The organism is Lysinibacillus sphaericus, from assembly GCF_015844675.1.
In the GTDB taxonomy this organism is placed as follows: domain Bacteria; phylum Bacillota; class Bacilli; order Bacillales_A; family Planococcaceae; genus Lysinibacillus; species Lysinibacillus sphaericus_E.
Genome location: NZ_LDGC01000076.1, coordinates 1 through 57,671, shown reverse-complemented (window position 1 = coordinate 57,671; position 57,671 = coordinate 1). Strand labels below are relative to the sequence as shown.

Below are 57,671 nucleotides of genomic sequence, written 5' to 3'. Positions count from 1 at the left end.
AACTTAGTGAAATCATTCAATAAGATCGACATACACCAGCCGTCCATCGCAATATGGTGGAAAGTGAATATCAGATAATTTTGATCAACTTCCTGCCCCTCTACAAAAGTTAATTTAAATGGACTCTCATTTTCTAAATCAAAGCCCTGAAGTATTTTCCTTTGTGCAACTTCTTCAATTTTCTCGTTTTCATCCAAAGTATAGGCATCAAGCAATAAATCATCTTGTTTCAAAATAACTAGTCTCGGCTCAGAATATTGACTGCATGCAACACGACTTCTGATGATCTCATACTTTTTACTCAATAAATCAAGAACTTCTTGAATTACATTTACATCAAATTTTTTCGGATTACTGTATACTGATTGCACAATATAATTTGTTGACTGAGGCTCAGATAAATAATGATATAGAATTCCTTCCTGCATTGCAGTTAAAGGAATCAGTTTCTCAATTTTTCTACCGCTTCCATCAACTGAAGCAACAAGCCGCTCCAATTCCAACTCAGGCAGAATCAGTTCTTGGTAAGTCTGTGGGTTTTCAAGTTCTTTCTGACAGTATTCAATAAGTTCAAGAACAGACTCCTTAAATAGTTTCAGTAGATCTTCCATTTCTAGTTTAGTAATTTTTTTAGCATTAAACAGTATTTTTATGTCCATCTGATTATTGATGATAACTATATTGAAGGAAATAGGTGTACTAAAATTATTCTTAGAGCTGAATTCCTCTCCTACAGGTAGATCACTGATTTTAAATTGATCTTCATTTGAAAGTGTTTCATTTCTAAATTGTCCTAAATAATTCAATGTAACTTCTGGCTCAGCAAATGTCGTTTCTTCTTGATAAGCAGTTAGTAAATTATAGCCGATCCCTTTATTAGGAACTCCTTGTAAAGCTCGTTTGATTTGTCCAAAGCTTTCCCGAATGCTTTTCTCTCCATGTTCCACAACAATAGGATACGTAGAGGTAAACCAGCCAACTGTTCTGTCTATATGAATACGTTCATATAAGTCTTCACGTCCATGACCTTCAATCAATACAGATACCTGTTTTTTCTGATGGTACTGACCTAACGACCGTATTAATGCAGCCGTAATACTTTCAAACACAGAAGTATTAAAAGCTTTACCTATTTGATAAAGTAATTGCTCAGTCTGCTCTTGAGATAATGAAGCTTCAATATACCCTTGTTCGTATCCTTCAGCATCAGAATTTAAAAACATGCTTTCTATCACTCGATTAGTAACAGCTTTCCAATAAGGTAATTCTGATTGGGCCTGTATTGTACCGGCAAACTGTTTCAACTGTTCACTCCAAGATTTATAGGATTCTGTTTTTTGCCCTAATCTAACAGGAGAATTCTTTCTTATTTTTTCGTACAAATGGTTCAAATCTTCCAACAATATTCTCCACGATATGCCATCGATCACTAAATGATGTACACAAAGGAATAAATAATTATTTGTGTCAGTTTCAAATACCGCAGCTTTAACCATAGACACTGTTCTGTCTATTTCATGATGAATTTGATCAACATGCTCAGCAATTAGCTGCTCTTTTTCCTTTGAATCTGAAATATGGCTCAAATCATAGATTTGAAGCAACTGCTCAGTGATTTCTTCACTTTTCCGAATATACAGCTCCTGTTCTTTTACAATTGTACGTAGAAGGTCATGATGCTTCAGTAATTCAAACATCATTTTTTCTAATATATCAATATCAATTTTATCGGAGTATTCAAACATCATAGCTTGATTGAAATGATCAGGCTCTTCTAAATTGCTTTGGAGAAATCTTTGCTGAACAGGTGTCGGAATGAAAACACCAGATACTTCACTCTGGTCTATCTTAGTTACTTCAGAATCTCCTAAAGCATTTTGAATATTGATAATCGTTTTTTGCTCCATTATTGTTTTTACATCTAAGTGAATCCCTAACTCACGAAGTTTAGAAACAATTCGAATCGCTTTAATCGAGTCCCCTCCCAGCATGAAGAAACTATCATCGATTCCCATATCTTCTACACCCAGAACTGATTTAAAAACAGCAACAATTTCTCTTTCTTCTTCGGTTCTAGGCATCATGATTTGTTTATTTAGGCTGATTTTCGGCTCAGGTAAAAGTCGCTTAGCTATTTTTCCATTTCTCGTTATCGGAAAATAGTCTACCTGCATAATAACTTGTGGAACCATATAATCTGGTAAAGTTTGCTGAAGATCTTTTTTCAGTTGTTCCATATCCATTTCAGCAGTACCGATTACATATCCTACTAAAGCTTCTGTCTGATTTAATACACTTTTTAAACAAACGGCATCCTTTACTCCAGACAACCTACGAATATGCTCTTCCACTTCTGAAAGTTCAACTCTAAAACCTCGAATTTTGACTTGTTCATCGATTCGGCCTAAATATTCAATATTTCCTTTTTCGTCCCAACGAGCTAAATCTCCCGTGCGATATAATCGCTGATCAATCACAAATGGATCAGGTAGAAACTTTTCCTTAGTCAACTCAGATTTATTTAAATAGCCTCTAGCAACACCACTGCCTGCAATACAAAGCTCACCAGGTACACCAATTCCGCAAAGCTGATCGTCTCTCATAATGTATATCGATACGTTAGCTATTGGCCCGCCAATTTGATTGGAGCCCACAATATTGTTTTCTCCAAAATCATTAGCTGTGCAACAGACAGTTCCTTCAGTTGGACCATAACAATTGGATATTTTACTTAAATCAGCCTTACAGATATCCTTATATTTATCGAGAATATCTTTAGTAACAGGTTCTGCTGCTAAATAAACACGTTTCACCTGAGACAATAAATGAACCATGTCATTTTCCTTTGCATAGTCGAGAAGTGAGTTGAACAAAGTCGGTACGATTGTAATATGTTTATTTGGCAATAATTTCAATAACCGTTCTGGTTCTTTTCGACACTCTTCTGGAACAATTTCTAAAGTATTACCACTTAATAGCGGAGGGAATATCTCCCAAACAGAACCATCAAAAATATAGTTAAAATTTTGTAGAATAATTGCCTCTTCGCTATATTCACCAAACTCGCTTTTCCATATGGCCAAATTAACTACTGAATGATGCTCAATCATTACTCCTTTAGGATTTCCGGTCGTACCTGAGGTATAAATGATATATGCCAGGTCTTCAGGACTAACTGTTTCCACGATAACTTCCGATTTAGTTTCCTGCAGCTGATCCATATTAATGACTGTTAATTTTAATTCTTCTAATTCTTTACTTAAACTTTGATTATTCGTGATAACTGTCTTTATCCGACTGTCATCACAGATATATCGCAACCGTTCCGGTGAATATTCAGTATCTAAAGGAATATACGCCCTTCCAGATCTTAATATCCCCAAAATGGAAATAATTGTATCAAACGAAGGCTTCAGATAAACTCCAACTAAAAAATCTTCTGCTTTCTGATTTTGCTGTATTATATGAGCAACTCTATTTACTTTTTCATCCAGCTGTGCATAGGTAAGTTGCTCTGACCCCATCATCAAAGCTATTTTTTCTGGGCATTTGTTTACTATTTCTTCAAACATGGAATTGATTGTTTCGCCTTTTTTATCAAGCCTACGATCTGTTGACAAGGAGGAATTTATACTAAACTCCTTTAACATCAGATTTTGCTCATTAGCGTCAACCATTGAGCTTTCTCCGACTTTTTTCATTGGATTATCAAGAACATCAGCAAGTAATGTTTGATAGTGATGGGCTAATCGCTGAATTGTCGATCTCTTATACAAGGCCTCCATGTAGGTCCATTCAACAAATATCTTCCCATCTTCCTCTATGATTACAGTACTAATATCAAATTTACTTGTTTCATTTTCATATTTTATCGATTCTAAACGTTGTTTATCAAAATAAAAAGTAGCGGTAGGATTGACTTGATAAGCAAAAAACAAATCAAAAATAGGGTTACGCGAACGATCTTTTTGATGTGGAATCTTTTCAACCAACTTTTCAAAAGGATACGCTTGATGTTGAATAGCTCCTGTAACTTTTTTATTGACTTGCTGAACCAAATCACTAAATGTAGCATTATTTTCAATTTCCGCTTTAATTGCTACGGTATTTACAAACATCCCAATCATATCTTTTGTCGGAGCCAGAACCCTGCCTGACATCGGTGTTCCTAAAACAATTTCTTCGTTTCTTGAATAATGGCTAATTAGTAGCATATATGCACTCATTAAAATTACGTAATTAGAAACACCCATTCTTTTGCTCAAATCATTCGTCTGCCTAATGATTTCGTCACTTAACGGTATTTCAAGACAGCTTCCTGTATTGTTTCGCTCCTGAGTTCTTTGAAAATCAGTTTTCAGCTCAGCATATTCTACCTCGTCCACGAATTCTGTTAGCCAATACGTCTCTTCAGCCTGTAAATTTTGCTTTTCCTGCCAAGCAGCAAAGTCTTTAAATTGCAGTTCAGCCTTTAAAACCTCTTCTCCATTATAGAAGCGGGTCAACTGTGTCAGTAAAGTCTCATAAGACCCCCCATCATAAATGATATGATGGAGGTCCATAAACAGATAGCTAATATCTAATTGTTTGTCATACAAGACTTTTGTCCTCATAAGCGGAGCTTCGCCTAGATCGAATGCTTGAACAAATTTTTTCTGTTCTTGCCTTAAATCAACTGATTCTTGTTCGTTATAATGATAAATCGGCTGAACTTTCTCGCTTATTTGCTGAACAAATAATTCTTTTGTATGAATGAAACTTGTACGTAGCACTTCGTTATGCTCGTGTAATTTTTGCAAAGCTACATACATTTGCTGTGTATCAATCAAGCCTTTTATACGAAATATCATAGGTACATTATAAGCATTTTTCATCTCTTGTATTTCTTCTAAAGCAAAAATCCTTTTCTGCGCTCCTGACATCCTGTAACTTTTTTTCATTCAAACCTCCAGCTCTTCTGCTGCTTCTATTTCAAAGTAACAGCCGATTTCTTGATTTTTATTTATTTTTAAACATATATTACGAACTGTTTCGCTTGTATAGATAACCTCTAATGGTAGCGAAACATTCAATTGCTCTTTGATTTCACGAATAACTTCCATAGTCTGTAAAGAGTGTCCACCTAATTCAAAGAAAGAAGTTTCTACTGAAACATGCTCCAGTTTTAAAACCTGACAGAAAATACCTGCAACAACTTCTTCTTCTCTCGTACTTGGCAGAACAATCTCTTGTTCTTCATTAAAGTCCACTTCTGGCAATAATCTCTCATCAACTTTTCCATTAGAATTCAACTTCAGCTCGTCGACCCAAATAAATTTTGATGGAATCATATATCCCGGTAATGTCTCAGACAGATTTCCTTTCACTACCTCCAACATTTGTTCACCGATAAGATATGCTATAATATGCTTTTTCCCTTCATTTTCCGCAACAGTAACAAAACTATTTTGGATTCCGGGAATTCCTATCAGTTTATTTTTAATTTCATTTAATTCAATGCGATAACCTCGAATTTTAATTTGTTTATCGATTCGGCCCACATATACAATTTCACCATTAGGTAGTAATTGTCCAAGATCCCCTGTTCGATAGATTCGTTCTTTTGTTCCTAATTCACATTGTGTAAAAGATTTTGCAGTCAATTCCGGATTATTTACATATCCAATAGCAAGACCATTTCCTGCTAAGCATATTTCGCCAATCATTCCCACACCACAAACAGATTTTCCATTCAACAAAAAGACTTTGGTGTTTTTAAGCGGTTTACCAATAGGTATACACTGTAAATCATCTTTTGAATCAATTAGATGGAATAGCGAGAACGTTGTATTCTCAGTTGGTCCATATATGTTGTGAATCCGACCCAATCCTGTTTGTAAATATATTTCAACATGAGATCTTGAAATTTGTTCCCCTCCAACATAGAGTTGTTCAATATTTTTGAATATTGTTGGATTCAATTCGATCATCTTATTGAATAATGCTGTAGTGATAAACATCGTATCAATCTGATGTTTGTCAATAATATCAGCCAATATAGTGTCGTCTATATATTCTTCTTTCTTACAAAGGGTCAAACAACCACCATTTAATAAGCTGCCCCATATTTCAAAAGTTGACGCATCAAAAGAAAGAGAGCCCATTTGAATAATCTTTTTCTGATCCAATTGTACATAGTTGGAATTTTTCACCAAATTGATGACGGATGATTGCCCGACAAGAACTCCTTTTGGCTGTCCAGTAGTTCCAGAAGTATACATCACATAGGCATGGCTCTCTGGATAAAAGTCAGATATTTTCTCCGAATTACAAGGAATTGCACTTTCTACTGATTCAATTCTTATTTGTTGATAATTATCTTCATAGCTGTACTTTTTAGAACTTGTTTTAATTAAACCTTTTGCATTCCCATCTTCCAACATAAAGCTGGCTCGTAGAGAAGGAACTGTCTCGTCAATAGGAAGATATACGCAACCAATCTTTATGATCGCCAAAATTCCTATAATCGTTTCTACATTATGATTAGCTTCAATTCCGATGACTGCGCCAGGTGATAGCTTAAGTTCCTTCAGTCTCTCTGCATAATGATCTGACCAGTTATCTAATTCTTTATACGTCCAAGTTCGAGTTAGATTTCGAACAGCTGGTTTATCAGCATACATTTCTACTTGTTCTATAAATAATTGACTCAGACTCGTTTTATTTTCCGGTGGAGAGGTTTCTTGATTAAAGATTGTATATATTTGCTGCTGTTCATTTTCATCTAATAACAATAGGTCAGCTACCAATTCATTTTCATTTGTCATCAAGTTCATCAATAGTACATATAATCGATGACTCATGCGTAAAATAGAATCTCTAGAGTATTTTTGATGATCATAGAGTAGCTCAACTGTCAGCACATCCATATGCTTGATGCTTAACGTCAGCGGATATACAGCACGTTCATTCACCTGCTCTAGTTGCAATGTTATAGTACTGTTCGGAAGACCGAACGCCTTATCACCAAAGGTCGAAAACTCATACAGACTTTTCAGCTCTATGTCATTTTGCCGTTGAATCTCACTCAGGGAACAGCGGCTGTTCTCAATACTGACCATATTCTGATTCGTTTGTTCTTCAAATAAATCAGATATTCTTTTCCCATTTTTATCTGTTACTCGAACAGGAACCGTATTAATAAACAAGCCTACACTTTCTTCAATTCCTTCTATCGCTATCTCTCTACCTGAAACAACTTTTCCAAAAACGACATCTTTTGTAAATGTATATTTTTGAAGAAGTATTCCCCAAGCAATTTCAAAGAATGAACTGACTGTCAATGCATTTTTATGACAGAATTGCTCTATCTTTTCTGTTTCCTTTTCAGTTAATAGCAGTTTAACTGGTGTCGTTTCTGAAGTTATTTTCTCCGGTCCTGTCAGAGAATCTCTGGCAGGTTCCAAATCAGATAAAACATTGCTCCAATATTCGTATTGCTTATCTAAAGACTCTGGAGCATCCTGTCTTGTGAATTCTTCAAAAACTTTATTTTCAGTTTGAGTACTGTAAAGACTTTCAAAATCAAATTCTTCGAGCTTATCATAAAAGGCAATCAAATCTCTATAAATAAGTTGACCGCACCAGCCGTCCATTAATATATGATGGAAAGTAAATAGCAACAGGTAATCTTTCTTTGTTTTGATCAAGGTAAACTGAACCAGTTTTTCCATTTCAAAAGTTATTTCTTTCTGTGCATCATTATCGATAATTTCCTGTATTTCAGCTTCTGATTTATTTGAGGCATCTATAAAAACGAATAACTGGTCCGTCTTGTCAAGTTTTATCTGTCTAGGTATTGCGACTTCCTGATAGATAATTTTTGATCTTAAAACACCATATTTTTTTGCCAGTAATTGTATAGCTTTTTCTAACTGTATCGTATCTACATCCTCAACAATCCGTAATACATTCTGCACGATATATTTCCCTGGAAAAGGATTTTTCAATGTTTCATATAACATTCCGCTTTGAGTACTTGTCAGCGGATAAATCGATGCAACAGTCAATCCTTTTTGCTCCAGTGTCTCTTGAACTGCTTCAAATTCTGATATCTTCCAAACATATTCACCAAAATCAGACGGGGTACAGTTGACTCGGTCAATATGTTCTACACAATGTTGGACAGTGTTCTTCAGCTCTCTTTGGAAATTTCCACTTAAATTATTAATATATTCTTCTGAGAAGTATGCTTGATCAAAACTGAATGTACATGAGAATTTCTTTTCTATCACTACAGTATTAATAGAAATTTTAGTACCAAAGATATTTTCATCATGGACCTCTTTACCAAAAAAACTATTACTCAGCTGAAACATTTTATTTGAAGAATCATCAGCAAATTCACCTAGATAATTGAATGTAATACTTGGCTTTATATTGTTTAGACCAACATCACCTAGCTGACTTAATACTCCATAACCAATACCGTTTTTGGGGACTCTTCGCAGATGTTCTTTGACCTGTTTAATCGCTACCGGTAACTCTTCTGCCAAGTTTTCAACAGCTACCGGATAGACACTAGTAAACCAGCCGACTGTTCTATCTACTTCTATCAGTTCATCTAAGATTTCTCTACCATGTCCTTCTAGGCATACACCCAAAATAGAAGATGGCTGTACGGCTGCCATTGCTCTAAACAGGCTGGTCAACAAAAGGTCATTCATCTCCGTTGCGTATGCCTGATTAGAATTCAGGAGCAAATCTTCAGTAAATGTTTGAGAGAAAGTGACCGTTTGATGCACCATTTGCTGTACTTTTCCAGTCACTGGTTTGGAAGGGGGTGCTATTTTTCTAATCTTCTCTTCAACATCTAGCCAATAATCAATTTCTTTAGTCAGCCCTTTATTTGATAGATATTTCTGAATTTGGTTACTCCACGTTTTAAAAGAGACTGTTTTATCTGACAGCTGAACATCGTTTCCTTTTACTAAACTCTTATACACGGTGTTCAAATCTTCAATAATCAACCGCCAAGAGACACCATCGACAATTAAATGATGTGCCGTCAACATCAAATAATTTTCTTTCTTTCCTTTTATCAGCGAGGCCTTGAATAAAGGCGGTTTAAACATCGTTATACTTTCCTGAATATCATTATTTTTTTGGGTTAAATATTCTTCCTCAGTCATCCCTTCATTGTCCAGAGAATAGTCAAATTCAAACAATTCATAGTAGTCATGCTCTCCAATCTGCTTAACTATTTGCTGAATTGAATGATCTTCGGCTTTTTCATAAACAGTTCGTAAGACACAATGGTGCTCAGTTAACTTCTCCAATGATTGTCTTAAAATAGAAAGATCCAATTGCTCTTTTGTGGATAACATGATCGACTGATTGAAATGATTCGGAAACGGTAAATCACTAGCAAAAAATTCTTTTTGAATGGCAGTCAATGGAACAAGACCGGTTGAATCATCTTTTTGTGGAGCCATCTTTGTACGTTCTGCCATCTCTTTTGCAATATCCTTCAATATTTTGTTTTTCATGATTACCTTAATCGAGATGTCGTAGTTCTTCTGACGAATACGAGATACTACTCGAATCGCCTTGATTGAATCTCCACCTAAAGCAATAAAATTATCCTCTATAGAAATTCCCTCATGCCCTAGCACTTCTTCCATTACTTCAATAACAAGCATCTCTTTTACTGTCAGTTTTCTATCATTGTTAATCTTTTTCTTTCTCCTCGGAATCGGTAGTTCTTGCTTGGCGATTTTTCCGTTCAGTGTCTTAGGAAATTCTGACACCCTGATATAATGTTTCGGCATTAAATAATCAGGTAGATAGTGACTCAGCTTTTGATAAAAATGCCCATCTTCAATTTCCTTCTCACTCACGTAATATGCACATATTTCTAACTGCCCTTGAACAGACTGAATCATTACTAAAGCATCAACTACACCAGTATATTTCCGTAAATAATACTCGATTTCATTTGTTTCTACTCGATATCCGTTAATTTTTATTTGATCATCACTGCGTCCAAGTAAAATAATTTGACCGTCTTTATCCCAATATGCCAGATCACCCGTTCTATATAAACGTTGATTTCCTAATTCAGGGATCCTAACGAATTTCCTTGAGGTCATTTCAGCTTTGTTCAGATATCCTTCACCTACACCAGCACCTCCTATACAAATCTCACCAATCATATCTATTCCGCAAAGAGCATCACCATTCAAAATAAAAATATGGACATTTGAAATTGGTTTGCCGATAGGAACGATCTGACCATCTATAGATTCATCAAAAGTAAATGAGCTGGCACAAACTGTTGCCTCTGTTGGACCGTAATTATTATGAAGTTTCCCCAATTTTGCTCCTGGTAAGCGGCTGTATATTTCTATTAACTCTTGTGTTACTGGTTCAGCAGCTAAAAATAAGTGATCAAAGCTGTTCAGTTGTTCGACTTTCTGATGCTTCTGTGCATAGTCCATAAGTTCCCTGAACATGGAGGGTACCATTGTGATTTGGGCGTTTGGTAGCAAAGATAATAACTTTTCAGGATCTTTTCTTTCTTCATCAGATAAAATATGAAGCTCACATCCAGAAACAACACAAGAAAAAATTTCAGGAACGGATCCATCGAAAATGAAGTTGAAATTTTGCAAAACTTTCGTATCTTCTGTATAGTCTCCATACTTTGTAAGCCAAGCTGCCAAATTGATCACACCGCTTTGTTTCAAAAGGACACCCTTTGGCTGGCCAGTAGTCCCCGATGTATAAATGACATAAGCCAAATCTCCCCGAGGTGCTTTCGGACTTGAACAAGGTTGATTCTTTGTTTCTTCTATGGAAACAACGTTGATCATATCAAATTGACTATTCAGCTCCATATCAGCTGGTAGTAATCCTGTTAAAATTACATTGACTCCCGCATCTTTCAACATAAATGAAATACGTTCCTTCGGATGGCTTAAGTCAATCGGCAAATAGGCCGCTCCAGCTTTTAATATTCCATAAATGCCAATAATCATGTCCAAGGACCTCTCTGACATTAACGCAATAACTTCATTAGGTTTAACACCTTTTGCCACCAGTTCATACGCTATTTGATTGGCACGCTCATTTAGTTCTCGGTAAGTCAAGTATGATGTACCAAAAGAAATAGCTTTCCTTTCTCCGTGTAACTCTGCATGTTCTTCTAGATAATCAATTAAATAATCCTTTAGTTCAAATGGCTCATCAGCTTTTACGAAGTTACTTAATATTTTATTTTTTTCTGAATCTGAAATCATTTGTGTAGTCATCTGGTCCGCAGAATCAGCCTTCTTTATTTTTTCTAAAAGCAATTCAATTCGTTCACACCATAAACCTACTTGCTCTTCTGTCACTGAGTCAGCTGTGATGGAAAATGATATAATTTTCTCATCTTTATGTTTCTGGTAAGCTACACCTATATTTCCTTTCTCTTGTAAAACTTCTTTCTCTATGATGTCAGCTTCATAAAGAAAAATACCGTCTGTTATTCTGTCGGTTTTTTCTATTTCTCCTTCATTCAGCACATATACCCCTGTCTTCTTCACTAAATAAACTGATTTATTCAGTAAAAAACGATCAACCTCTTTATAAACAGACCATGCAGTGATGAGGTCTTTCTGCAATTCGCATTCATCAACACTTTGACCGTGATAGTCTGCATTTATGCTAAACATATATTTTTTTGTCATTTGCAATAAACCTCTTTTCCAGATCATCCATTAAATTGTTTAAACAATTTTCCACAAGACTTTCTTCATTTTTTCTCACCGGTAAGGATACTAACAAATTATCTGCATAATTGTTTATATATATTTCCATCGACACTAGATTTGTCGTCATCTGTGAAAAGTGAAGAAAACTGTCATAATCTAATTCAAAAACTCCTTGGAAATTAACAGTAGGCACTTTTTCGATCAGGTCTGTTTGATGAAGTTTTCTTGAAGCCATCAACTCTAAATAGTTTATTTTTTCTTCTTTTTTTATTGATTGAAGAAGACTGATTTCTTCTTCAAGCTCTTTTGACTGATTGATAGTCAGCGGTAAAAGATCTAAAAATGGACCTATTCTTCCTTGATAGTCTCCAGACATCTGCTGTCTGTCTTCTTGTAATAAAAACACTGGAATATCATCCGATGAAAAATTAATTTTTATAATTTCACTGATAATCCTCTGAATAATTAACCATGGACTCTTCTGGTACTGCCTTTCAACTTCTGCGCCCATTTTTATCGTGAAAACTGTACAGTAATCAAATCCCTGCATTTTATCAAATTTAGATAAATATTCCTCCACAAAGCGAATTCTGCCCTCAATTTCCTTTTGATAGGACAAAGGCTGCTTATCTCTTATTTCTTCTGCATAATCCCTAAAGCCAGCAATACCTGATTGCTGAGGTTCATTCATCTCTAGTATATTTAGTATTTTTCTATGGAATAGAACAGTACTTGTTTTATCCCATACTGAGTGACAGCCGATAAAATGAATATCATTGTGCTTTTCGGTATGTTGTATAATAACAAATTTGCACAATAATGACATTTTAGTGTTAGATTTAGCCCCGATTGGATAGTTCTCTACTACTTGATTCAAATAATCTTCCACATCTCCCTGATAACTCGTACGAGAAATAAAATCTATATTAGATAGAGATGGATAAACAATCAACTCTTCTCCATCATAAGCTGAACGCAAAATATTCTCCTGAGAACAGATGAGTTGAATAGCTTCAATAATCTGTTCTTTAGTATAAGCACCGACTACATGAATGGTTTCCTTGATATTCTTTCTCACATCTTCTAAATAATATCTTTGAAGTACGGTTGGTTTAAATGTCTCTTCTACTCTCAACGGCTTTGTTACTTGATCAGTTATACAATCTGATTCCTTTTCCGCCTCAAACAAATGTTCATAAATAAACTGTCTGAACTCTTTCTCATTCATCTGAGGGGATAACCAAGTCATATCTTTCGATTGCAAAATAAAATCTGGGATTTTCGATATTTCAACATTTCGGAAAAGATACTGCTGGATTTCCAGCTTCAATTCATAGGTCAGATTTTCTATAAATAACAATGAATATTCTTTCTCTTCTGTACACAGGGTATAAAGGACTGTTTTTCTCTTATACTTGGATAAAGCCAATATTATGGAGTCTTTCTCTGAAATAGATCTCTTCTGCTCAACAAAAGCATTTGAATAATTAGACGTTAGCATTTCTTGTAGATTCTCTGAGGCTGCCTGAATGATCCTCTTCAAAAGTGATATATTTTTCCATCTGTCTTTATTCGGATAAAAATTAATATGCATTTTCCCTTCAAAAAGCACAGCTGTAATATCTAATGCTCCCCCAATACTATTCTCTTCACTTATATCCCGCCCATGCTCTAAATCAGATAAAACAAATGCCATCTGTTTCGTCTCTGATCGTTTCATTTCTCCTAAATAATTAAATGTAATATCCGCGAACGGTTCCTCTACTTCACCATTTACAGTCAGCCCATAGCTAACTCCTCCATGAGGAACTTGTTCAAATACGTCCTTCACATAACCTATTTGCTTCTGTAAAATCTCATGTTCCGAAAAATCAAAAATGATTGGATAAACACTTGTAAACCAGCCAACTGTTCGATCTGTTTCAATCGGTTTGGATAAAATTTCTCTACCATGTCCTTCTAAATTCAGTGCCACTTTCTTTTGTTTACCTGCATCTCCTACAGCTTTAGCAACAGCTGTCATCAATAAATGTTGCATTTCAGCTCCGGTTTTATGACAAATTTCAGTAAGCAGCTTTTTGGTATCCTCTTTATTTAAAATAATTGAACAGTCAAAAGAAGTATCAGCGTCTATTTCCTGTGCAACAGGAAGCTCAGCATGTATTAATTGATTTTCTACTTGTGTCCAATATTCTTTTGTTTTCAGAATTGCTGTTTCATTCTTTTCATTCTCTAGATAATTGGACCAGTCAATAAAGGAAGCTGTTTTTTTAGGTAAAACAATTGATGCTCCTTTTTTCTGTGTTGCGTAAGCATTTTGGAAATCTTCAAATAAAATCCTTAAGGATACTGCATCCATCACCAAGTGATGGAACGAAAATAGTAAAAATGTCTTGTCGTCTGTATAAATCAAACCAATTTTAAATAAAGGACCAGATTCAAGATTGATACTGCTCTTGATACGTTCAGCCTGATAAATCAGCTCTTCTTTCCATGCATCATTCTTACGTAAATCAATGACTTGCAAATCAAAAAATCTTTCTTCGGTAAAATCATGTATTACCTGTTCTTCGTTTTGGAAAGTTGATCTTAAATTATCATGATGTTTGACCAAACTATTCAATACCATTCTTAATATATTGCAGTCAACTTTTTCAGTCGCTTCAATCAGCAGCGACTGATTGAAATAATGTTGCTTAGGCATTTTTCTCTTGAAAAATGTTTTCTGAATCGGCGTCAGATTAACCTTACCTGAAACAGTTCCTTGAGCATATTTTATCTCTTGCTCGATCATCAAAGCTTGAGCAATTCCTTCTACCCTTTTCAGACTCAGAATATCACTGACCAAAATCTTATATCCCTGTTCTCTAACTTTTGATACTACTTTGATTGCTTTGATTGAATCTCCACCTAAATCAATAAAACTATCATTTATACTGACTTTTTCTAAACTGAAAATTTCTTTAAACACATCAGCTATTAAGGCCTCTTGCTCATTTCGTGGAGCTACAAACGCTTCTGTCATCGATAATGAAGGTTTAGGTAATTTTATCGAATCTAATTTTCCATTGATTGTCTTCGGCAAAGTTTCCAACATAATCATTTGAGATGGGATCATATAATCAGGTAATCTTTTATGAAGTTCTGCCTTGATTATATTCTCAGTTACGGTTTCCTCACAGACAATATAAGCACAAAGAATCGGAGTATTCTCGATTTCAGATAAAATAACAGCTGCTTCTCTTACGTTGGAAATTTGAAGTAATTCCTTTTCAATTTCTGCCAACTCAATTCGGAAACCTCTTAATTTAATCTGCTTATCTTTTCTGCCGATACATTCAATTTCCCCATCACTGTTGATGAACCCCAAATCACCCGTTTTATATAACTGTTCATTAGGTTTGAATGGATGTGAAACGAAGCTTTTTGCTGTCATTTCAGGGCGGTTCCAGTATCCTCGACTGACACCTTGACCTCCAATACAAATCTCACCTTTTATACCTACAGGGCAAATTTGCTCATCCTGCATGATATAAACGTCTGTATTGCCGATTGGTTTTCCTATTGGAATCCGTAATCCTTCGGCTTTAGTAATTTCATTTGTCAGAGCAAACGTCGTTGTTTCTGTTGGTCCATAACCATTAATCAGTTTTATTGTCGGGTTATGGCTGATAAACTTTTTAACATGTCTAACAGATAGATTTTCTCCACCAATCAACAACTGCTTTACAGACTCTCCGAAAGAACTCTTAAGAGATACAAATTCATTGAATAAACTAGAGGTTAACCATAGTGTATTGATTTGATATTCATCAATAATTTGATGGAATTTATCCACATCCAACAATGCATCTTCTTCTGCTAAAAACAGTGTCATACCATTTAAGAGTGTTCCCCAAACTTCGAAGGTTGCTGCATCAAAAGCTAATGAGCCAGTTTGAAGTAAACGAACATCCGTGAAATCAACGTAATCAGTATCTTTGACTAAACGAATGATGTTACGATGTGTTATCATTACACCTTTTGGGATCCCAGTTGTTCCTGAGGTATAAATCATATAAGCCATTGAATCAAGCGTCGTTTCTATTTCCAAATCTGATAATTCCGTTGGCTCCGTTTCCAGATCAGAAGTAGCAATTATTTCTGCTCCCTGTATAAAGGAAAATTCAGAAACTTTATGATCGATTACAATCAAATAATCTGAACGACTGTCTGTAACAATCGTCTGAACACGTTTTTCTGGATATTTTGGATCAATTGGTACATAAGCAGCACCGATTCTTACTACAGCTAACATTATAATGATTGATTCGATATCTTTTGTTGAGACAAAACTTACATACTGTCCTGGCTCAACCCCCTTATTTTTCAAAGCCGCAGCAGCTTTCATTACTCGCTGATGAAGTTCTTTATATGAAAGCTCATTTTTTCTAAAAACTAAAGCGGTCTTATTCGGATTTTCCCTCACCTGCTGATCGAACAGAGCATTCAAATTTTGATATTTTTCTAGATTACTAAAACTGTTCAACGATTCTATTTGTGCCAAATCCTCTGTACTACACAGTCTTATATCTTTCAGTATCGTTTCCTTATTCGTAAGCAGTTCCTTTAATATAAATTGAAATTGCTGATTCAGACACTCAATTGTTTCAGGCTTAAATAATTCCGCAGCATATTCCCAATAAATATGATAGGATCCATCAATCAGACAAAGATTAACAGTTAAATCAAACTTTGCATTTTTATACTCAGTTTCAACTGGTTTCATCTTTGCTTCACCTAGCTGATATACTGACAGATTATCTTCTGATACTGAAAACAGCACATCAAACAGAGGATTTCTGGAAGGATCCCTCGGTACATCCAATTCATCAACCAACTCATCAAAAGGGTACTCTTGATAAGAATAAGCATTTAAACATTTTTGACGAATCTCTTGAATAAGCGTTTGAAAATTCTCTTCGTATGGAATTTCATGATGAATAACTAATGTATTTACAAACATACCTAACATATTCAATGTATCGGGATGTGTTCTTCCGCTTACAGGAAACCCAACAGTCACATTTTTCCCCATGGACACTTTACTTAAAAAGAACATAAATGCTGATAACAAAACCATAAATTCTGTAGCATTCGTTTCATCCGCAATCTTTCTTATTGCCTCTGTCTGTTCTATTTCAAAAACGCTTTTCAAATTATTTCCAACAAAATTTCTATTGGCCGGTCGTAGATAATCATGATTTAAATCAAGAGTAGTTTCTCGTCCTTCCAATTCATTTAACCAATATTCTTTTTCTACATTCAAATTCTGCTTGTGCTTCCATGCACTATAATTTTTATATTGAATAGTTTGTTCTGGCAATGTGTTTCCGTTGTACAAACATTCCAATTCTTTAATCAATACATCGACAGAGCCGCCATCACAAATAGAATGGTGGATATCAAAAAACATCATGCTCTTTTCAGGACTTATCTTTATCAATTGGACTCTGAATAGCGGTGCCTTATTCATATCAAAAGGTTGAACGAATTTTTCATATAATCTGTTAATTTGCTCTTCTTTTGCTTCAAAATAACTAAAATTAGCTTCACAGCGTTCCTCTATGATTTGTAGGAAGTTTTCATTGTGGTTAACAAAATAAGTTCTTAGTAGTTCTTGTCTGATAGTAAGTTCATTTAAAGCCTTTTCTAGTTGTAAACTATCAATATTCCCCTCGATTTCTAACATCATAGGTATGTTATAAACTGTACTGTTCTCCAATAGCTGCTCCAACACAAAAATCCTTTTTTGTGAATCACTCATTCTGTATGCTTTTGCCATATTCTTTTCCTAAGCCTCCTTCTAGTTAAATGAATATTTTAACAGTAATCTTCAGTCTCGATTTTCCATACTGTAAACAAACCTGCCATAAGTCCGATCAGTCCTAATGTTACTGCAACTGATAACTTAGAGATGATTCCTCCTGGTCCTGCTGCAGCTGATGTGACAATACACATAATCAAAATAGCCGTGACAATCGTTGCAATAGTCGAACGATTTAACATTCCGACTGTAAAGGTGATTAACCCCATAAAAATAGCTGAAATATTTGTAATTAAAACAGTCAGAATTATCTCCGTAGTAATATTGTATGAGAACATCGGTAAGTTCTGATTCAATACATACATCACTACATTTTGAACGATTCCACTTATTAACATAAATGTGAATGTAATTATAAATACTACTACTAGTTTACTAATGATGATTTTTGTCATTTTGATTGGATATGTGTAAAGCATTAACGCTGTTTTATTTTGAAATTCACTTACAATCAGTGAAGCAATCAACACTGCCTGCCATACGATAAATACTGCTTTGATTAATGTATCGATAATTATAGTTGTACTCAACTCGATTGTCGGCATCCCAGAATCCAATCCACTAATCTGATCAGGAATAAGAAACTTCATTATAATGACTAAAGCAGTGATAAGAAAATTGCATGCTGCTAAAGAAATCAACTGCTGCTTCATATTTATTTTTCCTAATTCAATACTGACATACTTCATATTTTCCTCCTCTTCATGTAGGACCTATTCAAATAGCTCATCAATAACATGCTCAAGTAAAAATTCAAATACTATCTGATGATTGTAAGCAATAGCATCCTTTTCTGATGACAATGTCAGTAATGCAGATAAAATCCCGATAACTTTAGAGAGTGGTTCCTTACAAACCAAATTACTTTTCTCTATCGTTTCACTTAATTTTACCAATGTATGTTCTGAGCTATGAGTAATCAGTCTACTTTCAGGTAATCGATTTAATAATGCCTTGAAATCATTGCTGGACAGTGTTTTGATCCAGTTTCCTCGATCGTATTCCTGATACAATAATTTGAATCCTTCAATAAATCCTTCTTTATTGGGAGATTTCGTTACAGCATCATTCATATGATTAACCATTCGATTTTGTACTTGATCCATGACATCGGCAAACAGGGCCTCTTTACTATCAAAAAAAAGATAGAAAGCTCCTTTAGAAATACCAACTGTATTACAAAGCAAATCAATATTAGTTTTTTTATACCCAATACTCACCCAACTTTTTTCACATTCAATACATAGATTCTCTTTGATTTTTTCTTTTTCTTCTTGTGAAAAACCTCTTGCCATAACTAATGCTCCCTCTCTTCGTAGGACTGCATCCTCACGATAACCATATGACTAAATTCATTTTTTTAGTCATACGTATTCAAAAAAATTAACTTTGCTGCTTATGTAAAATCGAGACAAAGTATTCTTCCAATTCAATATTTTCTTTTTTCAGCTGTTCCAGTTCCACATGTTCAATCATTTCGCCCTGACTCATAATCGCCACATCAGTTACAATTTTATCGACTTCAGGGATTATATGACTAGATATTAATATAGTGGTTCCCAACTTTTGATTAATCTCCTTCAGTATTTCTCGAATATCAATAATTCCCATTGGATCAAGCCCATTGATTGGTTCGTCTAAAATCAACAACTTTGGAGAGGTTACTAACGCTCTGGCAATTCCCAATCTTTGTTTCATCCCTAAAGAAAAAGTATCTAATATATCCTCAGCATTCTCTGATAAACCTACAATAGATAAAACATTATCAATATTGCTTAAATATTCTTCGTTCATATATTTACAATGAATTTCTAAATTTTTTCTGGCTGATAAACCTGAGTAAAAAACAGGAGTTTCAATAATACAGCCGATTCTTGTCAATACATTCTGATTTCTTCTGTCTATAGTTTCGCCAAACAGTTTGACAGTACCCGAATCAGATTTTAATATACCCAAGATTGTTTTCATCAACGTTGTTTTCCCTGCTCCATTTGCTCCAAGCAAACCGAATATTGATCCCTGTCTTACTTCCAAAGAAATGTTATTTAACAATTTTCTTCCATTGATTGACTTACAAAGGTTTGTAACTTCAATAACTGTATCCAAAAAATCCCTCCTTAGTTAAAAAGTATATATTTCACACTATAATCTGTCAATATATCCTAAAGATTTTACATTTTAATACATCTGTAACATAAAACACCCATCTGCAAGAGAAGGTGGACCTAATTGCCCACGACTAAAGTCGTAATTCAAGGCTAAAGCACTTCTCAAAGCTTTTATGCTTTATATGTACATTTAACTTCTTTCAGCAAGTTTTTAGTAGCGAAGCAGAGCGACAGCTACAGCTGTTTTTTGTAGCGAAAGCAAAGCGACAGCATAGATGTTAAATATCTTTAGGTACTTAAAATCGTTTTATGAAGAATCTTTAAAAAAGAATTTTTATCTTCTTGCAAATAAAAGTGACCACCGCTAAAAAATTCATACCGACATTTTTCTTGAAAAAAATTCTGCCAATTTTGATACTGCTTTAAATCCCCTTTGTCTTGGGCTCCTATAAAAATATGCGGCTGTATATTTCCCAATGGCCTTTTCGGATATCTCCATTCAGTCTCATATTGCTTCAATAAAGAAATATCCTGCTGCATTATAGGAAATAGAAGCTTTCCAAATTCTTGATTTGTATGAATCTCATCCGATTGTTTATGTAGTGACTGAATATATTCCCACATATCTTCAATTGTTTCTATTTTTATTTTTAGATTCATCTCTCCAGGAGGCAATTTAGCTGATATTATCAATTTTTCAATACTTATATTATATTTTTCATATATTCTCTTTGCTACTTCATAAGCAACAGAACCACCCATGCTATGACCAAAAAATATTAATTCTTCTAAAACCAAATCATTTATTTCAAGTAGTTCTTCCAGCAGGTAATCTACCAGTTCATCCATTGTTTCAGCAAGCGCTTCTGTTAATTTCAGTAAGTGTCCAGGATAATCAAGATAAATGGGTAATATTCTTACAGATTCTTTTATGATAGCACTATAAAACAAGCTTGCTCCACCTGCATGAGGGAAAATAACCACTTTTTTCATATTCCATACTTCTCCTTTTCCATTAATACTCTTACTATTTCGTTTAAGGAAACTCTTTTTAAATCATATTTCAGGTTATTTTTATAGCAAACTGCAGCAGAGTATTTTTCATCAATAAGCAAAATTTCAAGCTCTATGTTTTCTAATTGACCCTCTGCAGTATAAATACATATTTCACCATCAGACTCGTTCACATAAAATGAATTTAATGGTGTCGATAGTCCCGTACCTATATATTTTAAATAACTCTCCTTTAAGCACCATATTCTGTAAAAATACTGCAGACGTTGTTCTTCCAGCTGCTTTAGAATAACTTTATATTCTCTATGGTGGAAAAAATCTTCCGCAATGTCTAATTCAATTTCATTAATTTTTTCTATATCAACACCTAATTCCTTATCACTGATACCACACAGCACATATTCCTCGGAATGCGACAGACTAAAATATACATCTGCAACATTATTCAGAAACGGCTTTCCGTATTCATTCTTAATAAATTTTATATCTGAATTTTTCAACACAGAGTTTTGACATATACCATATCTAATCAATAGCTCTCCCAGAATCGACCGTGTCTGATCATCTTCAAATTTAAGTAAATCGATTGCAGCTCTTCTTTCTTCAGATAAATATTTTTTTAATTCAGTTTTCAATTTTTTATCTGTAAGCTCTTCTATTTTCAAGTAATACAGCTTTAACATATTTCCTCCGCAATAATAAGTTTGTTATAACGTACATTTAATAATAATCAATTATGCCGAGGCGTAATTACCGCTGTCGGTAAAAGTAAAAAAATATTTGTAGCTGGCGTTTCACTTTCGTTACTAAAAACTTACTGAAGAAGTTTCATTTTAAAACATTCATAATAGTAAATAAAAGTAAATCCATCAAAGTTAATTATATACTACACATAACAGTATTTTAAGGAAAATCTCACTAAATTTCCATTAATTTCATAAAACTTTTTATACTCTCTATCAACTTCATTCTCCAAGTGGTTAATTGTATTATTAATTGCCTTACAGATTCTTAATTCAAAAGAAAAACCGAAATTCCCTCTTAAGAAATTCCGGTTTATCTTTTATATATAAGGTTAAACATTTTCAAAAATGGTAAGTATATCCTTTCCCTTGCGGGAAATATATACTTACCATCATAATATGACTGTATTTACAACCACTTTAATTATGGAGATAGCGGGAGTCGCACCCGCTAACATATTTTATGCTTTTTGATAACGAAGTACTGGTGTACGAGCAGCGCGTGTTTCGTCTAGACGAGTTACGACTGTTGTATGTGGTGCTTCTTGTACGATTGATGGGTTTTCTTCAGTTTCTTTTGCAATTTGAATCATTATATCGCAGAATGCATCTAATGTTTCTTTAGATTCTGTTTCTGTTGGCTCGATCATTAATGCCTCTTCCACATTTAATGGGAAGTAAGTTGTTGGTGGATGGTAGCCAAAGTCTAACAGACGTTTTGCAATATCTAAAGTACGAACGCCAAGTTTCTTTTGACGACGTCCTGATAATACAAATTCATGTTTACAATGACGGTTATAAGGTAAATCATAGAATGGCTCTAAACGACGCATCATATAGTTTGCGTTTAGTACAGCATATTCTGTTACAGCTTTTAAGCCATCTGGACCCATTGTACGGATATAAGTATATGCACGTACGTTGATTCCAAAGTTACCATAGTAAGGTTTAACACGTCCGATTGATTGTGGACGCTCGTAATCGAAGTGATATGTTCCTTCTTCTGTTCTTACTAAAACAGGTTTTGGAAGGAATGGAATTAAATCGGCTTTCACTCCTACTGGACCTGAACCTGGGCCACCGCCACCGTGAGGACCTGTAAATGTTTTGTGTAAATTTAAGTGAACGCAGTCAAAGCCCATATCACCAGGACGCGCTTTACTCATAACTGCGTTTAAGTTTGCACCGTCATAGTATACTTTACCGCCAACAGAGTGAATAAGCTCTGCCATTTCGATAATGTTTTCTTCAAATAGACCAAGTGTATTTGGATTTGTTAGCATTAATGCAGCTGTATCAGGACCTACTACTTTACGTAAATCCTCAATATCTACTAAACCAGCTTCATCTGATTTAACAGTAATAGTTTCAAAACCTGCAACTGTTGCCGATGCTGGGTTTGTACCGTGAGCAGAGTCAGGAACAATAACTTTATTACGATGACCTTCACCATTTGCTTCATGGAATGCGCGGATCATCATTAATGCTGTCCATTCACCATGAGCACCTGCTGCAGGTTGTAATGTCACTTCATCCATACCTGTAATTTCAACTAATGAAGTTTGTAGATCGTAAAGAAGTTCCATTGCACCCTGAGCTGTTGATTCATCCTGTAATGGGTGCACATTAGCAAAGCCTGAAATTCGTGCAACGGCCTCGTTGATTTTCGGATTATATTTCATCGTACAAGAGCCAAGCGGGTAGAAGCCAGAGTCTACACCGTGGTTACGACGAGAAAGTGCTGTATAATGACGCATAATATCAAGCTCAGATACTTCTGGTAATTCTGCTGCCTCAGTGCGTACTAAGTTTTCAGGAAGTAAGTCGGCAAGATCAACCTCTGGTACATCAAGTGCTTCTAAGCTGTAACCTACGCGACCTTCTTTGGAAATTTCAAAAATGAGTGATTGATTTTCGTTATGCATTAAGAGCCCCCATTTCTGCAACAAGTGCATCAATTTCTTCCTTCGTGCGTAATTCTGTTACTGCGATTAGCACGTGATTTTTTAGAGAGTCATATGTTTGACCTAAAGGGTAGCCACCGATGATACCTTTTTCTATTAAGCCTTTATTAATTTCTTTCACACATTTATTTGTTTTCACAACGATTTCGTTAAAGTGTGCACCTTGGAATGCTACTGTGAAACCGGCCGCTTCAAAGGCATTTTTAGCATAGCGAGTTTTCGCAATGTTTTGCATTGCCATTTCACGAACGCCTTCTTTACCTAGAGCAGTCATTGCTACAGAAGCAGCAAGTGCAAGAAGCGCTTGGTTCGAACAAATATTAGACGTTGCTTTATCACGACGGATATGTTGTTCACGTGCTTGTAATGTTAAAACATAACCACGACGACCTTCACCATCAACTGTTTCACCTACAAGACGACCAGGAACTTTACGCATTAACTTCGTAGTTACTGCAAAGAAACCACAGTGTGGACCACCGAATGCTTCAGAAATACCGAAAACCTGTGCATCCCCTACACAAATATCAGCACCTAGCTTACCAGGTGGTGTTAAAATTCCTAGTGCAAGTGGATTTGAAGAGACAACAAATAAACTTTTTGCCTCATGCGCAATATCGCCAATTACTTGTAAGTCCTCTATTTGACCAAAGAAGTTAGGATATTGTGCAATAACAGCTGCCGTATTATCATCTATTAATTCCTTTAAAGCTTCTACATCTGTCACACCATCTTTTTGTGGAACAGTAACAATTTCAATGGATTGACCATATGCATATGTAGCAACGACATCACGATACTCTGGATGAACTGCTTCAGATACTAAAATTTTCTTACGGCGTGTATGGCCAGCTGCAAGCATACCTGCTTCAGCTAATGCTGTTCCCCCATCGTACATAGAAGAGTTTGCAAGATCCATGCCTGTAAGCTCTGCAATCATCGTTTGGAATTCAAAAATTGCTTGTAATTCCCCTTGTGAAATTTCTGGTTGATATGGAGTATACGCAGTGTAAAACTCTGAACGAGAAATAACATGGTCCACGATAACCGGTTTATAGTGGTTGTATACGCCTGCACCTAAAAACGATACGTTAGCATTTGTATCTTTATTTTTCGCAGCCATTGCTGTTAATTCTTTTAGTAAAGCTGATTCAGATTTCGCTTCTTTAATATCATATAGGCCTTTAAAACGTACTTTTTCTGGAATATCCTCAAATAACGCATCAACTGAGGATACACCGATTACGTCTAACATTTCTTGTTTATCTTGCTCCGTCATTGGTAAATAACGATGTTTCATAAATGTAGGTCCCTCTCTTCAACTTTTATTTTGAACGCTTGTAAAACGGTGTTTCAACTGTTACTACTTTTAAGTGCTTACCACGAATTTCGATTTCCAATTCAGTTCCGATAGTTGCGAATTGACTGTCAATTAATGCGTGACCAACGTTTCGTTTAGAAGAAGGAAGCTGTGTACCTGTTGTCACTTCACCGATTTCCTTACCATCCTTCAACACTTTGTAGCCATGGCGAGGAATTCCTTTATCAATCATTTCAATGCCTACAATTTTACGTGACAACCCATTTTCTTTTTGTGCCACTAATGCCTCATGACCATTAAAGCCCTCTTTATTTAACTTCACAGCAAAACCAATACCAGCCTCAAGAGGTGAAATTGTTGCTGATAGCTCTTGCCCGTATAATGGAAGACCTGCTTCAAAACGAAGTGTATCACGGCAGCCTAAACCTGCAGGAACTACACCTTTGTCTTTTCCAGCCTCTAAGATTTTACCCCATAATGCTTTAATATCTTCTGGTGAGCCGTATAGTTCAAAACCATCTTCTCCTGTGTAACCGCTACGAGATACTAATGCTTTATGACCAGCAACTTCAACATCTGCTTGGAAGCGGAAGTATTTAATCGTTTGTAAATCAGTATCTGTTAATGTTTGAAGAACTTCTTCTGCTAATGGACCTTGAAGGGCAATTTGTGCATAAGCCTCTGATTGGTTATCAATCGTCACATCATATTGATGTTGATTTTCCATCATCCAATCATAATCTTTTTCAATATTTGCCGCGTTCACGCATAATAAATAATGATTGTCTGCTAATTTATACGTTAATAAATCATCGACAACACCACCATCTTCATAGCACATTGCATTATATTGCGCTTGACCTACTGCAATTTTAGAAATATCATTTGTCAAAAGATTTTGTAAAAACTCTAGTGAATTAGGTCCAGTTACTAAAATCTCACCCATATGTGATACATCAAATAAGCCAGCACGATTACGTACTGCATCATGCTCTTCTTTAATAGAAGAGAACTGCACTGGTAATTCCCATCCACCGAAGTCAATTGTTTTACCACCATGTTTTGCATATTCTTCAAATAGAGGTGTGCGTTTTAATTCTGTCATTGTTTTTGCCCCCTTATTGTTCGTTACATATTTACTTATAGTAGTTCGTCTGTTTTTATTGTACAGTCATGCCTCCCTTGTTTGTTCATCCCATAAAGAAGAACGAACAACATTAGGTAAAACATTTAGACATAAAAAAAGACAGACGAACCCCTTTTCGGGATTCTCTGTCCTTGCACCTGAAAGTTACACCAGACTGGCTCGCATACATACAATGCCAATCAGCCGGCTTTCCCCTTTGGTGGCTGTAGTATTACAGCACTCTCCAGAGTTGCGTCTTATACGAGTCCTTTTACCTGAGAGATTCATAACATTTTGCTATTTGCTCCTTCGGTGACGTCTACACGTGCTCTCCCCGTATAATCATCCGCCCAAGTTTCAACTTGGTACTATTTAGTATTCAATGAACATTAAGTAACTTATTTGTCTATATCCTAACATTAATTGCATTGAAAAGGCAATCATTTTTTATTTTATATTAAAACACGAACATTTAAATACTAAAAACTAGTCATAGTTCGCCTTTTAGCCTTTTAACTTGGAATACTAAATACTCAAGAATTTGGCGGATTGTTCGCCCCTCTGTTAACACTTGTATATGTCCTACTTCACGATAGAACTTTCTTCTGTAGTGATACAGCTGCTCTAACTCTTCTTTCGTCGAGCTCTGTACAATCGGTCTGTTCGGATCATGCTGTATTCGTTTGTATATATCTTCGAATGTCGCATCTAAAAAAAACACGAGCCCACTGCGTCTCATTATTTTACGATTTTCAGCATTAATTGCGACTCCACCACCTGTTGAAATAATACAAGCTTCGTCCCGGAAGTTTTTCAAAAATTCTGTTTCTATTTCTCGAAAACGTGCTTCTCCGTATTTTTCAAATATTTGCGGAATTGTCATACCCTGCTGTCGAACAATCTCATGATCCATATCGTAATAGGGCATCTTTAACAAATAGCTTAAACGTCTTCCTAACGCACTTTTCCCGGAGCCCATAAAGCCAACTAAATATATTTTTCGCATTCGAATCACCTTCTTATAACTACGATTCTACACTGTCTGACAAAATTTGTCCTAATAAATTTATTGTAGCTCGAACATTGAGCTTTTCTAGGCTATCATATGTTCGAAACTGAATCTCATAAGACGTACAATACGTAAGGACAAAAGTAGTTACAAAAAATAATAATCCAATTGCGATAAAAAAAATAGCCCCTCTGTCATTTTTCAAAAACTGGAACATAGAAAGTTCGCTCCTTTTTACTACCACTCGGAAGTTCAACAGCTACTGTTAACATATCTTTTTCATATCGGAACTGGCATTTAGTAATACCAACTAACATTGGTACATGACCACCATTTACTTGATCACGAATTATATTGCTGTAACAATCAATATTATGAATGGTATCTGCTGCCTGGAAGGTTATTCTCTTTTGATCTTTTCGCATCGTAAATGATGAAATATCATTTACATACATATTCAAATCATAAACAAAAAGCTCCCACTTAGATTGCTCATCAGATAGCATCGTTGTTTTCATTTCAGCAAGCCAAAGCATAATGAACACAACAAGATGGGCAATAAGCACAAAAACAACTAATTGAAACATCGCTTCTAATAATGTGTAGCCTCGCTCATTCATTAACTTCACCTGTCAGTTGTATACATTTTTTACGTAATTCCCGAGTATTTTGAAAACTTACGCATATCCCTTGTCCATGGATAAACCACTGAAATTCTATATTATCAATGGTTTTAGTACCTTCTGTTTGCTGTAGATAGCGGTAATGCTTTAAGCCTTCATAGGCCGTTTCAGCTGCAAACACCTCCAACTTCTTGTTATAAAGAGTCGTTTTCATCGTATAGCTAATTGGTATTAATGTCGTGCATACTAACATCACAATGACTACTGATATTATCGCTTCCACAAATGAATAACCAGATTCATTCAATCCTCGATCTCCCTCGTCCTAATGTAATCACAACCTTTTTAATACCTTGAGGCGTTTTAAAATAAACAGTCCCTGGCGTCATGATGTTTCCATTATAGTTGTACATAATCGTATAAATTGAACTCGATGCAGGCATAAACTCAACCCCTTTCGGAAAAGGACGTTCATATAATTCTGTAAAAATATCTTTTTTAATAATGTATCTCTTTGATGAACTTTCAAACTTCATCGAGATATATTCCCTTTGATGCATACTATAAGTTTGAATATATTGAATATCTAATTGAATTTGTGTGAAAAATTGCTCAAGCTCCCTAGTCTCCGCTGCTTTTAACGAATACTTAACGACAATCGCTGACAAACACATAACGATAAACAATACAATTAGCATTTCAACAAATGTATATCCACGCTCACTCTTATTAACATACATCAATTACTAGAACCAATATCGGTATCGGTAGAGGTTTTCGCCAATCGTACCTCCCCATCCTTAGTGATCACAATCTGTTCTTTATTAGGGCAGGTCGTTTCATTCTTCTTTAAATAGCCTTTTGCTACCAAATCTTGAATTGTTGGATAATCCATAAAATCTACTCTATATGCCTCCACCTGACCTTGCACCATGCTCACATACGCTCTACACCCCTTCTCATCGACGGTGGCAAAATGTTTCGTAACATTTGGGATTGTAATTAAAATTAAAACGGAAATAATTAGGAGAACTATTAACATTTCAATTAAAGTAAAACCTGCTTGCTGCTTTATACGTTTCATTATTAACCTCCTATACTAGTTCAATCATGTGATATATTGGCAATAATAAACTTACATATGCGGCAACTATGCACATCGCTATAATGATAAAGAAGGTAGGTTGCACGAACGCAAGGATTTTATGCAATAGTTGCTCTTGCTTTTCCGTCAATAATTCGCTGTACAGTACTAGCTCTTTTCCTAAATAGCCACTTTGCTCTCCATGTTCGACAAATGTCGTGAAATCCGTCTGCCAAACAGTCATCAACGTAACTGCTTGCGTTAGCGTATCACCCAAAACAACGCGATCCTTTATACATCGCGCTAGATATTGTAAAAACGGTTGAAGTCGCTGCTCCTCTAAAATTTGTAAACTTTCCTGTAAAGAAAACCCACTTTGTAGCAGACTCCCTAAATAAGCAGCAAATTGTCTCGTCAAAGACATTCGTGTATAAATCCGAACCAAAGGAGTTTTTAGAATACTATTTAACTGGCGAGCAATCGGACGTCGTTTGAGAGTAAGGTGAAAAATGAAAATACAACAAAATACCGCAATGCCTATGAACATTAAAGCATCGGGAAGATGCAATAATGCCTTTGAAAAAGCAATACTTGTCTCCTCAGTGCCGGTAGTTCGACTAGCCACCATTTTTTCAATATTAGGAAAGAATATGGTACGAAACACTAAAAACAACAGCAGCAAAAATAAAATAAGTACTACAGGATATAGGAGTAGCTTCATTAATTTTTTCTTCGCCGCCTCACTCAAGGCCATTTGCTTTGCCACGCCTTTTAACGTCTCAATCATATGCCCATTGTTTTCTGCAACTGTAATGGCTACTAAATGCTGTTTTGGAAGTTGTAATGCTTCAAAAACTCCTAAAACGCCGACTCCTTGTCTCAGTTTTTCATTGATTAGCTTTTGCATGTCTTCATGCGCTTCAATATGATGAGGTAATAAAATAGAAATAGCCTGCGGGAATAAATAACCTTCCTGCATTAACACACTTAAGCGACTAAAAAAATGAGCTTGCTCCCTTACGCGCCATTTTGTTGCCTTATTGTAAGCCAATCGAATTCTTTCAATAAACGTTCGTATTCGCATAGTGAAGACTCTCTATCATTTCTTTTTGACCTGCAAGTGTTAAATCATGTGGCAGTTCATAGCTAGTTTTTTGCAAAATTGCTTTAATGGCCATTTGAAGTTGAACATCACTCAATATTTCAAACAATGCACGGCGTTCTTCCTGTATTATGGGTGATTGGAAAAGTGTTTGAGCGACTATACCTACCACAGTTTGACGAAGTTCTTCAATTGATACACCCAAGTCCATAAATCGATAAAGGCAGTTTACCGAATCCTTAGCATGAATAGTCGAGACTACTAAATGACCTGTTAAAGAAGCTTCAATTGCGATTTTTGCAGTCTCTTTATCGCGTATTTCACCAATCATAATAACGTCAGGTGAGTGGCGTAAAATAGCCTTTAAACCTGTAGCATATGTAACGCCAGCTCGTTCGTTTACTTGAATCTGTAAAAGATTAGCTTGATTATTTTCTACAGGGTCTTCTAAAGAAATGACATGGCGATTAAGCTCTGTCGAACAGTAATGGATAAGAGAATACAAAGATGTGGATTTACCAGAGCCTGTTGCACCTGTGAAGCATAAAAGTCCCTGTTGATGTTGCACTAGTTCCATCAACATGTTCGCTGCATATTCGGAATAAGATAAGGAAGTAAGTGGGAATGCATGATTTTGTAGAAGTAGACGGATATGTGATTTTAAATATATCTTCGCCAATTTCTTAACGATATATTTGCCAACACAGTAATAGCAACCCATTCAAGCTACTGGGTTTTAATATCCAATGTATTTAAAATTGTTACATTAATTTTAATTGAATTTACCTATAACTTTTGGCATTGTTTTGATTAATTTTTTTACTTTTGGCATATGTATGATTAACGATCTACAATAGACAACTAGTAAGTTCATTATGTAGAAAATTAAATAAAAAAATGCCCACAATTATAATCGATTGTAGGCATCCATCAGAATAAAAATCCAAGTATGTCAATAAAAAGACAAGAGCTCTTTAGACATATTGTATCTGCTTTCGAACTTTCAATAAGAGTCTCTACTACTAAGTTCTAATCCCGAATCTCAGGTTTTACAAATTTCTCCCTTATTTTAACTTGAACTGTATAAAAACAGTTGTTTTGCTCTCCACCTAAAAATAACTTTAGAAATATAGCAATGTTTATGAACTATACCTTGAGTCTGTTTTATTTTATGTGAATTACAAACATTTATTTTTGTAATGTATATGAGTTTTATTATGAGATTTCACATAAATTGTACTTTGATTCAAATAACTCCAGAAAATCAAAAACCATCTTACAATACTCTTGTTCAATTTTTGCTTTTTTTCTAAAGTCATCTAATAAAACTTCTCTTAAAACTGGATTTGTAGCACTTTGAATCTGCATAGTAAACCCTTTTAAATTTTCTAAATATCGCGTTCTATCTTCAAACAATTCTGCCCTATTCAAATCTAATTTTGAACGTGTTAGAATAGCTTTCTCTGTTTTTTCAATAAGCATTGGACCTGCAAAATAAAAGTGTTCATTTGGGTCATCAATATAAGGGTCTATTAATAAATTGTCAACATCATAAAAATCTCTCTTGTTATTATTACAAACTGTACATGCTAAGGTTAAATTATCCCATTGAAAACACTTTTCTGGAACTTCACTTTTAGGAACTATATGTTCAATATCACCAAACGAGATATGTAAAATTTTTGATTCACAATATGCACACTTACCATGCGTTTCCTCAATTAGAGTTTTTTTAACTTCCTTATGAGAATACTTACTCCCAATTGTTTTAGATACATTTTTATCTCCTTCCTTATATGCTAAATATAATTCTGTCCATTCATTAGCATTTTGACTTAAAATAGCTGGCTTATTTAATTTTTTTAAACCAATCATTAATTCTACACCTCAAATCTTTTAAGCATTTCAGGCAAGTACTCCTCTAAACCCTTATTACTTAAATACAGCTTTAATTGATTATATGAATCTAACTCTAGTTTTTTTGTACTAAAATTACTTAAAATACTGTCCAACTCATTTTCCAACCAAAGAGGCATAGTAACAGGAACTCCCAAAACATTTTTAAGTACATCAAAAGCATCAGTGCTTTTATTAAAAAAATCCAACTTTAAAGATTCAACTCTATTATTATCATTATATTTCAACGCATACACATACGAGTCTTTAACAGAATTGACAACAAACGGACTATGTGTACTAACTATAAATTGAGCTTTTGGAAATGCGTTCAAAAGATTAGGTAATATTTCTCTTTGCATAGAGGGATGTAAATGATTTTCGATTTCGTCTATAATAATTGTGTATTCGTCATCAGCATTATCATACATAAATACTTGCCAAGCTAAATCTATCAGCGCTCCTAAACCACCCGAAACTGCATCAATTAGGAAATCACCACTATCCGTTTTTAAAACAACTTCGCCTGCTTCAATAGTTATTTTATTTAAACCTATATGTTTTGGTAAAATAGATTTTAATATATTTGTAAACCCATAAAATTTCTCTTTTAATTCTTCATTAGGTTCAACTAAAGCATTTCCCTCACCAAAAATCGCTAATGAAATTAACGATTTTTTCATATATTTTACAGGCGATTCATCATTACCAAAATATCTACTATTATTTAAGGTTCTATTTTGAATGGAGCTTAAATATTGACGATATATACTATTTGTATCATCAACATGTAAAGGAATTTCATCTACTCTTACATACGAATATGGTTGACGATGAGAAGAAATGTTCACTCCTTTTATTATGCCATCTACATCATAAGGCTTAAATTCTTTTTCTTCATTTAAATATTGAAATCGTGCTTCTATATTATACGAAGCTGAATGTACTTCTTCTGGTACATAAAATTTAAAAATGCCTTTTTCGACTTCCAACTCGCCCATAACGATATTATTAGCTTGAATAGTATCAATCCATTTTTCAGAATTTGATTGCATATCATACAAAACTTTCTTTAATTCTTTATTCTCCCGTGTAAATTCTGTTATTTTATCAAAGTCTATACCGGCTAAGAATATACTTTTATTCTTTTTAAGAAATACACTTGCAACTTCCTCATAACCCCATCCTAGTTGCCGTGCAATTAATCTTAAAACAGAACTCTTACCAGCACCATTTGCTCCTGTAATAATTGTAACTCTTGGGTGAAAATCAAACTGAATTTTATCAAATTGATTCCAATCTTCTATTGTCAATCTTTTCAATACCATTTCAACCATTCCTCCTTAACATTTATTTAGGTCAACTAGCTAATAATCTCTTCCCTATTACATACAAATTTTCAAAATAATTCAACCCACAAGTTACATTTGTTCTTTCAATACCATTATCTTATTCCACTTCTTGAGATTTAAATCATATTTCACATTTTGATAAAGTTCTTCTGATTTCAATTATATATTTAAAAAACGATATAAAAATTGTATCTGGTGCCTACTCATCATAAGTACGCTTATAAACATGATTTAACCAATCTTTATACGAAGGAAGATTTTAAAGAGATTAGCTTCTCTTCAGAATCATCGACCTACAACGGCTTGTCGAGGCTCTCTTGTGCCCCTGAACAATCCATCTGAAAGCTTCATCTCAGTTTACGACAGCTCATTAAAATCTATATTTTACCGTCTTCATATAAGCAATAATATTGTGATGAAAAGCCTTATGAATCAAAGGATAAATACCGAAGGTTACACTTTTGCGTCTGATTAGATTCACCCTCTAAATCAGAAGAAAGACATACTCAGGTAATTTAATACCATAAATGGGCTACGTTAGCGAATTCTATTTTAAATACCTTAAACGTCGCTTCAGCCACAGCGTTGTCATAAGGGCATCCTTTCATGCTCAGAGATCTTTGGATACCGAAAGTTTCATAGCGATTTTGCAACACTTTCAATAAAAATCTTTACGACGAAGTTCTAGAACTTCCTTTATGTAATCTCGAATTTCAGGCTCTGCAAATTTCTTCCCTATTTTAACTTTGCTATAAATGTAATTCTTATTAAGCACTTTCCCTTCTTCAAAAGCAGTAGAAACGCATTCATTAATTTGCTGTTTTATTTTTTTTACTTGTTCAATTTTTTCTTTCGATTTATATGCTTTATATCTAGCGCTTATAAATCGACATTCATCTGGAAAAAACGCCCTTAATGATTCATTACTTTTATATCCAATTTGTTTAGTTACATCACTTAATTTAAGTGGTGGATACTCTTCACTATTAATGTACTGATTTAGTGCAATTCTTTTTTCTTCAATGCTAAGTCTAATGAAGCTCTTTTTGTTAAAAATATCCTTTTTAACAGGTCTGATTTGATTGATATCTATACTAAACTCATTTTCTTTAAATAGAATTTTTTCTATAGAAACATTTACGCAAAAACTTAATATTAATAATGATTCAAAAGAAATCTTCTTAGATTTGTTTTTCCATTGGGCTAAAACTGCTCTATTAAAACCCATATTTTTCGCCAAATTGAATATAGAATTATTAATCCGATTGAAATTTTTAGTTAATAAATTACTTATTGCATTTAAAATATTATCACGATTGAGAAACTCTCGCATTTCACTTTTCATAAGTTCTTCTACATTTTTGTATACCCACTTCTGCCATTCTCTAGTTTCTTCACATGTATTATTATTTATTACAAGATTAGAACCTAACCAATTCTTACATTTCGAACAATAACCAATTACAGAATACAAATCTAACTGTTTATTTTCCTTTTTACAAAACGGACAAATTGATTCCAAATTACAATTATGAATTAAACATAGTGTAACTGAATTTAGGGACCATATAAGCTTTTCATAGGCCATATTTTCATTTTTTTGTTCATATATACAAGCGGGACACCAATGCCTTGAAACTTTTATATCACCTTGAGATAACAATGGCGCTATCTTCAACCATGTTAAATCATCTAAGTCTTTTCTACCTGTTAATTTCCTCAATGCATACAAAAAAAATGAAGCCTGTTGATTATATCCATTTATAGCATATGATTCATAATATGATTTATAAAGTTTATTATCGGTATATTCCTGAGTATCGTCTGCATATTTAGTTGGAAATATTAAATGCTTAACTAGACTTGAAACAGCCATGGTATGAGCATCAGAAATGCGTTGGATATAACTAGTCAAACTCTCAACATCTATACTATCTTTACATATTGGTTCTAATGGATAGCAAATACTCCTCTCAGGCCTTTTAATGTTTTCATCATTCCATAAGGTAAGCATTTAATCACCTCAATTTGATGTATTTTTATCTTTGTATTCGTCGACTCCAATTCGATCTCGATTTGGTTTTCTTTCACCTACCCTTCCTCTTTGCTTCGAAGACTTATGAGAGGTGCTTATTTCTTCACTTTGATTGGCACCCATTCCAAGCTTTAGGCTAATTCTCTCCCTAAGCTTATACTCATTATCGCTATCTTCTACGTACTTCTCCATTTCGGTAGCCTCATCCGCCATTTTCTCTACCTTTTCTAAACTAAGTTCAAATTTTTCGAAGTCATTTATTGTCAAAGACTTTTTGTTCATATCTTTAGATAAAGAATAATCAAGTGTTCGATTAAACCACAACTTCATGTTGCCAACGCAGCCTACCGAATGCAAATAAAAGTACTCCCAGTGACCTATCAAATTCGGCTCTTTATTAAATGGAAGATGCTTCTGAAATGTCCACAAAACATTTTGAAAAGCCTCCCTGTCATCTGCTATATCGGCTTTGTACCTTGGTAAATGTATATCAATTCCTCGACGAATTAGTTGATCGCTTAGATTTCTAAATTTAAGAATTTCATAGGTCCCAAATAAAACAAACGGAACCATACTAATGGAGGCAAGAGACTTTATTGTATCCATCTGGTTTCTAAGGCTTTTTCCTCGTGCTATCCTAGAAATATGTTGAGCTTCATCAATTAAAAATGCATGTGGCTTTCTATATATTAATGCGTTTTCCATTGCCCTTCTATAAGCATTTTTACTTTTATCGGTTGGCACGATTCCTTTAGAATGAACTTCAATATTAACTTTATAATTTATTAATGGCTCATTAAGAGCAGTCAAAGATCTAATATAGAAATCTTTCCAATCAAAACGCCCATCATCAGGTGCAACTGCTTCTGTACCAACAATAGATATAAATCCTTTGTCTTGAAGCATTTCTGTCAAATATTCTTTAGTATAATCTTCAAATATCCTACTAAATAATGTAGATTTTCCAACACCACTGGGTCCAAAAATAAGTAAAATCTCATTTTTATCGGCAACACTAATCTTATTTTTAAAATCTTCATAAGCCTTCATCAAATTGGGATGAGCCACAGTGAGATTTTTAAAGTAATCTATTTTTTCATTAGCTGATTTAAGCATTAGGTCTTTAGGAAATAGCTGTTCATCCATTTCTAAAACTCCTCATAGGTGATGAATTTTTTTGTATCAATTTCCTCCTGTTTTTTAGAAGGAGTTATACTTTCTTCACTCACAATAGAAAGATGCTTTCCTTTAAATTTAGGAGCATTATTATTACTTTGATTATCTTCCCCATCAGTCACTTTTGTTGATAATTTCGCTGCCCTATCTTTTAAATGTTGTATTTGTAGAACTTCTTTTGACTCTGCTGAATCAAGAAAATTTGCAATTATCTTTCCTGTAATTTCAACAGCCTTTCCAGCATTCTTCATACGTTTTCTAAGTTCGATAGTAGCCATTTGTATCTCTTTTTCGGTACGATTTTCAAAGAGCATAAAATTTTCAGACCTAAGTTTAATCCAATATTTATTTACATAGGCATAAGCAGTAGACATATCAAATGGATCATACCTTACAAAAACACTCTGTCCTTCCAGTTCCGGGTGATCAAGCATATCTCCCCAATAATAAATGTTATTTATACGAACCCCACGTCCAGGTTGAATTTTAGCTTTTTGTTTTGAAGTAGAGGGCAACGTCATTATTTCAAATAATTCATCATATCTAATAAAAGTATGCTCTCGCTTGCCAGTTTTATATAATCGATTTTCATAAAAATTCCTTGGAGAAGTACCTAATGTTAAATGAATTTGCTGATCATATATTTGATAACACCATTCATCCATCATTTCGTGTAATGATTCAAATGTCCAAATGGCATTATGTTTAGGGTTGAATTTTTTAGTCACTTCTCTAACTTTCTTCATTATTTGTGTATTCCCTAATAGATTATGAATAAATTCAGTATTAGTAGTACCAAACATTCTTTCACAGACAGAACCGAATTTAGGCTTTGCTCCCGGCCGCTGTGCTTTAGTGACATTATATTTGGCTAACAATGTATCAAAATAAACACTATGAAATTCCTTACCACCATCTACTACTAACATTTTTGGTAATCTTGAATTTCTCTTAACGCATTCTCTCAAAACCATCATACAAGATCGGTAGCTAGGTGGATCGAATGTTAAATAGAACGCTAGTACTCTTCTGGAATAGGCATCGATTAATAGGCTGAGCCAAGGTCTACCTAAGTTTTCATGTGTATCTGAACAAATTAATTCAATATCTAGTTCAGTATGATCTAAATGACAAATCTGATATGGGAAATCTCCGTGCCTTGGAGTAGTTGTTTGTATCTCAAAATAGAACTTTTCTGTGTCATATGCAGCTTTCGGCCCTTTTCTTTTTTCTGTTTGAACATGGATAGATCTCTTTTTTGATGCTTGCCAGAATGTAACGTTACTAGGGGGCGTCCATCCCCTATCTATACATTCTTTATAAAATCGTTTATAGATTGAATTAAGATTAGAACTGCGTGGATTTTCATATTTCTCTTTGATATATTCATCCATTAATTCTATAATTTCAGGAGATAGCTTTCGTTCTCTATTTCCTTGATTATTTCTTTTGTTTAATAGACCTACAAAACCATTTCCAAATTGACTTTGGGCATCTTTGTATTTCTTCACCCAATCCCTAAATGTTCTTGGACTAACCTTTAACTCTTCTAAAGAGATGCCATTCCAGTGGTTTTGCAATACACAATATTTACGATTAGCCTCCTCCAAGCTTTTGGGTGAAGCACTAAGTATAATGTCTATAACTTTTTCTGAAGTGGTTGATTCATTATTAGTATCATTGAGGGGTTTTATTGTACCTTCCTGATATAGTTTTTCAAAAAGAACATGTGGGATTTTAACTTCCTGTTCTCCATTCATAATAGAAATACTGGATTCGCTTATGCTTAAAATTGTACAGGGTTCCGCTGACCATAGGAGAGGTTGTAACGGATAAATGTTGAGAGCTGATATATTTAATGTATCTTTTACATTTGCATTAGCCATATTGTAAAATGCGTTCGCTGATTCTTTATTTAGATATATTGAGAACTTATCAAAATCAGTGATTAAAGTTTCTTTGATATCAGCATAGATCTCATTTTGTGCAAGAAGATGGTAAATATCATCAGCACTAAAATCAAGGTTCATATTTAGTAATCTTTCAAGACTTATACCTGGTTTCTCAGCTATCAAATTAATAATAAGATCTTTCCTGGTTGAAGAAACCGCAGTTTTATCACCAATTAGATAATCTTCTAAAAATCTAATATTCCTTTGGAGTGTCCAATCTATTTCGCTAGAAGTGCGAATTCGAAAAGATAATCCACACGCTTTTGCATACTCTTCAGCTGGTGGGCATCGGAAAGCACCTGTTTCATCTATACAATATCTACCAGGATACTTTAGAGTCAAGTTCGATAATTCTTTTTCAGTCTTCCATTCTTCATAACCTATCCATTCTTTTTCAATAACGAAAAAGTCCGGAGTATAATAGTGTCCAGTGTTACGCCCTTTATTTTGGTATCGAATTGGAAAAGTTTCCGGTTGGTCATAATACTCAACGACATTTGAATCGAATTCTTTTTCATAGATAGCCGCTAATTCAAGGGTCCTACTTTCAAATTGAATAGTTACTCCCATTTTTTCACTTGGATAAAAGCCAGAAACATTTTTTCCACTTGATCTTACTTTTCGTGAAGGTTGAGATCTTCTTATACACTCTATTTTCTTTACTACATTTTCCTCGATATTCAGTTCAAGAAACAGCTTCATTAAATCTTTTTTCAAAATTATTCCTCCCTTCTTCTTTCAAGTTAATTATTATTTTGTCAGCGATGATTTCTTCTCTTTCCAATAATCTTGGCACTTTCCCTTACCTATTATTTCCTCTACTTTCCCACTACTTGGATAAATAATACCCCGTTTCATTAAAGTATAAACTGTATTATCAATACTTTTTTCATAGCATTATTTTTAAATTGTTTTTTCACTTCTAAGCTACCCAAATAATTCATTTTTATTTGTTGGCAATCGTTTGGGTACATACATCTGGGTTAATAGCTTTCTGTCACACTCCATCTGATTCGCTATCTTACATAATGAATAGGGACTATTTTCCGCAATAATCAATTAAAGAAAATTCCGAATTTTTTACGATCTTTTTCAACTCTTCCAGAGGAGACTATTCTATCAGAACAATCATTTTTAAAAGTTATATTAGATTTCTTCATATTAAAGAAATCAGTTAGACTATATATAATCGGTAATTCTACGGCTTTCAAATCGCCCATTTTTCCACTACTATATTTACACTAACATTTTGTTTCCTCCCTCCAATTCTCCTTGCTGGTGCTGATACTCTCACTCTCTATATTTTTTACAGTTTCTATGTTTAAATTTAGCTTTTTTTGTCCACTTTTTAAGCTCTATTGAATCCATCATATCGCCCCTTTGACTATTAAATAAGCTTATGTTCTACCAATAAGTTTTTCCAATATTCCTTTAGTACTCTTTCTCTAAATACACTTCTTTTACTTAATCTCTTTTCAATTTCCCTTCTACTCGGAAATATTCCGTCATCAATTAATAAGAGAAAAATAACTTGTACTTCTTTTTTTAATAAATTGATACGTTCAGTCGCTTTTTCTTTTGTGAAACTTTTATATCTTTGAGAAATCATTTTACAGTACTCTGGAAATTTTCTATACAAAACACGTCTATCTCTTCCAATTTGATTAGCAGCTACAGTCATTGAAATTGGGATATCTAATTTCAGAATACCTTCAAGTTTTTTTTCTAATAAACGGAAATCTATAGGGATAGATACTCTTTGTAACTTTTCATTATTGGAGAATAATAAGTTTATTGAATCAGTATTTATATCCACCTTTTCTCCCTTTAATAAAAAATCTATGATTTCAATGTTCAATTTGAAACAAATTAATAATATTCCCTCTAGTGTAGATTTATTTCTCCCTTTAATCCAATACCACAAAGTAGAGTTTGGAATACAGCAAAATTTAGACATTTCGGACACATTACCTCCGAAAAACTTTTCATTTATAAAATTTAATTGTTTTATAATTACAAACTCCGTATGAATTAAATTAAAGTCTAACTTTAAAATATCACGAATATTCAGACTTAAAAATCTATGCCAGTCTGTTATTTCTTCTTTTTTTTCAGTCTCCAGTTTACTAGCTCCTAAAAAAATAAAACAGTTCGAACAATATCCCGGTATATTTTTTCTTCTAAGAAATTTCATTTTCTTATGACAGTTTAAACAAAAATCTAAGAGGAAACAATTGTGCTTGTCACAAATTTCTACATTTTTCAAGTGCCATACTAGAGGATAATATATTTCCAAATTTTCAACAGACCATTCATTTATACATTTTGGACACCACGATAAGTAATCATTGAATAAGTTCCTAAGCGAAAAAAACCTTTTAAAGCGATATAAAGTAAGATTAGATAAATCATTTCTTGTTGTAAATAATTCCAACACTCTTACTGTATCTATCGAATTATCCATACAGCCATTTATTGTTTTAGCTCCTTCAAAAAAACTGTCACCACCATAAATAGTACTTTTTATTAAATAATCTTTATTAAGTTCAGGAATGATAAGTTTATTTACTAGATCCCCGACATTAAGATTATGTTTATAAGCAAGACGAATTATATAACTACTAAGGCTTTCTACCATTCCTGTTTCTAGCCCCAGTGGTACGATATTATATAATTCGCTTCTTTGATTCCATATCATACTTAATCTATATTCTCCTCTACATAAATTTTATATTTATTTCAAAAAGCCATCTTATGTTAAACATTCACAAAATTATCCTTATCATTAATTTCAATTCATTTTATTACTAACTGTTAACATAAATCCTTCAAAATAAACTCTTGAGCTATTTTTTCTACTTTATTGGTATGTAATGTTTGTTTTACTTAACCCTCTTTGTGCTGCAGTTAAAAAACAATTGCTATGAATATATCTGATGCTTTTCCATCAGCCTCCTCTCATTCATAGCAATTCTTCATTTGTTTACATTATTTTTTTACGAATTACTAGTTGATTGATTAATAGTTGAATTTTGCAATGATTGATTCATTTGTTGTGAAGATTTTGGATATCATATCCGGTGTGTTTTCAGATGTATCATACGTGTGTGTGATCGTGATCAATATTGTTTGAATAGAACATAATCTTTACCCTCCTATAAATAAACTTACAGGGTTAGTATTTACCATAGACAAAATGAATCATCCCCAAAAATAACATAAAAATTTAATTTTGGTATTTTTTCAAATGAATTTATTCACTAATTTCAACAGAGAAATATTAACTGTTCCGTACCCTAAGATGAGAATATATTGATTTCTTTACTGAGGGATGAAAAGAAAATGGTTTAGATTAAGAAGGGCTAATAAAATGTTATTATTTTATTACTTGGTTCTATATCCTTGTACGTTCTTTACGGATTTACAGTTTGTTTGAGGAGTGATGTTGTCACTTGAGGAGAGAAGATTGAAAACTCCCTTTTGCAGAATAGATCCCAAAAGGGAGAAATATAAAACTCACAGAGACCATTTTTACGCATGTGAGACAATAGAAATGATGGCTCTTAGGTCCTATTTTTAGTTCTACTACTTGTTAAATATTCTGTGGCATTTCAAAATCTGCAACAATACCTGTTAGAGAAGCTTCATTACTTTTGGCATTAGGACCCATACCAAATTTACAGAAGGTTTGCCACGTGCAATGATTTGCCATTTCAAAGTCATTTTCACTAAGATTACCAGACAACCTTAAATGCTGTATCGCTTTTAAAATGTCATTCCGAGCATCGAGAAAACTCGGATTCGTACGTGAGAGTTTCAAACTGTCAATAACGATTCTCCAAGTTAAGTTATATCCTTTATCCTTTCCAAATTTTTCTACCATTCTTCGATTCAGATACATTAACGTTGCACACCAAATTTCTCCGATGTTATGTTCTTCTGTATAGCGATCCGTTCCAATTTTACCAAAGTGATCTGGAAAATGATCATCATATTTAAATTCTCGAATTCCTTTTTCTGTATTTGTTACCCAAGATCCGGTTACTACTTTTTCTTCATTTCTACTGAAGTTTTGTATCGTGAGAGCAAAGTAATCACTCCATCCCTCACCCATTGCACGACTTTGAGGCATTCCTAATGAATCAAAATCCATTGGTCCTCCAACAAGTCTAGACGTTACGCCATGGGTGTATTCATGAAAGACCACATCAGCATCTAATGCAGTATGACGATTACTCGAATTTACTAAACCCATCCTCATTATTGGGCTTTGGCCATCTACAGGAGTACTCATATTAGCTGTACCAGTAACGCCTTTACTATATGCACGCGCTCTAACACTATCTTGTGCGATTCCTAAACCTGTGAAATTAACTTTTTGAAAATTCCCTGCCTTCTCATCAAAGCCAAGCATGTAAAAGAAATCATGCATAAGGTTACAAAAATAGAAGATATTTAATACTTTCTGATCATTACCTGTTACATCAGAAGGGCTGAATGTAAGAATTCCATTTACAGCGTTGCCACGTAGATTTGTTTCTGGAGAACAGATTTGTGAGCTTGAAGAGTTTGAATCACAAAATACTGCTTCTGTGTTATTTCCGATAGTCTCTGTTTCATTCACCCAGTCCTTGGGGAAATCGCTCGGTAATTCAACGGCAGGTTTGACCGGAAAATCGGTTACTGGTCTCGGAAAAGGAATTAGTCTTCTTTCTTCACCACCGTTAAATTCGAATACACTCCCTTGTGCCTTTATATTAAAACTTTTTTTCTTACAAAGTAATACTTCACTCGATTGTTTATTGTCAGCTGCTACAATAAATTCGTATTGTTCCTTCGTTTCTTTTAGAGTAATGACAAATTTCCAAGCTAAACGTAATCTCGGATTTTGATCAAAAATCACGAGATGTGCAGGAATGCTTTCTTCAAACTTACCTTTTTCTAGCACTGTATAACGCGCAGGTTTAGGAAATGCGACTAATACTTTAGGGGTATATTCAGAAGTACTTATGCTTACTTTTGGAATTGGTTGTTTCCATTCGTCTAGCTCCTCTTCGTCCACATGTTGGTTTGTAATTATATAATCATTTACTGCGATCATCGCTGTTCCCACATCTGTTTCAGGGATTAGATTAATCTCATCGTTGATATTCACATTATCTCCAACGATATCTTCAAGTTTACCGTCTTCTAAGAAACGGCAAGTTATAGACTTCTGATAGACAGATATCCCTCGATAAACTTGATGTAAATGTACGATGGAAGTTTTTGTACTTGTTTCTATTACATTCGGATCTGGAATAAATTCTACTCCTTTTGACATTTGCTCTCCTGAAAATCCTAAAGCTGAAGAATTAGTTTTAACAGCATCAATTGCTCGATTAATCAATGACGACTCAGTATCAGATGTATCATGATTCAATACCAATAAAGCTGGACTCCCCGTTAAATTAACTTGATTTACTCCTTTATTTTCTAATCCATCTGTTTCAAATCGACTTTGATCACTGCTGTAATTAAAATTCCTTGTATCAATTTCTCGTATCATGTTTTTATCTCCTTTTCGTATTGTGAAATTTCTTTATTAGTATGTCCATACAAATGATTTAAATATAGCTTTTTTCATAATTAATCAACATTTAAGGAAATAGACATTTCTCCTTATAATACCCACAAATTACAATAAATAAAATTTCAGTAATTAAGAGACACTATAAACATAGCCTTAAAGAAATGAGTGATATAAAACAATGTCCCAAAATATTGAATCCATTATAATATGGCTAGATCAGTCATTTGGAACGCTTCGGGTAACTGAAAAAAAAGGAATAGCTGGTATAGATATATTTCAAGAAACATGTAGAAGCATAGAGTGCTTCAAAAATATGGGAGTTAAAACTATTTTATTTTTACCAAAATTAATTTCTGAATCCATTGAAACCATTACAGAATTTATTCCACAGTTCGATGAGGTCATAATTTGTGAAGATGAAAAAAATATACAGAAGCATTGAGTTCAATATAATAGAAATGCTGATAAAGACATTTTTGTTTCTTCCGACCGCGTACTAAGAGGTGTAGCTGCTTATATGGGTTAATGTCAATTCCCCACCCCCAAATAGCTCTACATGTTTTACAAAAAAAGTCCTATCATATGGTACAGATATTTGGGCTCAAAGAAGAAGTAAGTAGTATTAGCAAAGGTCTATCCTATTTCTTTTACGAAGTTGAGAATGATAAGTGGTGTCTGCTTTCTGTCATGGATGATGACACAATACAGGAAGTACTCACTCGAGGGATGAAGCTTCAAAAATTGTCCATTAATTTATCAACTGAAGACCTTATATTTTTAGAAATGGATGCATGGAGTGAGGAAGCAGTAGAACATTTAAAGAAGTATAAATTATTATCAATCGATGGTAGAAAGATAATAATTGCGTTAGGTCCTACTGAATTAAATGAAGAAGTGCATATACATGGACCAAAAGCGCATGCACATCCGCAACTTCTTTTACCAAGCCCAGAAATATTTTACCCCATTGATAACTTTAGTACATTCTATGATGATTTACCCAATACAGATCGAAATGAGCATAAATGGATTCATAGCAGTGAATCGGAAGCCTTTTTATCTGAAAATATTTCTGCCTCAACAGCGGAATCCTTTCAAACTAAAGTAGATCGTTACAGCGGGAAGTTAGATTTAGATACTCAAGGACGCATCATATCTCGTCATATATCACATCCTGATAATGTTAGAGTAATCCATGCCGTTCAAAACGAGTTAAGTTCTCTAGGATTTTGTCCCACTCTACATCACTTTAGCTTCTCTGGGATGTCTTTAAATAATGTTATTGCTGATTTACCTGGTGCCGGTTCTTTATCGTTTGAATCGAATGTTCAAGAACAGTTAAGAGAATTATTTTTAAAATACCCTAAGCCTTACCCCGTTAATAATTGGCTCTCTTCAGTAAAAGAGATTATTGGAGAAGACTGGTTTGGATCCCACTTTACAAATGATGTTTCTCCATTAAGGATAAGAAAATTGATTGAAGAATCTTTTGGTTTAAAACCTTGGTTCCCATGGTGGTTAGAATCTTGTTCTCTTCCAGGTCAAGGTTCACAATTGATCATTGTAGGGTGTCATTTGGATTCTACAGCTGCCAGTCACTCAAACTATAATCCAATTACTGCCCCTGCGCCTGGTGCTGACGATATCGCTTCAGGAATAGCAGCAACATTATCAATTGCTAAGTGCCTTTCGAAGTTTCGAGGACAGCTAACTCATACTGTTAGGTTTTGCTTTTTTAATGCAGAAGAATCTGGACTTGTCGGTAGTAAGGTCTATGCATCAAAGTTAAAGTCAACAGGTGCACCTGTAAAAGCTGTAATTTGCATGGATATTATTGGATTTAATAGTGATAAAAACCATCTATTCGAAATCCATGCAGGTTATAACGATCCAGCTATTCGTGATGCTAGCTTACCGATAGCTCAAGTTATAGCAAAACATACATCAGAAGTGCCTACTCTGTCTCCTCCTCAAATATATCAAGGGACTAGTGCCGTTTCAAACCCTGAACGAACTTTGTTTGATGCTGCGATCAATCGAAGTAATCATGCTTCTTTCCATCAACAAGGCTATCCAGCAGTTGTTGTTTCCGAAGATTTTTTTGTAAATTTATCTTCTGAGCCAACGTCTGACCCCAATCCCAATTATCATCATCAAAGCGATACATCTATATTACGGATCTGATATAACCAATGTTTTAACAAATGCAGTATTAGAGCTTGCCATGAAATTAAGGTAATATATATAAACTGTTAAGCCTCGTTTTAACTATTATTGATTGTATTAACTAAAGGAGTGAGACCATGGAGAAAAACTCAACTATTTTTGTCATTAGGCATGGTGAGGCAATTTCTAACGAACCCTATTCACCACTAACTGATATAGGGCAAAAGCAAGCTGAACAATTGGCTGAATTTTTATCGCCTCTCACCAATTTCGAGAATGATACTATAATTAGTAGTCCCTTTTTGCGTGCAAGTCAGACTGCTGCGATCCTTGCTGCACGAACAAACCAAACATTCTGCACAGATCAAAGGCTAAAAGAACGTAACATAGGTGATTACCAAGGTGAAAACAATAAATTATGGGATGAACTTAGGGAGCATTTTAAAGATATGGACCATAAATTTGTACATGGTGAATCTAACCGCGAAGTATGTGTTCGCGTAACTAGCCTTATAGAAGAATTGAGGCAAAGTAATCATCAAAATATATTTTTAATTACACACCGTTTGACGATGTTGGTCTTGTTTAATCATTATGATACGAATTTTGATTTTGATAAAGGAGCCTCGATAACAAACCCAGATGTATATTCAATAAATTTTATTAATGGAGAGGTTGAAATTAAACGTCTATGGAAGGATAAATTATAAATCAATCCAATATTATCTGAATTCAGAGGTTCTTATTGAAGTAACTGGTGCTATTATTGAAGATATAAGTTCTGGAATAATCAATTTTTATAATAAAAATGAAGATCGACAAACAGGTAAAACCTCGTATTTTAATCAAACTTTGTTTAAAATACGAGGTTTTTTTATCCAGAAATTGAAAATTACAAGAGAATTTTAATCAATCTTTATTCAAAAGTGAGATATACCAGTTTTAAACTTGATTGTTTTTATAGCTTCCATTTGAAGGAATTTTACCAGTTTTTTCTCCAATAAAATAGTGACATTCAAAAATTAAATTGCCATTGTCGCAATCAAATTATGCTTAATTTCTAATTTTACAGGGATTGGTTCCCCTTTTTTGAGTTTCCGGATAAATATATTCCGAACGAAGTTCTCCTTTAAAAGTGTTATATTGATTTCATTTGAGTTTACTATAACTTTCGGCATCGATTTGATTATTTTTTTACTATTGGCATATGTACGATTAACTACTTACAATAGACAACACGGAAGTTCATTTTGTGGTAAATCAAATAATAAATGCCTACTATTTTAATCAATTGTGAATGAATTATTCTCCTTGCTTTTGATGTTATCAAATGTTATATGCCCACAATTATTATCGATTTTAGGCATCCAACAAAAAAAAATTCCCATCATGTCAATAAACAGACACTATCTCACGAAACATATTGTATCTGCTCTCAAAGCTAATATAGTATTCACTTCTTTCAATAAAAGTCTTTATGACGAAGTTCTAGAACTTCGATTTATGTAGTCGCTAATTTCAGGATCTACAAATTGCTTCCCCATTTTAACTTAACTTAACCTTTATTTATCAGCAAATGCAAAAACTACGTTTAGAAAAAAGGTGATCAATTATAATGAGCCTTCTTCAACTAAAGCCCCCGTTGAACAAGAAATTTTATTCTTTAAAGAGCAACCTAATATATGAACCGAACCCAGAATAGTGGACACTATAAAAATTGCCTCTGTTCGGGGTTCAGTTCACTAGTTCATATATAGGACCCTTTTCTTTTCAATATCGAAAAGCAATTATCGGATAGTTTGTGTATTTATCATTTAATGAACAAGATAATAAACTACGTACTTATAGTTATTTGTCTTGTTGATTCAACATCAAACGAGCACGATGTGGGGTCATCCAATTTTCAGTGGCGCGAGGAGTAAAACGACGTATACTAGGTCCCTTGTCATCTATAAAGACATGAGGGATGTCATAGTTTGGCAACATGCTTTTCGTCTCTACTGGTCCTTCAGTCAAATGTGTCTGGCACCCACTAAAACGATCATCCGGATGTTTTTTTCCATACTCATCACATAACCATTGCATCCATACATCGGTCTTTACATCTTCGTAACCTGGAGTGAAATAGTTCGGATCTTCTATTGGATTTGGCCCCCATGATAGACAGCCACATACTTGTGGATTATTAGAGAACCAGTTAATTGTTAATGGACCTCCTGATTGTCCATGAGCAGCGTCAATATCTGTCTTTAGTTGCCTATTATCAAAAATTTCATTACAGACACCATCTTCATCAATCCACATTTCATCAGCGTGATCTCCTGGAAAACCAATGTGTTGAAAGTGATCTCTTTCATTAGCCCAACGATTTACTGGAAACTTTGCTGACGTTCCTAAAAAACCAGTTTGAAATCCAGCTGGTTGTGTAAGAGAGATTAACGCCCAATCTCGTGAACCGCCATTGTAAACTGCCCTCATTTCAGACCAGTCGTAAATTCCATAAGGCATATTTGAATGATTCCTTGCAGGTATAAAACGAAAAGTTTCTATATCGAGGAACTGATTGTTAGCACCTTTCACAACATGTCCCGCAGTTAGTACCGTATAGTCGCTGATTAAAGAACCAGATGCTTGCAGTATAGTACCATTTCGTAGCTTAATTTCAATCTGACCTACGCAACGGTTTGGAAACACATCTGGACGCGCCACTTGTATACGATCGTCAAACAACGTTTCTTGAGAAACTTTTAATGGATTTGCATTTTTAATAACTGTAGATTTCATGATATTAGAATCTGCCATTTTTTAACCTCCAATAAAGTATTTAACTATTTAGATTGTCTTCTTAAAATAGCTTTAACATGCCTGAACATTGTTAAAACATCAGGCTCAAGAATTTCTAACGCAATATTATTATGAACGTGCTTTCTTTACAGCTTCATAAGCATCCACCAAACCATGACCAGTTGCTAGATCCACGCCCGGAACTGCTTCATTTCCTCCAGTACTTGGGTTTGATTTTCCAGATACCACATCACGGGCAGTGGCCTTTAGAACCTCTCTAATTTGAGTAGGGGATAAATTAGGTGACATCTGCTTTACTAAGGCACAAATACCAGCTAGCTGTGGTGCTGCTGCGGAAGTACCACTAAAAGCTGCCCAACCGTCGTTGTTAGGAGTTTCATCCCCATTCGGATGAGTATTGCCAGAGAGGTCAACATCGAATTTACTCCCAGGTTCAACTGGAAGCATAATGTAAGCGCCTATTGGAGGCATTCCCACTAACCCACATACATCCGGAGAGTTTCTGTGATTAAAGTCAGGGATACGACTTGAAAATCCACTAGCATATGGAGTTGCTTCGAATGTGCCGTCTGCATGCATATAGGCACCTCCTGCAGAAATAACATCAGGATGTTGGCCTGGAAAAGACCATTGACCATTTCCTGCTGAACAAACAACTGTAATCCCCTTTGACACTGCATCAGCTATACTGGCAGCTAAAGCCTTGTCTGCAGCTGAATATGATTCCACATTACTGATGCTATTACCCCAACTAATAGAAATAATATGGGGGTTCAATTCGACTGCTTTATTAAAAGTCCCCACAGAGGTAATAAGATTAAATTTTACCATTGTAAAATCAACATCAGGCGCCACCGCAAAAATATTTGCTGATTCTCCTGTCCCATGACTCCCTTCATCATGATCAGGATCTGTTGACCCGGGCCCAACGACAACTGGGTTAGAACGATACCCACGTTGGGTGAAAAAAGGATGAGCGTACCACCCGGTATCTATCATTACTACTTTAATGTCACGGCCTGTAATACCATCCCGATGGACCCGATCAGCATTAAGTCCAAGAGAAACGTCCGCTGGTACATTTAGATGCCAATAAGACTTTGGGGGTGGGAACGCAGGAGGTTTTGTTGATGCAAAGAAATTTCGTTCTGCCTCTGTCAAAACAGTCGTTAAGGATTCAGATGGTTCAATTACACCTAAGCGAAATCTCGGTTCTTCTATCGCGATTCCTTCTAATACATCAGCTAGTGAGCTTTTGGATACATCAATTAACCCAGGAATATCGGTGTCCGTAGTATCAAGAAATGTCGACGTAGTCATTTCATTGAATTTTAGTACTTCTCGTTCTACAGGGATGATTTTAGTTTTAAACACTCGTTCGTAAACCTCTGACGGAGCTGAAATAGTTATAGTAATAGGACTTACATGCAATACTTCAAATCCTTCGGAACGTAAACGCTCAACAGCTGACTCTACCAATTCGGGTTCTGAGTGGAACTTCGGAACCGTTTCGCTGTTGATAGGAAATGGAGCTTCAAAAAGAGAATGCCCTCCCACAGATTTTACGGAAGCTTCTGCATATACGACAGGAGGTAGATTGTTTATGTTATTGACCATTCCTTCACCTTCTTTTATTATTTTTAAGGCTCTTGCCAAATGTTATTATGAGCATAAAAATATATAATATTCCTTTTAATTCTGATGATGGTATGTTCACCGTATTTTACATTATTAATTTCAGAGGAATTCGGGGAGGAAACCCTGATTTTATCAAAGCTATTTTCATAACTTTTTTTCATTGAAAACCTCCAAAAAGGCTTAGGAATATCTCCTAAGCCTTTCACTCTTTCTATTATTGAGTAATGCTTGATTTGAAATCAGTTCTTAAAGTAGGAATCAATCCTTATTGAATTAAAGAAGAATGGTATTTAATACTGAAGGTGCATTCAACAACTCAGTTCTTCTTCAGGTGCCTAGAACTTTTTTAAGATGTCCGTTCAAAGGGTACACTAAAAAAGGAATCATGTTTTTATTATGTCTGACTCTGTTAATATTTAAATTGACTAATTAGCTGTTTTAGCTCGTCTGCCATATGCGCAAGAGCTTGTGCAGAAGCATTAATTTCTTCCATCGAAGCTACTTGTTCCTCTGTAGACGCTGCAACATCCTCTGAGGCAGCTGCATTTCCTTTTGCTGAGAATGCCAAATCTTCTGTAACAGCAGCCACCTCTTGTACACTTGCTGACATCTGTTCAGAAGCAGAAGATACCTCTTCCATTTTAGGAGTAATTTTATCCATGCTTGCTTTAATCAATTGGAATTTCGCGATCGCTTCATCCGATACATATAGACCATTTTCTACATCTTCTGTAACTTTTGCCATGGTGTTTACGGACTGTTCTGTATCTAACTGAATGCCCTGGATTATCTCAAAAATTTGTTGTGCAGATTCCTGTGATTGCTCCGCTAGCTTTCTAACTTCATCAGCAACAACTGCAAAGCCTTTTCCGTGCTCCCCTGCTCTTGCTGCCTCTATCGCTGCATTGAGGGCAAGTAAGTTCGTTTGATCTGCAATACTTGTAATTACATCTAAAATGGATGTAATTTGCTGAGAGCGTTCATGTAGGGATTGAATTTTCGTGTTTGAATCGGTCACCGATACATGAATAGATTGCATTTGATCTTTTGTATCCTGAACTGCCTGTCCACCTTCATCTGCTTGTAACGTTGCATGCTGTGAAAGATCCGTCACAGTAGAAGAGATCTCTGCAATATGAAGAATGGCCTTAGAAAGCTCCAGTAACGATTCTGCATTCTTATCAGCACTTGTCGTTTGCGAGTCTGCGCTCGAAGCAACATCTTGTATCGAAATAGCCACCTTTTCTGTCACTGTGCTCGTTTGGTTAGCATTGGCTGTTAGCTCATCTGCCGACGAAGCTACCTCTTCGGCATTTTGTTCAACTTTTTGAATAAGATTTCTTAAACTGTCTTGCATATCGTTAAAGGCTTGTCCTAGCTGTCCAATCTCGTCATGAGAAGTGATTGTCACCTTCTCTGTTAAATCACCTTCACTAATGGTTACTGCACTATCCTTTAGTGATCTAATCGGTTTTATAATGGTCTTCATGACAAAAAAGAAAACAATCGAACTGATTACAATTGCAACGATTAGTACAAACAACGTTTTATATAAAATGGATGATGCTGATTGATTAATTTCCTTCGCAAAAATTGTTCCAGTAACTTTCCAATTAGTCAACTCCTCCGTTGTAAAGAACAAAATACGGTCATCCCCGTCGAAGACATAATCATATGTGCCAGATTCACTGTCGTACATTTGATTGAGGAAGCTCTCGTTTAATTCCTTACCTGCCTCTAATGTAGGATGTGAGATGACCAAATTATTGTCACCAAAAATAGAAGAGTAACCATTTTTTCCTATTTTGATTGAATTTGCGATTTTTTGAAGGTCTGTCAATTTTATATCAAGTGCCATTACTCCAGATTGATCTTTTACCTGACGAGCAATTGTCACGACCATTTCCCCGGTTTCTGCATCCATATAAGGATTCGTTATTAAAGTTTCACCCTTTAAAGCTACAGCTTCTTTATACCAATCTCTTTCCAAAGGATTATAATCCGCAATATGCACTTCTGGTTCTGAGATCATTGTTCCCTCATTTGTACCGATATAAATGCTTAATACATCTGGATTCCTCGCTAAATATTGATGAAAATTTGTTAATATTTCTTTTTCCTGCTGTTCATACTTAGAAGAGTCCAGATCCTCACTAAAAACAGTCATGTCGTTTATTTTTTCACGTAACTTATCATCAATTAGTGTATTTAAAATTTTAACACTTTCATTCGCACTAAAGAGTATTTCGTTTTTTATCGAATCTTTTGCTGAAAGATACGATAAACTCCCTACAGTAATAACAGGAATTAGTAAGATAAAAGCAAATAATGTGTATAGCTTACCCCTAAAGCTTCTAAATATTTTTTTCAAAACAGCTCTCCTTTTATCTTCATTAGTTTTTAAATGTGTTTTTTGTTCTTTTTAGACTAAAAAAGAATGCTGCCCCTCAAACCTTCCCTGGATCCCCATCTCCAACATTACCTTTTGGAATACTAGTTTCCTCACCATACTTGATTAGAGTCACTTTAATTTGTAAAACAATGTTCACTGTTTTGTTACTAGGTACATAACTATTCAATGTATTTTCTATGTACTTATTAACAGCTTCTTCTTAGGGTTTAATATAAAAATAGAAGTATTTAAAGTAAATGGTCTTTTTATAATGCAAAATTAGGGAATAAATAAGTGGATTCTAATATGTCATCTAAAATATTTATTAATTCTTTAATGACTTTATATGCAAATATTTCTTCTCGCTGATTAAAGGTAGTTTTTTCTCAGGAGGATATTTATCTCTATAACTGAATCTTTTAATTACAATTGTTATAAAAATCTAGTTTCTTGTATTTTCAATAAATAATGATATCTTTTTATACACAGGTGTATTAATATTAAATCGAATCATATTTTTTCAATATTCCAAATATTAAAAAATCTACAAAGGACTCCCTTTATATAAAAAAATACCATTTCTACTAGGTTATTCGTATATTCTGCCTTTGGATTATTATATACATCCATATTAAGTAGATTTTGTTACTAAATATTAGTTTGGCATGTTAAGGATTCAACAGATATTAATTCGAATACTATTTTATAGATTAGCTTGTTTCATAACATTTAAATATATATAAAAATTCATGATTTTAACCCAAGAAGAATATATTTTTTGAAAGATATTTACTAATTCGGGGTCGAATTGATTTCCCTTCCCTTCAATAATTCGATTATATGCTTCTTTTGGATCCATTGCTTTCCGATACGACCTCGTAGAAGTCATTGAATCAAATGCATCTGCAATAGAGACAATTCTTGCACTTAAAGGTATCTCGCTTCTTTTTAAACCATCAGGAAACCCACTACCATTCCACTTTTCATGGTGTGAACGAATAATAGAAAAGTCGGCGTTGATGGAAGGAAACATTTTTAATAAATCTACGCCTATTTGAGGGTGCGTCTTTATCACATCATATTCTTTTTGAGTGAGAGGAGAGGTTGTTTTATTTAATATTTCATTTGGAATCCCTATTTTACCTATATCATGTAGTAAACATGAATTATAAAGTTTGTTAAGGGCATCTTGATCAAATCGTTTTGTTTCTTTAGCTAAAATTGTGGCATATACAGCCACCCTTTCACTATGTTCATTTGTATATGTATCCTGTAACCTTAAAAGATCTTTTATCAAGATATTCACCTCCTTTAACTATTTAAATATAAAAAAATGTTATCAAACCAAAACCAATATTTCATTTCAAAAAATACCTCACAATCGGAATAATTTGAAATGTATCAAATGAAATTTGTTAACTAAGGAAGGAATAAAATAATGCGCTTACTTTTGAATAAAAACTTACTCAGACAACTACAACTTTTAGAGAAATTATATGAAAGGGATGGATGGATTACTTTGAGTGTGATAGCTCAAACACTCAATTGCTCTGAAAGAGTTCTACGTGATGATATTAAGTTAATAAATACGGAATTTAAACCCTTTCAAATTAAAACATCTCAAAATGGTGTTATGCTTACCTATCCAAATCATTATTCTGCAGACTTTATTTATCAAAAGGTATTATCTTTAAGTCCAGAATTTTTGTTCCTCGAACGCATATTTTTTGAAGAGAAATACGACATTGAAACCATAGCAAATGAGTTATTTCTAAGCACTTCCACTATGAGACGGATTATTGCTAAATTTAATACTTTTTTAAATAAGTATGAGATACAAATCGTAACAAATCCTTGTAAAATAATTGGGAACGAACAAAATATTAGATCTATAATGGTTCATTTTTTTTATGAGAAGTATGGCGTAACTTATACCCCATTTGAAGACACACAAATCAAAGTATTGGATAAATTATTCCTCTATGTAATGCAAGCAAATCATATTCAACCTAATTTCCCAGACTTAATTAGAATTAAAAATTGGACAATGGTAAATATGATTCGATTGAAGAATCATCACAAGAAAATTGTTCCGGAACATTTTCCAAATCATTTTGATCATTTTGATCTGAGCATTTTTAATAACACATTATTTTGCGAATGGTTTAAAGACATTTTTAATCTTGAATTTAACAAAGAAACTGCTCAACAGCTCTTTTCTGTTTTATTTAATAATCAATATGCCTTCAGCTACGAAATATTAGAAAAAATGATTCAGCAAAAAATAAATAAAGCATGGATTATTGTCCCTAAAATCGACTCTTTTTTACATAGTCTCGCAAATAAATTAAATATATCCATTCAAAATAAAGAAAAAGAAAAAATAATTTTGGAATTATACAATTTGCAAACCATGAATTATGGTCGAAGTTTTATTTTAAATGATAAAAGACGTTTGTTTTCAGAACATTTTTCTCATGAATTTTCATACTTTGTTTTGTTTTTAAAAGAGGAGCTAATGAAATTTCTATTTCATAAGGAATTTAAATGGACTTCGAATTTTTTTACGGAAACGTTATACATATTGATTATAAATTGGGGACACTTATTGAGTGCATTAAAAAGTAAAGTTCCGATACTTCATGTAGGAATATTTTGTGATGCAGACATAGAACACACTGAGTTCATACAAAATATAATGTTATATCAATTTGGACATTTAATTAAGCCATTTATAATTGAGGAATTAAATCTAAGTTCTTTCAGAGAGGTTTCCAAAAGTTATGACTTAATTATCACGAATATTTCAGGGTTAAAGGATATATCCTCTCCTTTAATTTGCGTTAATACAATTCCTTTGTCACATGATCTGAATAAAGTACAAAAAGAAATTTTAACTTTAATTCATTTGAAACTCTCTAAAGAGTTTCAATAAGTAAGTGATTTAAGAGTTCTTTTTGTGTAATATATACCAACAAAAGAACTTATTGATTTATTTTTCATTTAATCTGAGTTACGGAATTTAGCAATTCTAACATCTGTTTTTCTTGTTTAGCAGACGGTATATATTCTTAAATAGGAGACAAAATCATAAAAAAAGAATCAAATTCAATAGTTACTTAAGACAGAGATACAATTGTATCAAAATATTAAATCACTTATAAAAACATTGACTTTTCAGAGAAATTCTTATAGAGTGAAATTTCGAACAAAATATCCTCGTTAGGTGAGGCTCCTGTGTAGGAGATATGCTACTGCCCAAAAATGTCGAAAGACGCCAATGGGTCAACAGAAACCATCGACATAAGGTGGTTTTTAATGTAGCTGGCTTTGTCCTATGCCACACAGTGCTAAAGCTCTACGAATGGAGGAGCACATTTGCTACAATTTTTTTGTAGTGTATTTAATGTACGTTTATAGTACCGTGTAAACACCTTCATTCGTTTATGAAGGTGTTTTATTTTTCTGTGAGGTGAGGAACATGGATGACTTTTCAGAACCATACTCGAAATGTTATAAAAATGAACTAAATACAAAGAATATCTATGAGGAATTTTAAATTATCTTTCTTAACTATTGCTTTATCGTTGGGAGGAATATTGTTTTTGTTTCTCAATTAAGGAGTGGTTAAAATGATTAAAAACATGACAGAAAACCAAATAACTCTTCAAATTTTCAAGTCATTAAAAGAAGGGAAACAGAAAGAATTTCAAGCAATATTAAAGGAACTCCAACCTTATGATATTGCACGAATTTTTGAGGGGTTACCAGAAAAACATCATACACGTTTCTTATTGTTTCTTACTTCTGTACAAATCGCTGAACTCATTCAAGAGCTTGAAAAGGTACTCCAATTAAAAGTTCTTAATAAATTAGGGATTGAAAAATCAGGCCAGGTAATGAATTTAATGGATAATGATGATTTAGCTTCATTGTTAGAAAATCTATCTCCTGATAAAATTGAAGAACTTCTTTCAGGTATGAAACAAGAAGAATCAAAAATTGTTCAAAATATCATGAACTATCCCCCTGAAACTGCAGGACGAATAATGACAAACCGTTTTGTGTGGATTCCTCAACACTTTACTATTCGAGAATCAGTTGATAAACTCAAAATTTTTGCAGAATTCTCAGAAACAATCAACTATTTATATGTAATTGATAATGATAAAAAATTAGTAGGTGTTGTATCCTATCGGGATTTAATCATAAGTAATGAATTTGAAAAGATTCAGGATATTATGTATAGCAGAGTAATTTCCGTTTCTGCTGAAACGGATCAGGAAGAAGTAGCTCGTGCAATAGAACGTTATGATTTTTTATCAATCCCAGTTGTAGAAAAAAATAATGAATTAGTAGGAATTGTAACAGTTGACGATATTATCGACGTGGTTATAAAGGAGGCAAACGAAGATATTGAAAAACTTTCGGCATCTGGTAAAGCCATTGATTTTGACACGAAGGCACACGTGGCTGCGTATCGCCGACTTCCCTGGCTTATCTTACTTTTATTTATCGGACTAGTTTCAGGAACCATTATTAGTAGTTTCGAGGAAACATTATCTAAAGTTGTCGCTCTTGCCTTCTTTATGCCTATGATTGCTGGGATGACTGGAAATACAGGCACTCAATCATTAGCTGTTGTTGTAAGAGGTCTAATTACTACAGATACTAATAAAAGAGTAGTTTTTAAACTTATTATTAGAGAACTTAAAGTTGGACTGATTATAGGCATTACTTGTGGAATCTTAATTTCGATTATAGCCTATATTTGGCAAGGAAGTCCGGTTCTAGGTTTAGTGGTTGGAAGTTCATTAGTTATTACTTTAATTATTGGGACTTTAGCTGGGACCATTATTCCTTTAATCTTATATAAATTTAAAATCGATCCTGCAGTGGCGTCTGGCCCATTAATTACAACACTAAACGATATCCTATCATTACTTATTTACTTTGGAATTGCAACAATGTTTATTTCAAAATTGATGTAGA

The 57,671-nt window shown here is 34.1% G+C and carries 35 protein-coding genes and 2 riboswitches (1 of these 37 running past the window's edge); of the genes, 5 read left to right on the top strand and 30 right to left on the bottom strand.

Annotated elements, in window-relative coordinates; genetic code table 11:
* From ABE34_RS19975 to ABE34_RS19855, 25 genes are all read right to left on the bottom strand, one after another.
* Positions 1-4,940, bottom strand: partial view of a non-ribosomal peptide synthetase gene (locus tag ABE34_RS19975; RefSeq protein ID WP_197144202.1) — the 5' end (the start) only. The gene continues 5,812 nt to the left of window position 1, outside the view; the window shows 4,940 of its 10,752 coding nt (coding positions 1-4,940); the start codon lies at positions 4,938-4,940; its stop codon lies beyond the left edge, outside the window.
* A complete protein-coding gene (locus tag ABE34_RS19970) occupies positions 4,941-11,711 on the bottom strand; it encodes a non-ribosomal peptide synthetase (RefSeq protein WP_197144201.1) in 6,771 nt (2,256 codons plus the stop codon).
* The gene (locus tag ABE34_RS19965) at positions 11,689-17,559 is read right to left on the bottom strand and encodes a non-ribosomal peptide synthetase (RefSeq protein WP_197144200.1); all 5,871 of its coding nucleotides are present in this window, start codon (positions 17,557-17,559) and stop codon (positions 11,689-11,691) included. The genes ABE34_RS19970 and ABE34_RS19965 overlap by 23 nt, the downstream gene beginning before the upstream one ends.
* A 38-nt stretch (positions 17,560-17,597) precedes the next feature.
* Positions 17,598-18,290 (bottom strand): ABC transporter permease, encoded by a 693-nt coding sequence (locus ABE34_RS19960; RefSeq protein WP_197144199.1) that lies wholly within the window; start codon positions 18,288-18,290, stop codon positions 17,598-17,600.
* 24 nt (positions 18,291-18,314) lie between these two features.
* Positions 18,315-18,896: a TetR/AcrR family transcriptional regulator gene (locus ABE34_RS25540; RefSeq protein ID WP_197144198.1), complete on the bottom strand. Its 582-nt coding sequence runs from the start codon at positions 18,894-18,896 to the stop codon at positions 18,315-18,317.
* An 88-nt stretch (positions 18,897-18,984) separates the two neighbouring features.
* Positions 18,985-19,707 carry an ABC transporter ATP-binding protein gene (locus ABE34_RS19950; protein WP_197144197.1) on the bottom strand — a complete coding sequence of 241 codons (723 nt, stop codon included), beginning with the start codon at positions 19,705-19,707 and terminating at the stop codon, positions 18,985-18,987.
* Positions 19,708-19,997: 290 nt separating this feature from the next.
* A complete protein-coding gene (locus ABE34_RS19945; protein WP_197144196.1) occupies positions 19,998-20,702 on the bottom strand; it encodes a thioesterase II family protein in 705 nt (234 codons plus the stop codon).
* Positions 20,699-21,406: a 4'-phosphopantetheinyl transferase family protein gene (locus ABE34_RS19940; protein WP_197144195.1), complete on the bottom strand. Its 708-nt coding sequence runs from the start codon at positions 21,404-21,406 to the stop codon at positions 20,699-20,701. Before ABE34_RS19940 ends, ABE34_RS19945 begins: the two co-directional genes overlap by 4 nt.
* A gap of 521 nt (positions 21,407-21,927) precedes the next feature.
* Complete coding sequence (gene gcvPB, locus ABE34_RS19935) at positions 21,928-23,391, bottom strand: aminomethyl-transferring glycine dehydrogenase subunit GcvPB (protein WP_197144194.1); 1,464 nt, start codon at positions 23,389-23,391, stop codon at positions 21,928-21,930.
* Complete coding sequence (gene gcvPA, locus ABE34_RS19930; protein WP_197144193.1) at positions 23,384-24,730, bottom strand: aminomethyl-transferring glycine dehydrogenase subunit GcvPA; 1,347 nt, start codon at positions 24,728-24,730, stop codon at positions 23,384-23,386. The genes gcvPB and gcvPA overlap by 8 nt, the downstream gene beginning before the upstream one ends.
* A 25-nt stretch (positions 24,731-24,755) precedes the next feature.
* A complete protein-coding gene (gcvT, locus tag ABE34_RS19925) occupies positions 24,756-25,856 on the bottom strand; it encodes a glycine cleavage system aminomethyltransferase GcvT (RefSeq protein WP_197144192.1) in 1,101 nt (366 codons plus the stop codon).
* Between the two features lie 274 nt (positions 25,857-26,130).
* Positions 26,131-26,223: riboswitch (glycine riboswitch) on the bottom strand.
* A 144-nt stretch (positions 26,224-26,367) separates the two neighbouring features.
* Positions 26,368-26,883, bottom strand: coding sequence for a shikimate kinase (locus ABE34_RS19920; RefSeq protein ID WP_197144191.1), 516 nt, complete (start codon positions 26,881-26,883; stop codon positions 26,368-26,370).
* Positions 26,884-27,080: 197 nt separating this feature from the next.
* A complete protein-coding gene (gene comGF, locus ABE34_RS19915; RefSeq protein WP_197144190.1) occupies positions 27,081-27,506 on the bottom strand; it encodes a competence type IV pilus minor pilin ComGF in 426 nt (141 codons plus the stop codon).
* Complete coding sequence (locus tag ABE34_RS19910; RefSeq protein WP_197144189.1) at positions 27,499-27,816, bottom strand: hypothetical protein; 318 nt, start codon at positions 27,814-27,816, stop codon at positions 27,499-27,501. Before ABE34_RS19910 ends, comGF begins: the two co-directional genes overlap by 8 nt.
* Positions 27,809-28,249, bottom strand: a complete 441-nt coding sequence (gene comGD, locus ABE34_RS19905) for a competence type IV pilus minor pilin ComGD (protein ID WP_197144188.1) — start codon at positions 28,247-28,249, stop codon at positions 27,809-27,811. The genes ABE34_RS19910 and comGD overlap by 8 nt, the downstream gene beginning before the upstream one ends.
* Positions 28,249-28,593: a competence type IV pilus major pilin ComGC gene (gene comGC, locus ABE34_RS19900; RefSeq protein WP_197144187.1), complete on the bottom strand. Its 345-nt coding sequence runs from the start codon at positions 28,591-28,593 to the stop codon at positions 28,249-28,251. Before comGC ends, comGD begins: the two co-directional genes overlap by 1 nt.
* Before the next feature lie 10 nt (positions 28,594-28,603).
* Positions 28,604-29,677 carry a competence type IV pilus assembly protein ComGB gene (comGB, locus tag ABE34_RS19895; protein ID WP_197144186.1) on the bottom strand — a complete coding sequence of 358 codons (1,074 nt, stop codon included), beginning with the start codon at positions 29,675-29,677 and terminating at the stop codon, positions 28,604-28,606.
* Positions 29,655-30,416, bottom strand: coding sequence for an ATPase, T2SS/T4P/T4SS family (locus tag ABE34_RS19890; RefSeq protein WP_241747217.1), 762 nt, complete (start codon positions 30,414-30,416; stop codon positions 29,655-29,657). Before ABE34_RS19890 ends, comGB begins: the two co-directional genes overlap by 23 nt.
* Positions 30,417-30,910: 494 nt before the next feature.
* The gene (locus tag ABE34_RS19885; RefSeq protein WP_197144185.1) at positions 30,911-31,570 is read right to left on the bottom strand and encodes an HNH endonuclease; all 660 of its coding nucleotides are present in this window, start codon (positions 31,568-31,570) and stop codon (positions 30,911-30,913) included.
* A 5-nt stretch (positions 31,571-31,575) separates the two neighbouring features.
* Positions 31,576-32,928 (bottom strand): AAA family ATPase, encoded by a 1,353-nt coding sequence (locus tag ABE34_RS19880; RefSeq protein WP_197144184.1) that lies wholly within the window; start codon positions 32,926-32,928, stop codon positions 31,576-31,578.
* Positions 32,929-33,601: 673 nt separating this feature from the next.
* Positions 33,602-34,957 carry a TniQ family protein gene (locus tag ABE34_RS19875; protein ID WP_197144183.1) on the bottom strand — a complete coding sequence of 452 codons (1,356 nt, stop codon included), beginning with the start codon at positions 34,955-34,957 and terminating at the stop codon, positions 33,602-33,604.
* Positions 34,958-34,966: 9 nt separating this feature from the next.
* Complete coding sequence (locus ABE34_RS19870; RefSeq protein WP_197144182.1) at positions 34,967-36,124, bottom strand: ATP-binding protein; 1,158 nt, start codon at positions 36,122-36,124, stop codon at positions 34,967-34,969.
* A 2-nt stretch (positions 36,125-36,126) separates the two neighbouring features.
* The gene (locus ABE34_RS19865; protein WP_241747216.1) at positions 36,127-38,823 is read right to left on the bottom strand and encodes a TnsA endonuclease N-terminal domain-containing protein; all 2,697 of its coding nucleotides are present in this window, start codon (positions 38,821-38,823) and stop codon (positions 36,127-36,129) included.
* Positions 38,824-39,493: 670 nt separating this feature from the next.
* The gene (locus tag ABE34_RS19860) at positions 39,494-40,804 is read right to left on the bottom strand and encodes a TniQ family protein (protein ID WP_197144181.1); all 1,311 of its coding nucleotides are present in this window, start codon (positions 40,802-40,804) and stop codon (positions 39,494-39,496) included.
* Between the two features lie 894 nt (positions 40,805-41,698).
* Positions 41,699-43,654, bottom strand: coding sequence for a M36 family metallopeptidase (locus ABE34_RS19855; RefSeq protein ID WP_197144180.1), 1,956 nt, complete (start codon positions 43,652-43,654; stop codon positions 41,699-41,701).
* A gap of 202 nt (positions 43,655-43,856) precedes the next feature.
* On the opposite strand from ABE34_RS19855, the gene ABE34_RS19850 reads away from it, so the two are divergent.
* From ABE34_RS19850 to ABE34_RS19840, 3 genes are all read left to right on the top strand, one after another.
* Positions 43,857-44,120: a hypothetical protein gene (locus tag ABE34_RS19850; protein ID WP_197144179.1), complete on the top strand. Its 264-nt coding sequence runs from the start codon at positions 43,857-43,859 to the stop codon at positions 44,118-44,120.
* A 140-nt stretch (positions 44,121-44,260) separates the two neighbouring features.
* Positions 44,261-45,862 carry a M28 family metallopeptidase gene (locus ABE34_RS19845; protein ID WP_197144178.1) on the top strand — a complete coding sequence of 534 codons (1,602 nt, stop codon included), beginning with the start codon at positions 44,261-44,263 and terminating at the stop codon, positions 45,860-45,862.
* Positions 45,863-45,981: 119 nt separating this feature from the next.
* On the top strand, positions 45,982-46,554 hold the full coding sequence (locus tag ABE34_RS19840; protein WP_197144177.1) for a histidine phosphatase family protein: 573 nt from the start codon (positions 45,982-45,984) through the stop codon (positions 46,552-46,554).
* A gap of 1,138 nt (positions 46,555-47,692) precedes the next feature.
* On the opposite strand, the gene ABE34_RS19835 is transcribed toward ABE34_RS19840, so the two are convergent.
* The 5 genes from ABE34_RS19835 to ABE34_RS19815 all read right to left on the bottom strand — a co-directional run bounded on the left by ABE34_RS19835 (position 47,693) and on the right by ABE34_RS19815 (position 53,976).
* Positions 47,693-48,646, bottom strand: coding sequence for a trypsin-like serine peptidase (locus ABE34_RS19835; protein ID WP_197144176.1), 954 nt, complete (start codon positions 48,644-48,646; stop codon positions 47,693-47,695).
* Positions 48,647-48,757: 111 nt separating this feature from the next.
* A complete protein-coding gene (locus tag ABE34_RS19830) occupies positions 48,758-50,266 on the bottom strand; it encodes a S8 family serine peptidase (RefSeq protein ID WP_197144175.1) in 1,509 nt (502 codons plus the stop codon).
* A gap of 23 nt (positions 50,267-50,289) precedes the next feature.
* Positions 50,290-50,448 carry a hypothetical protein gene (locus ABE34_RS19825; RefSeq protein ID WP_197144174.1) on the bottom strand — a complete coding sequence of 53 codons (159 nt, stop codon included), beginning with the start codon at positions 50,446-50,448 and terminating at the stop codon, positions 50,290-50,292.
* A gap of 248 nt (positions 50,449-50,696) precedes the next feature.
* Entirely contained in the window at positions 50,697-52,658 is a 1,962-nt protein-coding gene (locus ABE34_RS19820; protein WP_197144173.1) for a HAMP domain-containing methyl-accepting chemotaxis protein, read from the bottom strand.
* Between the two features lie 724 nt (positions 52,659-53,382).
* A complete protein-coding gene (locus tag ABE34_RS19815; RefSeq protein WP_197141265.1) occupies positions 53,383-53,976 on the bottom strand; it encodes an HD-GYP domain-containing protein in 594 nt (197 codons plus the stop codon).
* A gap of 141 nt (positions 53,977-54,117) precedes the next feature.
* On the opposite strand from ABE34_RS19815, the gene ABE34_RS19810 reads away from it, so the two are divergent.
* Positions 54,118-55,614, top strand: coding sequence for a helix-turn-helix domain-containing protein (locus tag ABE34_RS19810; protein WP_197141266.1), 1,497 nt, complete (start codon positions 54,118-54,120; stop codon positions 55,612-55,614).
* Positions 55,615-55,890: 276 nt separating this feature from the next.
* A riboswitch (M-box (ykoK) riboswitch) is annotated at positions 55,891-56,056 on the top strand.
* A gap of 255 nt (positions 56,057-56,311) precedes the next feature.
* The gene (gene mgtE / locus ABE34_RS19805; protein WP_197141267.1) at positions 56,312-57,670 is read left to right on the top strand and encodes a magnesium transporter; all 1,359 of its coding nucleotides are present in this window, start codon (positions 56,312-56,314) and stop codon (positions 57,668-57,670) included.
* Position 57,671 lies beyond the last annotated feature (1 nt).

What these genes read in the sequence shown, in the direction of transcription:
- comGB (WP_197144186.1), bottom strand. Translation starts at nt 29,677, where the DNA reads ATGCGAATACGAACGTTTATTGAAAGAATTCGATTGGCTTACAATAAG.
- ABE34_RS19945 (WP_197144196.1), bottom strand. Translation starts at nt 20,702, where the DNA reads ATGAAAAAAGTGGTTATTTTCCCTCATGCAGGTGGAGCAAGCTTGTTT.
- ABE34_RS19825 (WP_197144174.1), bottom strand. Translation starts at nt 50,448, where the DNA reads ATGAAAAAAAGTTATGAAAATAGCTTTGATAAAATCAGGGTTTCCTCC.
- ABE34_RS19850 (WP_197144179.1), top strand. Translation starts at nt 43,857, where the DNA reads ATGTCCCAAAATATTGAATCCATTATAATATGGCTAGATCAGTCATTT.
- ABE34_RS19970 (WP_197144201.1), bottom strand. Translation starts at nt 11,711, where the DNA reads ATGACAAAAAAATATATGTTTAGCATAAATGCAGACTATCACGGTCAA.
- gcvPA (WP_197144193.1), bottom strand. Translation starts at nt 24,730, where the DNA reads ATGAAACATCGTTATTTACCAATGACGGAGCAAGATAAACAAGAAATG.
- gcvPB (WP_197144194.1), bottom strand. Translation starts at nt 23,391, where the DNA reads ATGCATAACGAAAATCAATCACTCATTTTTGAAATTTCCAAAGAAGGT.
- ABE34_RS19810 (WP_197141266.1), top strand. Translation starts at nt 54,118, where the DNA reads ATGCGCTTACTTTTGAATAAAAACTTACTCAGACAACTACAACTTTTA.
- ABE34_RS19960 (WP_197144199.1), bottom strand. Translation starts at nt 18,290, where the DNA reads ATGAAGTATGTCAGTATTGAATTAGGAAAAATAAATATGAAGCAGCAG.
- comGC (WP_197144187.1), bottom strand. Translation starts at nt 28,593, where the DNA reads ATGAAACGTATAAAGCAGCAAGCAGGTTTTACTTTAATTGAAATGTTA.
- ABE34_RS19880 (WP_197144184.1), bottom strand. Translation starts at nt 32,928, where the DNA reads ATGGTTGAAATGGTATTGAAAAGATTGACAATAGAAGATTGGAATCAA.
- ABE34_RS19835 (WP_197144176.1), bottom strand. Translation starts at nt 48,646, where the DNA reads ATGGCAGATTCTAATATCATGAAATCTACAGTTATTAAAAATGCAAAT.
- ABE34_RS19890 (WP_241747217.1), bottom strand. Translation starts at nt 30,416, where the DNA reads ATGGGTTGCTATTACTGTGTTGGCAAATATATCGTTAAGAAATTGGCG.
- ABE34_RS19885 (WP_197144185.1), bottom strand. Translation starts at nt 31,570, where the DNA reads ATGATTGGTTTAAAAAAATTAAATAAGCCAGCTATTTTAAGTCAAAAT.
- ABE34_RS19920 (WP_197144191.1), bottom strand. Translation starts at nt 26,883, where the DNA reads ATGCGAAAAATATATTTAGTTGGCTTTATGGGCTCCGGGAAAAGTGCG.
- ABE34_RS19940 (WP_197144195.1), bottom strand. Translation starts at nt 21,406, where the DNA reads ATGTTAAAGCTGTATTACTTGAAAATAGAAGAGCTTACAGATAAAAAA.
- ABE34_RS19870 (WP_197144182.1), bottom strand. Translation starts at nt 36,124, where the DNA reads ATGGATGAACAGCTATTTCCTAAAGACCTAATGCTTAAATCAGCTAAT.
- ABE34_RS19875 (WP_197144183.1), bottom strand. Translation starts at nt 34,957, where the DNA reads ATGCTTACCTTATGGAATGATGAAAACATTAAAAGGCCTGAGAGGAGT.
- comGD (WP_197144188.1), bottom strand. Translation starts at nt 28,249, where the DNA reads ATGTATGTTAATAAGAGTGAGCGTGGATATACATTTGTTGAAATGCTA.
- ABE34_RS19830 (WP_197144175.1), bottom strand. Translation starts at nt 50,266, where the DNA reads ATGGTCAATAACATAAACAATCTACCTCCTGTCGTATATGCAGAAGCT.
- comGF (WP_197144190.1), bottom strand. Translation starts at nt 27,506, where the DNA reads ATGAATGAGCGAGGCTACACATTATTAGAAGCGATGTTTCAATTAGTT.
- ABE34_RS19845 (WP_197144178.1), top strand. Translation starts at nt 44,261, where the DNA reads ATGGTACAGATATTTGGGCTCAAAGAAGAAGTAAGTAGTATTAGCAAA.
- ABE34_RS25540 (WP_197144198.1), bottom strand. Translation starts at nt 18,896, where the DNA reads ATGGCAAGAGGTTTTTCACAAGAAGAAAAAGAAAAAATCAAAGAGAAT.
- ABE34_RS19965 (WP_197144200.1), bottom strand. Translation starts at nt 17,559, where the DNA reads ATGGCAAAAGCATACAGAATGAGTGATTCACAAAAAAGGATTTTTGTG.
- ABE34_RS19860 (WP_197144181.1), bottom strand. Translation starts at nt 40,804, where the DNA reads ATGATATGGAATCAAAGAAGCGAATTATATAATATCGTACCACTGGGG.
- gcvT (WP_197144192.1), bottom strand. Translation starts at nt 25,856, where the DNA reads ATGACAGAATTAAAACGCACACCTCTATTTGAAGAATATGCAAAACAT.
- mgtE (WP_197141267.1), top strand. Translation starts at nt 56,312, where the DNA reads ATGATTAAAAACATGACAGAAAACCAAATAACTCTTCAAATTTTCAAG.
- ABE34_RS19855 (WP_197144180.1), bottom strand. Translation starts at nt 43,654, where the DNA reads ATGATACGAGAAATTGATACAAGGAATTTTAATTACAGCAGTGATCAA.
- ABE34_RS19840 (WP_197144177.1), top strand. Translation starts at nt 45,982, where the DNA reads ATGGAGAAAAACTCAACTATTTTTGTCATTAGGCATGGTGAGGCAATT.